This is a genomic window from Bradyrhizobium sp. 195, from assembly GCF_023101665.1.
GTDB lineage: Bacteria > Pseudomonadota > Alphaproteobacteria > Rhizobiales > Xanthobacteraceae > Bradyrhizobium.
This window is the reverse complement of the sequence record NZ_CP082161.1, coordinates 1,771,761-1,829,431: the sequence shown is the minus strand read 5'-3', so window position 1 is coordinate 1,829,431 and position 57,671 is coordinate 1,771,761. Positions and strand designations below refer to the sequence as shown.

At 60.0% G+C, this 57,671-nt stretch carries 51 protein-coding genes and 6 pseudogenes (1 of these 57 only partly in view); 21 read left to right on the top strand and 36 right to left on the bottom strand.

Annotated elements, in window-relative coordinates; all coding sequences use genetic code 11:
- Positions 1–196: 196 nt before the first annotated feature.
- From IVB26_RS08440 to IVB26_RS08425, 5 genes are all read right to left on the bottom strand, one after another.
- On the bottom strand, positions 197–1,027 hold the full coding sequence (locus IVB26_RS08440) for a hypothetical protein (RefSeq protein ID WP_247971257.1): 831 nt from the start codon (positions 1,025–1,027) through the stop codon (positions 197–199).
- Positions 1,027–1,245 carry an HGGxSTG domain-containing protein gene (locus IVB26_RS43095; RefSeq protein ID WP_276578716.1) on the bottom strand — a complete coding sequence of 73 codons (219 nt, stop codon included), beginning with the start codon at positions 1,243–1,245 and terminating at the stop codon, positions 1,027–1,029. The genes IVB26_RS08440 and IVB26_RS43095 overlap by 1 nt, the downstream gene beginning before the upstream one ends.
- A complete protein-coding gene (locus IVB26_RS08435) occupies positions 1,187–1,813 on the bottom strand; it encodes a hypothetical protein (protein WP_247971256.1) in 627 nt (208 codons plus the stop codon). Before IVB26_RS08435 ends, IVB26_RS43095 begins: the two co-directional genes overlap by 59 nt.
- A gap of 68 nt (positions 1,814–1,881) precedes the next feature.
- Positions 1,882–2,400 (bottom strand): hypothetical protein, encoded by a 519-nt coding sequence (locus tag IVB26_RS08430; RefSeq protein ID WP_247971255.1) that lies wholly within the window; start codon positions 2,398–2,400, stop codon positions 1,882–1,884.
- Positions 2,401–2,404: 4 nt separating this feature from the next.
- Complete coding sequence (locus tag IVB26_RS08425; RefSeq protein WP_247971254.1) at positions 2,405–2,875, bottom strand: hypothetical protein; 471 nt, start codon at positions 2,873–2,875, stop codon at positions 2,405–2,407.
- A gap of 58 nt (positions 2,876–2,933) precedes the next feature.
- On the opposite strand from IVB26_RS08425, the gene IVB26_RS08420 reads away from it, so the two are divergent.
- Positions 2,934–3,116 (top strand): hypothetical protein, encoded by a 183-nt coding sequence (locus IVB26_RS08420; protein ID WP_247971253.1) that lies wholly within the window; start codon positions 2,934–2,936, stop codon positions 3,114–3,116.
- On the opposite strand, the gene IVB26_RS08415 is transcribed toward IVB26_RS08420, so the two are convergent.
- From IVB26_RS08415 to IVB26_RS08380, 8 genes are all read right to left on the bottom strand, one after another.
- The gene (locus IVB26_RS08415) at positions 3,110–4,840 is read right to left on the bottom strand and encodes a hypothetical protein (RefSeq protein WP_247971252.1); all 1,731 of its coding nucleotides are present in this window, start codon (positions 4,838–4,840) and stop codon (positions 3,110–3,112) included. The two genes, IVB26_RS08420 and IVB26_RS08415, sit on opposite strands and share 7 nt — an antisense overlap.
- Position 4,841: 1 nt before the next feature.
- Positions 4,842–6,272 carry a hypothetical protein gene (locus IVB26_RS08410; protein ID WP_247971251.1) on the bottom strand — a complete coding sequence of 477 codons (1,431 nt, stop codon included), beginning with the start codon at positions 6,270–6,272 and terminating at the stop codon, positions 4,842–4,844.
- An 11-nt stretch (positions 6,273–6,283) separates the two neighbouring features.
- Positions 6,284–8,359: an autotransporter outer membrane beta-barrel domain-containing protein gene (locus tag IVB26_RS08405; RefSeq protein WP_247971250.1), complete on the bottom strand. Its 2,076-nt coding sequence runs from the start codon at positions 8,357–8,359 to the stop codon at positions 6,284–6,286.
- A 274-nt stretch (positions 8,360–8,633) separates the two neighbouring features.
- Positions 8,634–8,819: a hypothetical protein gene (locus IVB26_RS08400; protein ID WP_247971249.1), complete on the bottom strand. Its 186-nt coding sequence runs from the start codon at positions 8,817–8,819 to the stop codon at positions 8,634–8,636.
- Between the two features lie 1,448 nt (positions 8,820–10,267).
- Positions 10,268–10,516 (bottom strand): DUF6074 family protein, encoded by a 249-nt coding sequence (locus tag IVB26_RS08395; protein WP_247971248.1) that lies wholly within the window; start codon positions 10,514–10,516, stop codon positions 10,268–10,270.
- The gene (locus IVB26_RS08390) at positions 10,509–10,727 is read right to left on the bottom strand and encodes a hypothetical protein (protein WP_247971247.1); all 219 of its coding nucleotides are present in this window, start codon (positions 10,725–10,727) and stop codon (positions 10,509–10,511) included. The genes IVB26_RS08395 and IVB26_RS08390 overlap by 8 nt, the downstream gene beginning before the upstream one ends.
- 102 nt (positions 10,728–10,829) lie before the next feature.
- The gene (locus IVB26_RS08385) at positions 10,830–11,228 is read right to left on the bottom strand and encodes a hypothetical protein (RefSeq protein WP_247971246.1); all 399 of its coding nucleotides are present in this window, start codon (positions 11,226–11,228) and stop codon (positions 10,830–10,832) included.
- A gap of 92 nt (positions 11,229–11,320) precedes the next feature.
- Positions 11,321–11,677 carry a transcriptional regulator gene (locus IVB26_RS08380; protein ID WP_247973114.1) on the bottom strand — a complete coding sequence of 119 codons (357 nt, stop codon included), beginning with the start codon at positions 11,675–11,677 and terminating at the stop codon, positions 11,321–11,323.
- Between the two features lie 84 nt (positions 11,678–11,761).
- Here IVB26_RS08380 and IVB26_RS08375 point away from each other — a divergent pair, with 84 nt between their 5' ends.
- The 4 genes from IVB26_RS08375 to IVB26_RS08360 all read left to right on the top strand — a co-directional run bounded on the left by IVB26_RS08375 (position 11,762) and on the right by IVB26_RS08360 (position 15,030).
- Positions 11,762–12,508, top strand: coding sequence for an XRE family transcriptional regulator (locus tag IVB26_RS08375; RefSeq protein ID WP_247971245.1), 747 nt, complete (start codon positions 11,762–11,764; stop codon positions 12,506–12,508).
- 59 nt (positions 12,509–12,567) lie between these two features.
- Complete coding sequence (locus IVB26_RS08370; protein WP_247971244.1) at positions 12,568–13,191, top strand: hypothetical protein; 624 nt, start codon at positions 12,568–12,570, stop codon at positions 13,189–13,191.
- A 24-nt stretch (positions 13,192–13,215) separates the two neighbouring features.
- The gene (locus IVB26_RS08365; protein ID WP_247971243.1) at positions 13,216–13,554 is read left to right on the top strand and encodes a hypothetical protein; all 339 of its coding nucleotides are present in this window, start codon (positions 13,216–13,218) and stop codon (positions 13,552–13,554) included.
- A 339-nt stretch (positions 13,555–13,893) separates the two neighbouring features.
- Entirely contained in the window at positions 13,894–15,030 is a 1,137-nt protein-coding gene (locus tag IVB26_RS08360; RefSeq protein ID WP_247971242.1) for a site-specific integrase, read from the top strand.
- Positions 15,031–15,073: 43 nt separating this feature from the next.
- Here the strand turns inward: IVB26_RS08360 and IVB26_RS08355 are convergent, their stop codons facing one another.
- Together IVB26_RS08355 and IVB26_RS08350 are read right to left on the bottom strand one after the other, a co-directional pair.
- Complete coding sequence (locus IVB26_RS08355) at positions 15,074–16,183, bottom strand: IS630 family transposase (RefSeq protein WP_247324369.1); 1,110 nt, start codon at positions 16,181–16,183, stop codon at positions 15,074–15,076.
- 63 nt (positions 16,184–16,246) lie between these two features.
- A protein-coding gene (locus IVB26_RS08350; protein ID WP_247971241.1) for an IS5 family transposase occupies positions 16,247–17,007 on the bottom strand; the annotation gives its coding sequence in 2 pieces (ribosomal slippage) (positions 16,247–16,452 and positions 16,452–17,007; 762 coding nt in all).
- Between the two features lie 446 nt (positions 17,008–17,453).
- Here IVB26_RS08350 and IVB26_RS08345 point away from each other — a divergent pair.
- From IVB26_RS08345 to IVB26_RS08335, 3 genes are all read left to right on the top strand, one after another.
- Positions 17,454–18,920 carry an amidase family protein gene (locus tag IVB26_RS08345; RefSeq protein WP_247971240.1) on the top strand — a complete coding sequence of 489 codons (1,467 nt, stop codon included), beginning with the start codon at positions 17,454–17,456 and terminating at the stop codon, positions 18,918–18,920.
- Positions 18,921–18,988: 68 nt separating this feature from the next.
- Positions 18,989–19,480, top strand: a complete 492-nt coding sequence (locus IVB26_RS08340; RefSeq protein WP_247971239.1) for a DUF302 domain-containing protein — start codon at positions 18,989–18,991, stop codon at positions 19,478–19,480.
- Positions 19,481–19,509: 29 nt separating this feature from the next.
- Positions 19,510–20,094 carry a TetR/AcrR family transcriptional regulator gene (locus IVB26_RS08335; protein ID WP_247971238.1) on the top strand — a complete coding sequence of 195 codons (585 nt, stop codon included), beginning with the start codon at positions 19,510–19,512 and terminating at the stop codon, positions 20,092–20,094.
- Positions 20,095–20,470: 376 nt separating this feature from the next.
- Here IVB26_RS08335 and IVB26_RS08330 read toward each other — a convergent pair whose 3' ends face one another.
- Positions 20,471–20,869, bottom strand: a complete 399-nt coding sequence (locus tag IVB26_RS08330; RefSeq protein ID WP_247971237.1) for a hypothetical protein — start codon at positions 20,867–20,869, stop codon at positions 20,471–20,473.
- A gap of 753 nt (positions 20,870–21,622) precedes the next feature.
- On the opposite strand from IVB26_RS08330, the gene IVB26_RS08325 reads away from it, so the two are divergent.
- Positions 21,623–21,991, top strand: a complete 369-nt coding sequence (locus IVB26_RS08325; protein ID WP_247971236.1) for a hypothetical protein — start codon at positions 21,623–21,625, stop codon at positions 21,989–21,991.
- A gap of 129 nt (positions 21,992–22,120) precedes the next feature.
- Here IVB26_RS08325 and IVB26_RS08320 read toward each other — a convergent pair whose 3' ends face one another.
- The 4 genes from IVB26_RS08320 to IVB26_RS08305 are packed head-to-tail and all read right to left on the bottom strand — an operon-like array spanning position 22,121 to position 24,455.
- Entirely contained in the window at positions 22,121–22,678 is a 558-nt protein-coding gene (locus tag IVB26_RS08320; protein WP_247971235.1) for a hypothetical protein, read from the bottom strand.
- Between the two features lie 38 nt (positions 22,679–22,716).
- Positions 22,717–23,280 (bottom strand): hypothetical protein, encoded by a 564-nt coding sequence (locus tag IVB26_RS08315; RefSeq protein ID WP_247971234.1) that lies wholly within the window; start codon positions 23,278–23,280, stop codon positions 22,717–22,719.
- Positions 23,277–24,089, bottom strand: coding sequence for a TIGR04255 family protein (locus IVB26_RS08310; protein ID WP_247971233.1), 813 nt, complete (start codon positions 24,087–24,089; stop codon positions 23,277–23,279). Before IVB26_RS08310 ends, IVB26_RS08315 begins: the two co-directional genes overlap by 4 nt.
- Before the next feature lie 51 nt (positions 24,090–24,140).
- Positions 24,141–24,455 (bottom strand): hypothetical protein, encoded by a 315-nt coding sequence (locus IVB26_RS08305; protein WP_247971232.1) that lies wholly within the window; start codon positions 24,453–24,455, stop codon positions 24,141–24,143.
- Between the two features lie 1,229 nt (positions 24,456–25,684).
- Here IVB26_RS08305 and IVB26_RS08300 point away from each other — a divergent pair.
- Both IVB26_RS08300 and IVB26_RS43480 read left to right on the top strand, forming a co-directional pair.
- On the top strand, positions 25,685–26,422 hold the full coding sequence (locus tag IVB26_RS08300; protein WP_247973113.1) for an outer membrane protein: 738 nt from the start codon (positions 25,685–25,687) through the stop codon (positions 26,420–26,422).
- 149 nt (positions 26,423–26,571) lie between these two features.
- The gene (locus IVB26_RS43480) at positions 26,572–26,760 is read left to right on the top strand and encodes a helix-turn-helix domain-containing transcriptional regulator (RefSeq protein ID WP_458309340.1); all 189 of its coding nucleotides are present in this window, start codon (positions 26,572–26,574) and stop codon (positions 26,758–26,760) included.
- 822 nt (positions 26,761–27,582) lie between these two features.
- On the opposite strand, the gene IVB26_RS08290 is transcribed toward IVB26_RS43480, so the two are convergent.
- The 8 genes and pseudogenes from IVB26_RS08290 to IVB26_RS08250 form a co-directional block, all read right to left on the bottom strand.
- The gene (locus IVB26_RS08290; protein WP_247971231.1) at positions 27,583–27,789 is read right to left on the bottom strand and encodes a hypothetical protein; all 207 of its coding nucleotides are present in this window, start codon (positions 27,787–27,789) and stop codon (positions 27,583–27,585) included.
- Between the two features lie 2 nt (positions 27,790–27,791).
- The gene (locus IVB26_RS08285; RefSeq protein ID WP_247971230.1) at positions 27,792–28,109 is read right to left on the bottom strand and encodes a hypothetical protein; all 318 of its coding nucleotides are present in this window, start codon (positions 28,107–28,109) and stop codon (positions 27,792–27,794) included.
- Positions 28,109–28,472 (bottom strand): annotated as a pseudogene (locus IVB26_RS08280) (ATP dependent DNA ligase); the annotation flags it as partial. The gene IVB26_RS08285 and the pseudogene IVB26_RS08280, both read right to left, overlap by 1 nt.
- 354 nt (positions 28,473–28,826) lie before the next feature.
- On the bottom strand, positions 28,827–29,963 hold the full coding sequence (locus tag IVB26_RS08275; RefSeq protein ID WP_247971229.1) for an MFS transporter: 1,137 nt from the start codon (positions 29,961–29,963) through the stop codon (positions 28,827–28,829).
- A 761-nt stretch (positions 29,964–30,724) separates the two neighbouring features.
- Positions 30,725–30,891 (bottom strand): annotated as a pseudogene (locus IVB26_RS08270) (IS701 family transposase); the annotation flags it as partial.
- A 391-nt stretch (positions 30,892–31,282) separates the two neighbouring features.
- Complete coding sequence (gene panC, locus IVB26_RS08260; RefSeq protein WP_247971228.1) at positions 31,283–32,134, bottom strand: pantoate--beta-alanine ligase; 852 nt, start codon at positions 32,132–32,134, stop codon at positions 31,283–31,285.
- Entirely contained in the window at positions 32,109–33,020 is a 912-nt protein-coding gene (gene panB / locus IVB26_RS08255) for a 3-methyl-2-oxobutanoate hydroxymethyltransferase (protein ID WP_247971227.1), read from the bottom strand. The genes panC and panB overlap by 26 nt, the downstream gene beginning before the upstream one ends.
- A 1,245-nt stretch (positions 33,021–34,265) precedes the next feature.
- A complete protein-coding gene (locus IVB26_RS08250; protein WP_346732870.1) occupies positions 34,266–34,448 on the bottom strand; it encodes a DUF3551 domain-containing protein in 183 nt (60 codons plus the stop codon).
- Between the two features lie 983 nt (positions 34,449–35,431).
- Between IVB26_RS08250 and IVB26_RS08245 the strand changes: the two genes are divergently transcribed.
- The 7 genes and pseudogenes from IVB26_RS08245 to IVB26_RS08220 all read left to right on the top strand — a co-directional run.
- Positions 35,432–35,758, top strand: coding sequence for a Dabb family protein (locus tag IVB26_RS08245; protein ID WP_247302589.1), 327 nt, complete (start codon positions 35,432–35,434; stop codon positions 35,756–35,758).
- 96 nt (positions 35,759–35,854) lie between these two features.
- A complete protein-coding gene (pabB, locus tag IVB26_RS08240; protein WP_247971226.1) occupies positions 35,855–37,249 on the top strand; it encodes an aminodeoxychorismate synthase component I in 1,395 nt (464 codons plus the stop codon).
- Positions 37,246–37,824 carry an anthranilate synthase component II gene (locus IVB26_RS08235; RefSeq protein WP_247439017.1) on the top strand — a complete coding sequence of 193 codons (579 nt, stop codon included), beginning with the start codon at positions 37,246–37,248 and terminating at the stop codon, positions 37,822–37,824. Before pabB ends, IVB26_RS08235 begins: the two co-directional genes overlap by 4 nt.
- An 825-nt stretch (positions 37,825–38,649) precedes the next feature.
- Complete coding sequence (locus IVB26_RS08230) at positions 38,650–38,937, top strand: hypothetical protein (RefSeq protein ID WP_247971225.1); 288 nt, start codon at positions 38,650–38,652, stop codon at positions 38,935–38,937.
- Between the two features lie 60 nt (positions 38,938–38,997).
- Positions 38,998–39,132, top strand: a complete 135-nt coding sequence (locus tag IVB26_RS42990) for a hypothetical protein (RefSeq protein WP_256468919.1) — start codon at positions 38,998–39,000, stop codon at positions 39,130–39,132.
- Between the two features lie 443 nt (positions 39,133–39,575).
- Positions 39,576–39,797, top strand: coding sequence for a hypothetical protein (locus tag IVB26_RS08225; RefSeq protein WP_247971224.1), 222 nt, complete (start codon positions 39,576–39,578; stop codon positions 39,795–39,797).
- A 757-nt stretch (positions 39,798–40,554) separates the two neighbouring features.
- A pseudogene (locus IVB26_RS08220) lies at positions 40,555–41,163 on the top strand (DDE-type integrase/transposase/recombinase); the annotation flags it as partial.
- 142 nt (positions 41,164–41,305) lie between these two features.
- Here IVB26_RS08220 and IVB26_RS43475 read toward each other — a convergent pair.
- From IVB26_RS43475 to IVB26_RS43180, 4 genes and pseudogenes are all read right to left on the bottom strand, one after another.
- Positions 41,306–41,586, bottom strand: a pseudogene (locus IVB26_RS43475) (DDE-type integrase/transposase/recombinase); the annotation flags it as partial.
- A gap of 130 nt (positions 41,587–41,716) precedes the next feature.
- Positions 41,717–50,731, bottom strand: a complete 9,015-nt coding sequence (locus IVB26_RS08215; RefSeq protein ID WP_458309339.1) for a shikimate kinase — start codon at positions 50,729–50,731, stop codon at positions 41,717–41,719.
- Positions 50,732–51,465: 734 nt separating this feature from the next.
- Positions 51,466–51,704, bottom strand: a pseudogene (locus IVB26_RS08210) (DDE-type integrase/transposase/recombinase); the annotation flags it as partial.
- Positions 51,695–52,189: a hypothetical protein gene (locus IVB26_RS43180; protein ID WP_346732897.1), complete on the bottom strand. Its 495-nt coding sequence runs from the start codon at positions 52,187–52,189 to the stop codon at positions 51,695–51,697. The pseudogene IVB26_RS08210 and the gene IVB26_RS43180, both read right to left, overlap by 10 nt.
- 424 nt (positions 52,190–52,613) lie before the next feature.
- Here IVB26_RS43180 and IVB26_RS08200 point away from each other — a divergent pair, with 424 nt between their 5' ends.
- Positions 52,614–53,249: a hypothetical protein gene (locus IVB26_RS08200; RefSeq protein WP_247971222.1), complete on the top strand. Its 636-nt coding sequence runs from the start codon at positions 52,614–52,616 to the stop codon at positions 53,247–53,249.
- Complete coding sequence (locus tag IVB26_RS08195) at positions 53,246–54,073, top strand: Fic family protein (protein WP_247971221.1); 828 nt, start codon at positions 53,246–53,248, stop codon at positions 54,071–54,073. Before IVB26_RS08200 ends, IVB26_RS08195 begins: the two co-directional genes overlap by 4 nt.
- Before the next feature lie 276 nt (positions 54,074–54,349).
- On the opposite strand, the gene IVB26_RS08190 is transcribed toward IVB26_RS08195, so the two are convergent.
- Both IVB26_RS08190 and IVB26_RS08185 read right to left on the bottom strand, forming a co-directional pair.
- A complete protein-coding gene (locus IVB26_RS08190; protein ID WP_247971220.1) occupies positions 54,350–54,580 on the bottom strand; it encodes a PIN domain-containing protein in 231 nt (76 codons plus the stop codon).
- On the bottom strand, positions 54,577–54,813 hold the full coding sequence (locus IVB26_RS08185; protein WP_247973111.1) for a FitA-like ribbon-helix-helix domain-containing protein: 237 nt from the start codon (positions 54,811–54,813) through the stop codon (positions 54,577–54,579). Before IVB26_RS08185 ends, IVB26_RS08190 begins: the two co-directional genes overlap by 4 nt.
- 2,095 nt (positions 54,814–56,908) lie before the next feature.
- Here IVB26_RS08185 and IVB26_RS08180 point away from each other — a divergent pair.
- Positions 56,909–57,298: pseudogene (locus tag IVB26_RS08180) on the top strand (helix-turn-helix domain-containing protein); the annotation flags it as partial.
- A 181-nt stretch (positions 57,299–57,479) separates the two neighbouring features.
- On the opposite strand, the gene ccoS reads toward IVB26_RS08180, so the two are convergent.
- Positions 57,480–57,647, bottom strand: a complete 168-nt coding sequence (gene ccoS, locus IVB26_RS08175) for a cbb3-type cytochrome oxidase assembly protein CcoS (protein WP_247971219.1) — start codon at positions 57,645–57,647, stop codon at positions 57,480–57,482.
- Positions 57,647–57,671, bottom strand: the final stretch of a protein-coding gene (locus IVB26_RS08170; RefSeq protein ID WP_247971218.1) for a cation-translocating P-type ATPase. The gene runs 2,168 nt beyond the window's last position; 25 of the gene's 2,193 nt are visible here — the last part of the coding sequence; the start codon falls outside the window, past its right edge — the gene reads right to left on this strand; the stop codon is at positions 57,647–57,649. The genes ccoS and IVB26_RS08170 overlap by 1 nt, the downstream gene beginning before the upstream one ends.

Below are 57,671 nucleotides of genomic sequence, written 5' to 3'. Positions count from 1 at the left end.
CAGGCAACAGGATCGATGCCTTCAAGACGCGCCGCGGCACCAAACGTTCCAGCGCGCCGAGGCCGCTCTGGTCGGCTACTGGCGCAACAAGCGAGCACCCGTGAATTTACAATGAGACTTGAGGCAAGGCCGCCTCTGGTACCCTGACGCACCCGGGAGGCGATGGTTAGCGGCAGATCCTCCCCGGTCTACCTGTCTACTCTCTTGATACTTCCGCAATCTGCCCCGCTCCGATGCGCTCGCCAGCGGCGACGCGAGCCTCTAGGAGCAACCGGCCCTGTTTCGGCAACGCCGATGACGAGAGAGCCAACAGACCCGCCCACGACAGCTTGGTGGTGATTTCCTCACGCTCTCCATATAGCCGGCAGACCCGCATCGTTTCCGAGGCTCGGGCTGCATCTATATCGAACTGAGCTCGCACGAGCTCGCCAAACTTCCGATTGTTTGGTGTCCGCTCCCTGAGCGCCAGGAGCTTGCGCCCCAGTTCGATCTTGGCCCGGTTCTCGGCAACGCGAGTGACCGACCGCGGCAGCTTCTTCTCGGCCCTTGGCCGCTCCGGCTTTGGTGGCGACGCAAAAATGTACGCCAACTCTCGGAAGAGTCCCGCCGCCACACCATGGCGCTGCGGGACCGCCCGGCGGCTCGCTCGGGCTTGGGCGCGTATCTGGCCAAGGTCGATTGAGTCGAAGGCCTCGAGCCACGCCAAGCCCTTCTGGGGCCACTCCGGGTGGGCCAGCATAACGTCGCTCAAACCTCGCAAGACGAAGTCATTGATGTGGACGGAATTGCCCTCCGTCTCCAGGAGCGTCCGAAGGAGCAGCACAAAATGCCCTTCGCCATGATCCTCGTACAGTGAATGTAGGACCGACTCGGCTTTTGTTTGCCCTGGCTGCATGCGCTGGTTCGTCGGGATGATCTCCAAGCCGAGCTCAGCGCAAATCTCAAGCACGCGCGGATAGCGGGCCAGCTTCCTGCCCTTCCGGCCAGCCTGGGCGGCTTGGGGCGCTTGGTCCAGGTTTAGCTGCATCAGCCCACGCTCCTTATCAATTCTCTCGCGGCCCGCATCAGCGCAGACAACTCTCGCCGTCTGGCGATCGCTGCAGCCGAATAATGCCCATGCTTGAAGCGATGCTTGTTGCCCTTTGGAGCTCCGGGCGACGGCCCACCATGCATGCGGCAGCGACCGTTAGGCATTGCGAGCGACTGGCAGGGCTTCCCGCTCCGGGTCTTCGCTCCGCACTGCATGGGGTTGATCCTCCAATTTCTTGAGCCCCCCGGGCGCCTGGCGCTCCACAACTCCGACCACAGCCTGACCGCCGGCGTGGACGTGCACATGCTCGACTGTGACCTTCTGCTGGCCCTTGCCGCGGTGACGATTCAGGGCCTCTAGTAGGGTGGCGAAGGTCCGCGAGAGCTTATTGGCTTGGTTGAGCGACTCTTGGTGCCATTGGAAAATCTGTCCAGGAACCATCGCCCGCTTGTAACATTCCATCGCGGCGTTCTGGGCAGCGACCATCTGCGCGATGAGCATTCCCTCGAACTCATCCCGAGGCTTCATGCAAATCAGGCCGGTGAGAACCCCATTCGCCCGCTCGTTATCCAGAATTTCGTTGCCGGTCTTCCAAACCGTGTTGGTCGCCTGACTGGCAACAATCTCGTTCCACCCGTCAGATTTGGAACCGCCGATTGCCCGCATAGCTCCCTTGAGAGATTCCTCAAGGTCTATGGTTATCGTCTTGCGAGGAGCGACTCCCGACTCTTGTTCGGGCACAGCTTGGTCCTGTTTTGAGCGGGGGTGATCGATTGCGGCCACGACTGCTCTCTTCCGAGAAAGTTTATCGTGGGTCGCGGTGCGCCTCGTCTTGCTCATCGATTTGGCGCTCAAATGGCAAGCCGGTCGGCGAGTGCCAGGATAAGCGCCCGGTTCTGTTGCTCCGGGGTGTACTGCTCCCACTGGGAAGCCGCGCTATTGATCTTGCGGGCCTTGCTCTCGATCGCGGTGGCCACCTGCGCCATTTCAGCCGTGGCTGCGTCGTAAGCCTCGATCGTCTCTCCTGAGACCTCAACGATTTTCGGAATGGAGGCCGGATCCAGCAAGGTCAGATCAAATCCGAGCATTTGATGGGCGCGCTTGTGCTCGGCGATGCGATTTTGCCCAACCTCGATCTTCTGCCAAGCGGCCACCGCTCGCCGATGCTCCTGGTGGAGCTGGGCCCGCGCATCATTGAGCGGCTTTGCCGCTTTCGCCTGTGCTTCCGCCGCCTCTCGCTCAGCATCGAGCTGGCGGAGCCGAAGCAGATCATTCGGACTGTAGCCGCCGATTTCGACGCTGGAGCCGAAGTGCTTGCGCACGCGCGTAACCAAGGCCTCATATTCGTTTCGCTGGGGATTGGCGTACATCGTTCTAATTCCTCGTTCCGTTGATTGCGGTTCTCGCGATCATGGTAATGGCTGCGCCGATGTGCTCGCCGTCGACTCCAGCCAACAGCGCGAAGAGATTGACGCGCATCATGTCTGGCGCCCATTTCCGGCAAGCGATGGCGTCGGCCATTTCCCGCTCATGGGCACGCTCTTGTTCGAGCGTGTCACCGCTGCCCGCCATCTCTTCGTCCGTCAGTTGGGGCGCCGGCGTGCCAACCTGAGCCGCCTTGAGCAGCGCATCCAGGAAGCCATGCTCCATGGGGCCCAGGCTTCCGTACATGGCCATCACCACGTGCGGTAGGAACATTCCGACGCCTTGTCGGACTGACGCCCGCACAGCCTCGTAGAAATGCTCCTGACCGATGCGGTAGTCTTCCTGGGCGTCCCCGGTTCGATCGGGCATCCAGTAATGAATTGCAGGGAATGGGGCGCCGGACGCGCGGATGTCCTTCACAAATGATGGCATTCCACCTACGTACAGATTGGGCCGAGCTTTGGAGCTTGTGACTGCCATGCGCTCTTTTCTCTTTTACCTGGTCTGCATTGTTCTGTTTGTCGGATGCATGTGGGGGCTGAAAGTTTTCCTCACCGAAGTAGGCGCGGATTTCAGAAACGGGTTCGGCATTGGAGTTTTTGTCACAGTCGTTCTCGGCTACTCGGCCGAAAAACTGGGTTACAAAGAGCCGCGCTATTGACGCGCCTCCTCCGGTCGATTGATCTGCATTAGACGATTGGCGACTGGCGGAGCGAGCGCCTGAGAGCGCGTCAAAGCGTTCTCGATCATCTGTGGGCGAAGCATCACCCGTCCGGCCCCGCGGGCCGCCAGGGCCGTTGCCAGCATGCCGCCGACGCCCAACCCAATATCTGAGACCGGATTGAAATCGCCCTGGTAGGCCGCGCCAGTGCCAAGAGCGGCACCAGCGAGAGCCGGAGCGCCATGCACGAAGGCATCGAGAACTTTTGTGCCTAACGGCGTGCCGGAATCGGGTGGCTGCTTCATGAAGCGTTGGCCGATACGAGCAATATCGGCGATGTCCCCGCCGCTGCCATAGGCAAAGTTGGGGTTGGCCTTCCGAACCTCGTTCAATAGCAGGGTGGGCGAAATGTCACCGGTGGCGGCTTTTTCCGCCAAAGGCTCAACGGTTTTCATGTTGCGATAATGATAGCGCGCGAGATTGTAGCGCTGTGCCATGTCAGCCGGTGCCGAACGCTCCAGCGCATCTTGCAAAGCCGTCCTGATCTGGCCGGCGTAAAAGCGGACGTTGGGATCAGTCGCCTTTTGCAGACGGTTCAAAGGGGCGCCCTGCTTAAGCATTGAGTTAAACGTCTTGCCGTCAAACTCACCGTTTTTCGCCAGGTTTGCGATTTCGGTGATGCGCTTTTGCAGCGGCGCCATCTGTTGATCTTCAAGCACGCTGCTCGCATCGTTGAGGACGGTGCTCAGCCGGTTGGCCAGGGGGCGGTCAAAACGAACCGATGTGCCCCGCTCGATCGCGTCGAACTCGTTGCCGAGCCGGCGCTTTGCAGCGGCCATCACGTCGGGCGTGACGCGCGTGGCGTTCTCGCCGAAGGTCTGCGCGACCGCACGATTGAAGCCGACACGTTGTTCATCGATCGCCGCGCCCATGCCGGAGCCCGGGATCTTTGGCACCATCTGATCCATCTTGTTGATGAACGGCGAGGTGCTCGCCTGCGATGGACGAATCGGAATGCCAAGCGCTTCAGCGCGTTGAAGCAGATAATTGGTCGCGCGATCGGCGGCCGGGGCCATGACTTTGTTTACGCCGGCCCCAATGACGCGAGCCACAAAGGGCGACAATCCGCCCACACCGGCGCCAATTGCTGCGCCCCTCTTGGTCTCTTCAAGATTACCGCCGCTGCGAGCCGCTGCATCCGCTCCGCTAAGAACGCTGCCGCTTGTTGCACCGGCCACACCACGTTGCCAGAGCTGTCCAGTTAGTCCCAGGGCGCGCGCTCCAAGAGCCGTCGCTGCGAGGGGAGCCGTGGCGGCCGCGCCGCCCGCGAATTGCTCGATCCCGGCCGCAACCGGATGTTCTTCCGCGTACCTGTCGGCGCCGATTTTGATGCGACGCTCGTTTTCAGCCATTCGCTTCTTGAACGTCGGAGCGCTGGACATGCCAGGCGTGGACGTGAAGGGCGTAGCCGCGGCGTTGAGCGCCGCGGCGGCCTTATCGGCATAAGCGCCAAGAACTGGGATGCCGCGCAGGAGCTGCACGCCTTCGGCTCGGCCTTGGCCGATGTCGACCGGCTCCTCGCCCGGCCTTACCTTCGGCTCAGTGAGCCATTGGCTTTCGAAGGCCTTGGGGTCCAGAACGCGCGTGCCGGTTACGTCCGCCGGTGCTTTCGTGCCTCCCGTACCCCAAAGATCGTGAAACGACTTCTCGTCGAAATTTGCCATGTTATTTCGGCGCCTTGATCAAGCCTTGCTCAACCGCGTCTTGCACGTTGAGCATGAATAGCTCCCGCTTACCCTTCGGCAGGCTCTCGATGACAGCTTTCCGCTGCGCCGGCGTCATCAGGTCGAAGCCATACGCGCGCGGATCCGCCATCACGTTCCATTTACTTGCGAACTTGCCGAACTCGCTCTCCGGCAAGCCGGACTGTTCGAACGCAGCGAGCTGCGCCTGCTTCACACGTCGAAGGGCCAGCGCTGATTTGGCGACGTCCACTGCGGCAGCGTTGGAGATGTTCACCGACGGATTGCCTGCGAAGCTGGCCGCCAGCTTGTCATTCGTTCCGGCGTTGCCGTTCTGATTGACGAAATCGACCAGATACTTCTTCGCCTTGTCGTAGGTCTCGACGTCGTCTTTGAGGCCCTTGAAGTCGGCGCCGGGAATGTTCGAGAGCACGAATGACTTGAGATGGTTGATCGACTCCGTACCAGGACCGGTGCCCTTAGTGCCGAGCTTCTCCAAAGCCGGAATTGCCTGCTCCAGCGGGAAGACTTCGCCTTGGTAATTCATGGCCCTTTGCCGGGCACTGACCAGCGCGCTGCCGGATCCTTCGCCAACGGCCCGCTTTGCCTCCGCCTCACCGGGGGCTGGTGCGGCCATGACGCGCGCCGAAGGCGAAGCAGATGCGGGCCTTGGCGAGCTCGGGTAGGGAGAGCCGGCCTGAGCCTGGGGCCTCTGTGTCGCACCGGCCGGTGCGCCATTGCGCTCCCTAATCGGCTGCCGCGAGGGTCCGGCCGAAGATGGGGCGGGACCATAGTTGCCGAGCAGGTTGACGGGCTCTCCGGCCGGCCCCTGTATCCTCGGGTTGCCTTCGCCGCCGACGAAGCTCCTGGAAAGGTCCGGGTTGACCTTCTCGGTGCCGGGCTGCAGCGTGTTCGGAATATAGCCGATGTCGCGCGGCGCGGCGCCGCCGTAAGCCGGCTGCTGAACAAGCTTGGTGCCACCACCGGTGCCGACGCCCTCGACGGTGCCAAGATAGGCTTTGCCGCGCTGCCATGCGTCAAGCGTTTGCGCATGCACAGCCTCGATGGCGGCGCGCTGCTGTTGCGGGTCGGTCGGGAAGCCTTTCATGAACTGGACGGCGTGCTGTGCGCTCATTGCGTCGCCCTTCGTCAGGCGACCGAGCGTGTCCCAGAGCTTCTTGGTGACGTCGGCCTTGCCGAGATTGGGGTCGCTCAGGAGGCCTGCCGCGGCGCTGTTGACCATGCCGAACCGCTCAGTGGCAAGCTTGATGTTGTTGGCCTGAACCGACTGCTCGTTCTGGACGTTGGAGAGGAGCTTGTTGCGGTAGTCCGCGACCTCACCAGCCGTCTTGAGCGGGCTGTCAGAGACGGCATCCTTGTAGATGCTGGTGTCGACCTGTCCGTAATCTGCCATCGTTCACTCCCTCAGTACGTGGCGAGCCCAAGCTGGTTGCCCGTCTTTGCGCAGGACGCCGTGGCTTGCATGTAGACCGTGCAGGTCGCACCGCTCGGGCGGGCATTGATGACGGTTGTGAAATTCGCGGGCGTGCCGGTCTCGATGTAGATGAGGTTCGTTGCAGGCCCCAGAGCGCCGATGATCGTCGTCATCGGCGGCGACGAGCCGGAGCCGTTGATCGCGACGCAGTTCGTCACCGCGCCCTCGCAATGCAGCCCGTTCACAAAGTTCGTACCCCCGTCGCCGAACCGCACGCCGGCACCGCCCGCAGATGCACCGGAGATATGCGACTGGCCATCTATCACGAAACCAAAATTTCCCGACAAGTCGAATGACGGGCCGCCGCTTGTAAAATAGGTGGGGTTAGGCACACACCAGGAGCTATGGATTCCGAACTCGGACTGTCCCCCGTAACCGATCTCGTACTTCACGCAGCCGCGGCTGACACCAAGCATCGCGACGCGAACGATGCTATCGCCGCTCTGCGAATTGTTGGAATAGACCATATAGGCGCTGCCGGAGCCGAAGCCGCCGAACAAGGTAATATCCCGAACCCTGTTCTCGAAATTGCCGACGTGGCTGTTCGGATCGCCCAATGTTACAAAGTTGGTCGCCGCCGAGTCGGAATTACACTGCTTTATTGACGTCGCCCCGAAGTTCACGCCTGCAAGCGTGGTCTGATTGTAGACAACGACGCCACCGCAGACGAGATAGCTACCTTGCGGGATCAGGACCGTGCCGCCGCTCCAGCCGCCTGCCGCGTCTGATGATCTGCTGCCGATATTTGCATATTGCAGCGCGGCTCTAAGAGCGGGCCCACTATCGGTGGCGTCCTGGTCGGTCCCTGACACGAAGTCAGCGACCATTCCAAACTGCAGCGCGTTGACCACCCCAGCGCCGGAAGTAGGGCTATACTGCCATGCATTGCCGGCGCCGTTATTGTCGGTGAAGCTAGCAAGCGTTGCCGTGTTGGTCACGACTTGGATGATCGGGCTGGTGACGCAGCCGGTGATGCCGGTAAGCGTGAGTTGGTCGCCCACCTTGTAGCCGCCGCCAGGTGTCGACTGGGTAAAGGAGGACAGCGTGTTGCCGGAGATCACCACGACGCCGCGCAAGCGATCACCTACGCCACCGGATGCCGTAATGCCATAATAGGTTCCGTTGGTGCAGCCGGAGCCCGCGTTCACCGTGCTGAAGGTCGCGGTGAATGCGTCAACCAGCGTTCCGTTACCAACCCCAGTCACTGTGATCTGAGGTATGGTGCCGCAGCCGCCGATGTTGACGCACGAAGCTGTCAGAACATTGCCGACCGTGTAGCCATTGCCTTGGCCGCCAATGCCCGACAAGGTCACGGAAGTTACCACGCCGCCCGAGCACACCACCGTAGCGATGACGCTAGTCCCCGATCCACCGGTGAATTTCACTCCAGGCCACGTGCCATTGGTGCAGGTGCCAGGCTGGCTGATCGTGAAAGACGTTACCGCGGTGCTGCGCTTGTAGAAGGTCGCTCCGCCGCCATCTCCGGGACTGGCATAGCCCTGCGTCGTGACCGCATTGAATGCTGATAGATTCAAGGTCGCGGCGATTGCACGCGATGGCAGCACCGGGTTGAGCCCGCACTGCCAGCCCGTGCCGGAGACCCACTTCGTGATCTGATAGGTCAGCGTGCAGGCCGTCAGCGCGATGTCAGACGTCTCGACGCCATCGATCGACCCCTTGAACGTATTGGCCGGGCCCGGGATGATGTTCGCATTGGCGACGAACTGGCTGCTTGAAGAAATTCCGCTGTCCTTCAGAAGGCCGGTAGCGCCGTCGAAACTTGCGAAGTTGTTGTTCGTAACAGGCGCCGTCGGCATGGTCGAATTGATCACGTCGTTCTGGAATGCACGGACGCCGGAGGGTGTGATCTGACCGGAGTTCTGGTCTGGAAACGTCGTTCCGACTTCGGTGTTAAGCTGCGCCTTGGTCTTCTGAGCCACCGCGGGCGCGATCAGAAGAAGCGCGCAGAACGCGCTGAGGCAAACCTTGAATGAAGCCCAGCGCATATCAGCGGCCCCGATCGAATGCAGGGCCGAAGGAGGCGTCAAAGGCGCCACCAGGCTTTTCTTCCCTCATAGAAAGGGCGACAGCGCCGATAAAGATGAGAGCGCCTAGCGCAAGCGCGCGTGCCAGATTGCCGACCATAGACCGAACTTCCGAACGCCCTTGCGGGCTCGGCCTCGTTCGGCGAGGTCACCGGGGAAACCTTTTAACGTCGATGTTCAAAGACGGGGCTAGTACCGAGAGCCCACCCGGAACGCTCAAGAGAGCGCAGAACAGCTATTCGAGAGTAATTCCCCGCGACTTAAGAAGTGCGCTGTACTTCGCCTCATCCAAAGCAAGCAGATCTCGCAGAGTTTCGGACACTGAGCGCCAGCTGATATTCTGCGCCTTCAGGTCGGAGACCTTCTTGCGCACAGTCTTAAGCTCGCGCTTAAGCCCCAAAATGGCATCCAGGTTGCTCATGCTGCGCTAAGCCGCTCCTCGCTCGATTTCGATGCCATCCCGCTGAAGGCGGTCCAATACGGCGCCACGAACGTAGTCGCTCCTCGAGGTGAGCCGCTTGTCTGCCGCACGCTCTAAGGCAGCAGCAAATAGCTCGGGAGCACGGAATTGTAACAGCGTGTCGTACTTGACCGATCGAAGGTCCGCCATGTAGGTGTCCGCCAATGAATGGCTTGCGTAATAAACGCCTGCCAAGATTACCGTGGGACCTCAATTGCCCGGGAGAGAGGAATTTTGGCGGGCCGCAAACTTAACCCAGGTTGACGGGTGTGAGCTTGCTCACAAGCAGCGGGTGCACTTCTCCGCCATTTGAATACGTGCCGGTCGCTACGTTGGCTTTGAGCCGCCAATCGAGGGCGTGGCCGCACATGTCATGTGCTGCACATGACACAATATAGATGCGGTAATACCGGGCTTCAATGCTGACGCCGCAGCACGCAACATAACAACGGCCCGTTGTTACATACCAAGAACGTGTTGGTACGATTTGCGACGGATCTAGGCACCTGCATACAGTACCAGCCATCGCCCCGGCGTTCCGGGCGGTCCTTTTGCTTCAAATTGAAGCCATACCATTCTCGACCTCGACCGAGCTCGGTTTTCGAACAATGCACGAACGGGTGTAAGAGCCGGGCTGAAGTCGTATGCGAGCTTAGCTTGGGCGAGAGCCTCGCGCGTGACCTCGATGAGATTGGGAAAGGCGATCTGGCAGGAATCTAGCTCCATCATGCACGCTCACCCCTGACCCGCGGCTCTGTCTGTAGGCGAGCATCGCGCCTCCGGATACGGCTCCGCCGGGCCTACGGCCGGCGCGTCTACGCCGCGCATCCATGAGACATTTTGGGATTTTGCTTCTCTTAGCTCGGCGTCTCTTCGAGCCAATGAAAGCGTGTTTGAGAATGGACTCTTAGAACGGTTTTTCTTGTAGTACTGAGTATGTCCCCCCACCGTGGGGGGTATATTCATCCCACGGTGGGGGGTATCATCACCCCCCACGGTGGGGGGTATGATCTGTGAGCTCGGCCATATCCTTCGTTGAGCCAGGCCATCGACGATCGCGCTCGCGCGAATGATCGCGCCACCATTCTCAAGAGCCAATAGCGCCTGTTGGACCTTGTTGACTGGTAGACCGATCCTCCTCTCGAACCAAGAGTCGGCTGGAAATGCGAAGCCGTCGCCACCGAAAAGAGAATCTAGAGACCACGCCACGCGCAGACAGCGCGGTCGTTCCGCGAACTCTCGGCTCACCGCATTGCGCCAAGCCCAAAGCGCAACATTTCGCTGCTTTGCGCTCCGCCACGTTAGAGCCCCCTCCGGCACATGGCTTTCATGGACGAACTTGCGCTTGTCTGCGGATTGCCTGGCAACGGTTTTTCGCGAGCTCGCTTCTGAGACCTTCACGATTGCCTTCACGAAGCACCACCGGGCCAAATCCGCCGACAATCCATCGTCGTCCGTATGGCCAACTCCATTGAGTTGAGCTCGCGCTGGATAACGAAATCGGCAACACCCTTGCGGCGCATAGAGGCGGCTTGTGTGTTGAGTTGATGCTGGATGTAGCGCTCACCGGCTTCAGGCCTCATGCCCGCAGCAACATGTGCCTGGCGCGCGATAAATGCCCGCCGGCGCGTTATCGGAAACGGGACGACTTCAGCCATGACTAACCTCATCGCCGCACCAAAGGGCGTTCTTCGCCTGCAGAACGCTATCGAAACTTCCAAGGCTCGCCCGGTCGAACCGTACTGCCTCAAATGCCTTGTCACGCTGAACGGTCCAGCCCAGGTGGTGAAGGCCGTCATAGACGGATTGAGCATGGTCGGGGATGACCGTGGGCTTGCTGGCCACCGCCAGCGCTTCTCCCGTGTGCATAAACTCTCCTACTGAGTTTGACCGGGCGCGCCATCGCTGGCCGCCCAGCTTCCCGTTTGAGCTTCAGATTGAAGTGAAGGGTCGATCCACAGCGCCGCGGACTCAGCCCATCTTGCGCCTGATGTCCCCAAGCGCAGCAATGTCCGGGCCGTGGAACGACGGATCCGAGCATTCCAGGAGCGCCTCGAGGCGCGAGACTCTGGATCGCAACTCTTCAAGGGCATCGATATCCGCCTTGTCTTGAACTCGTCGTTTTGTCAGTGCCCGCAATTGTTCGAGTTCGACACCGCGCACGCTCACGCGAACGTCCGCATACCAGATGTCGCGTACCCTGGACGGCGACCAGTCCTTCAGTTGACGCCCTACGCGGCGTAAAGCCGACTTAACACTTTCGCCGGCGGGTCCCTTCCCCGCCAGCTCTCGAATGAGAGTAGATGCCTCCTGCAGCGCAAGTTCACCTGTCATCACTACCGCCGCATTTTCCCGAATTTCCGACGCCATGTGTGCTCCTAATGTTTAGGAGCCGCGCAGACGTGGCGCGCTCAAGCTCATTGCGGAATGCTCTAGTTTGGCGACCGGCGCATATCCGCGAGTTACGATTTCTCCTCGGCGCACTCGCGCCGCTCTTTATCTGAAGAGGTGACTGATGATTGTGAGGCACCGCGCGACTCCTCCCCACACCGAGCGGGAAGTCCATCGAGCTGCGGCGATAATTCGATTCCAGCGATGGGATTCGGACATGGTCCGCCAGTACGGTCAGCAATATTATCTGGCCCTAGGATATTCGGTGCATTGACCGGACCAGAGCCATGCAAATCGGGGCGGAGCTCGTATCGCGATACTCCGGTCAGCGCCTCCACGCTGAGCACCCTTTTGGCTGGAACTCGGCCCCATTGACTCAGGGCCTGTACGGTTATGCCGATGGCTGCTGCCAGTTTGCTGGCAGCCATCGCGTTCAGAGCACGAATTAAGGCCGGATCTCGCAATCGCATGCCAGAAACTTAAGCATAGCTTGATTTTTTGTCAAGTCGATCATGATGGAATGCTACAAGTCACGCTTTAGTGTGCGAGAGATGGCGGAATTTCCAATAGGACTGAAGGGTATCGGCGAGCGGATACGTTACGCCCGCGAGGCAATGGATTGGACACAGCAGGAGTTGGCTGAAGCTGTGGCAGTTTCCGTTCAAGCCGTCTCGCAGTGGGAGAACGAGAAGACGTTCCCAGGTTTAGACCGGATACTCACCATATCGAACGTCTTGGGTATCCACCCGGGGTATATGCTGTGGGGCGATGCTTTTTCATCCAGCGACACCCACGGGGAAATGCTGTCCGTTCCTCTGGTTCAGGCCAATGCCGTCGCTCGCTGGGATCCCAATGACTACCCGCCTAAAGGTCTGCGGTTTGACAGATGGTTTCTGCCCTCAAACCGTCCTCAAGGCTCAATGTTTGTCATTGAGATTGAAGACGAAAGCATGCTGCCCACGTTCAAACCAGGCGATCATGTCTTCATGGATACAGGCGTCGAACCGGCGCCTGGCGATTTCGTAGTGGTTGTGTTCGAGGACGAAGCCGACGTCGAATTTTCCACATTCCAGCTTCGAAAATACCGGCCTCGGGGTAATGACGAGCGGGGACGTCCTATCCTCGAACTGGCACCCCTGAACGACGATTTTCCAACATTCACCCTGACACATAAGACAGCCGGCCGGCTCTTAGGGTGCATGGTCGAGCACCGCTCCTACAAGCGCGCATCAAGCAGCACTAGAAGAAACTTAAGCTGAACTTGACTTTCTTATAAAGCGGTGCTTAATACGCCCCTATTCACCCATGGGAGCTGCTCATGTCACTTGCGCAACAGACGAAGTCTCTGACCCCCGTCATCAATTTTGCCTGCCCCACCCTGACATCACTTCCACAGCTGCTCGATACCTTTTGGGCTGCGGATCGCGAGGTGAGAGCGGCATCCGACGCGATTGCCAAATTCCCCACCGAGCAGGAGCGAACGCCAAGGGTTCGCGGCGGCTCCACTAAGGCCATCACCATTCTCACTGAAGGCGAGGAGTCTTCCGTCATTCCACCTCGTGACTGGTTCTACAATTCGATTGAGGAGATCGATCGAGACCACGCAAGGGCGCTGAAGGACGCGGCCACGGACGACGAACGCGACGGGATCAACGCACGGTTCGCCAGCTATCGCCAGGAGTACGCGCGGCAGGAGAACGAAATCGCCCGATCGACCCCGAGGGGCAAGCGATCTGCCGACCGTAGAGAACAGAAGGCGTTCCGCGCCTTTGAGCAGGCTGAAACCGCGATCATCAACTATGAGCCGCGCGATCTCAATGAAGCTGCTCAATTGCTCGAATTTGCCTGTCGCGGTGAGAGCGAGCACTGCTTTACTGCAGATGGCTGGGAGCTGCAGGCGATCATGCAGAATGTGGCAGCGACGATACGCTCATTCGCCTGAGGCTTGGTTCTTACGATGCGGCAAATGACACTCGCTGACCTCGTGATGTTGGCCGACGAGAACAGCGGTCTCCTGGATGGCACCATGGGGCCGCTTCGCTCGGTCATCGCGAGCCATGACGTAGTGGTCGGCATCTGGCCTGACCGAGCTCAGCCGGAGGGCTGGGGCACAAGGGTGCTTAAGGGGCTTCCCGTGGTCCGGGAGGCGGCCGGCAGCACCGAGGACTATCAGTGCCGGCTCACGGCGATCAGGTGTGAAAGCGCCTCTCAGGCCCACGGGCTGGCGCTCGTTTTCGGCGATCAGAATGATCATAGTGCAGGAGTACCAGTCGATGACGGACGATCCGGTCGAAGCGAAGCTTGATGTTTTGGTTCACTCAGCAATGGAAGCGCGCGGAGAGACTAGGCGGTCTCTCAGGGCAATCCTGAGAACTCAGTGGCTGACTTGCGCGATCTGTGTTTTTGCCGTCCTGGCCGCTGCAGTCGCCATCTTCAAGTCCCTGCCGGCCTGAACGAGGCCGCGATTGGTCGAACCCTCAACCGAGCAACCGAAAACCCTGGATGAGGCCGCGGCCTTCTTCCGGGTTAGCCGTCGTTGTTTCCAAGACTTCATCAAGCAGAACCCATTTTACCGACCGTTCGGCCGTCGTAAGCTATTTTTCCCCGAGGACCTCGACCGCCTCAAGGAGGCGCTGCCAAAGCCATGCCCCTCAGCCTCCGCCCTCCCCGCAAAGGGAAAACGCCCAACTACGAGATCCGAGGAACGTACCTCGGAGTCTACGTTGAGCGAACTGCGGGCACTCCTGAACTTCGGGTCGCCAAGCGGGTCCTCAAAGGCATCAAGGAGGCAATCGAACGTGGTGAGTATCGGAAGCGCGAGGAAGTAGCCGAGGCGCCTAAGCCACCGACCTTCGCCGACGCCACCCTCGCCTACTTGAAGGCGGGCGGAGAGGCAAAATTCCTCGGGAAGATCATCGAGGCGACCGGCGACCACGCCTTACGCGACAAGCCCTTAGCCGAGATTGACCAGTTGGCGATCGACAACGCCGCCCGCGGCGTCTACCCGCTCGCGCCCGCCACCACCCTCAACCGCCAATTCTACACGCCGGTGTCGGCTGTGCTGAAGCATGCCGGGATCGAGCTCAAGATCAAGCGCCCCAAGGGCTGGCGCGGCAGCAAGGCTACCGAATGGCTCGAGCCAGACCAGGCCTTCGCCGTGATACGCGAGGCTTACGCGATCGAGCCGGAGTTCGGCCTATTCTGCTTGACGTTGCTCTACACCGGCATGCGGTTGGGCGACGCCACGGAGGAGGCCATCCTGCGCGGCCTGAGGCTCGAGCAGGCCCTGCTCTACCTCGGCGCCACGAAGAACAGCGAGCCCCGCCCGGTGCACCTCCCACCCATCGTGGTGGAAGCCTTCCGGAAACAACGCCCGCGTCCCGTGAGGCCCAGCAAGGGCACTGGAGGGGTTTTGACTAATGGTGCGGCTGGCCGCAACCGAGCCGGCGCCGGGGTACCCTTCCTCGAGCGCCATCCCGACGAAAAGCTGTTCCGGTTCTGCAAGGGCGGGCGGCTGTACAAGATGCTCTACCTCGCACTGGACCGCGCCGGGGTAGTCCTGCCAAAGCGCATGCGCGGCTTCCACATCTTCTGCCACACCTACGGGACCTGGATGCACCGCTACGGAGGGCTGGACACCTACGGGCTCACGCGGACCGGGCGCTGGAAGGATCCGGACTCGGCGGACCGGTATAAGCACACGATGGCTAGCGCAGAGGCACGCCGAGCCGATCTGTTGCCGGTGCCTGCGGCTAAGCCCCGCGCACTGAAGGGACTTTAACCCAGGTCCGAATTTTCTACCCTCGCGGACTAGTCACGTGAATCTAAAGTTCGCCACATAAAGTCTGTTGAGCTTTGTGGCAGAAGCGTTTGACGGAAGCCAAAATCTGATCGGCTGACTTGGTCCATTTGAAGGGCTTCGGGTTTCTGTTGTGCAGGTCGATGAAGGTACGGATGTCGGTCTCGAGCTGCCTGACGGAGGTGTGAACACCTCGCTGGATCTGCTTTCTGGTGAGTTCAGCGAACCAACGCTCGATCTGATTGATCCATGACGCGGAAGTTGGTGTGAAGTGGACATGATAGTGCGGCCGGCGAGCGAGCCACGCTTTGATCCTGGGTGTCTTGTGGGTGGCGTAGTTGTCCATGACGATATGGACATCGAGGCCTTCAGGGACCTGGGCATCGATCTCTTTTAAAAACTTCAAGAATTCGACTGCCCTGTGCCGCTTGTAGCATTTGCCGATGACGAACCCCGAGGCGACGTCGAGCGCGGCAAACAGCGAGGTCGTACCGTGCCGCACATAACTGTGCGTGCGCCGTTCCGGCAGGCCAGGCATCATCGGCAAGACCGGCTGCTCGCGATCGAGCGCCTGAATCTGGCTTTTCTCATCGATGCTGAGGACGAGCGCACGGTTCGGTGGGGATAGATAAAGGCCAACGATATCGCGCACCTTGTCGACGAACAGCGGATCGCTCGACAGCTTGAATGTCTGGCTACGGTGCGGCTGCAAGCCGAACGCCGACCACATTCGGCGGATCGTGGTGTGGGAAAACCCAGTTTCCGCCGCCATCGAGCGGATCGACCAGTGCGTCGCGTCGGCTGGCGTCGTCCGCAGCGTTCGCTCGATCACGGCGGCAACCTGATCGTCGTTGATGGTGCGAGGGCGGCCAGGTCGCGCTTCGTCAAGCAGGCCATCACAGCGATCCTTCAAAAACCGGCGACGCCACTTACCAACGGTATGTTCGTGAAGGCCGAGTTCGGCAGCTACGGACTTGCTTGGCAAGCCATCCGCACACCGCAGGATCGCACGGCATCGCTCAGATAGCGACCGGGCTACGCGATGGCGACGAACTTGCCTCTCCAAATACGCCCGCTCCTGCGCACTCAGCACTAACGGCGCGATCGGCCGGCCTCGCTCACCTGCATTCGCCACTCGCACTCTCCTCTGCAGAGATTCGAGCTATCAACTAATGTGACGAACTTGCGTTCCAGATGACTAGGACGCGGACTCATTAAAGCGCAGCCATTGCCTGATTGACGCGAGTTGAACGAATGCGAGGTAGTTGGCAGCGAGCCTATCGTAGCGCGTCGCGACCCGACGACAATGTTTGATCTTGTTGAAGAACCGTTCGACCTGGTTGCGAGCGCGGTAGAGATACGGGCTGAAGCAGATCGGGTCGCTGCGATTGCTTTTCGGGGGATGTTGGCCCAGGCACCCTTCTTCATCGCGAGCTCTCTGATCCAGTCAGCGTCATAGCCACGGTCGGCAAGCAGCATTGCCCCGTATTGCAAACGTGACAGCAGTTTTCTGGCAAGTCGAACGTCATGGGCCTCGCCGGGGCTCAATGCCAGCCGTACCGGCCGACCATTTCTATCGACCACCGCATGTATTTTGCTCGACAAGCCCCCGCGTGACCGTCCCATCGATTGGCATTGGTTCCTTTTGATGCAGGCTCCATGCTGGTGCACGCGGACAATGGAGGTATCGATCATCTGAATGCCGGCATCATGGGCGCCGGCAAGCGCGTGTATGATACGGCTCCAGACACCCGCTCGCCGCCACCTCACAAAGCGGTTGTAACAAGTGGTATACGGACCAAACGCCTCGGGCAGATCACGCCAGGGTGCTCCGGATCGCAAGACCCAGAAAATTCCATTGAGGACACGGCGATCGTTAACCCAAGGAACGCCGCGCGGTTTGTTCGGGAGCATCGGCTTGATAGCAGTCCATTCATAGTCGGCGAGTTCGTAGCGCATGATTCGAGACCCCAGTTTGGGAGTTTGAATCACGGGAGTCTGGCCGAACGCAACACTCCTGGCCCGGTCCTTGTTCGGCGCTTGCGGGCAGAAGCGGACATCAACCAACCGACAATCCCCGCCGAAACCAATCGTGCTCGGCCGACGAACGCCGCTCACCGTCGCTGTGACGTAGGGTCTGCAATCCGCGCCGGCCAGATTGCCCGACCAAATGAAGGACGTGTCCAGAACTCTTTGCTCCCGGACGGTCGTTCTTCGAACCGTTGAAGTATCCTTTCATTCGGCACCTGGGCCCTCACGTACATGTGTCCGGCGGCTCCGCCTTCCACGGAAAACCACCATTGAAGTACGATCGTAATGTGATATTATGATCGTAATGGCATTGAGCTGAGCCATCTGTTTAGCGGCAGCGGGATGCCACCAAACACCTTCTTTGCGAGGATTTCATGGAAGACATGATCGCCACTTCACGCCAGATTGCATCGCGAGACATCACAGATCTCACCTCGCTTGGGCTCGCAGCCGCTGCAGCAGCGGTTGGCAACGGCGACATTACGTCGGAAATCTACACTACTGCGCTTCTGCAGCGCGCCCGAGCGCTTGCCGAGCTGAACGCCTTCATCACCATCGACGAGGTTGCTGTGCTCGAGGCCGCGAGGGACGTGGACAAGGCGCGTGCGGCCGGCTCGGCGGCCCCGCTCCTTGGCGTGCCCCTCGGGGTGAAGGACAGCTATTTGACAAAAGGACTGCCTACCAGCCTGGGCGTCGAAGGCCTCTCTCATTTCGTGCCGCACGAAGATGCCGACGCTGTCCGGGCCATAAAGGGGGCGGGGGCTTTGGTCTTCGGCAAGAACAACCTCGTCGAGATGTCGTACGGCTTGACCGGTCACAACGCACGTTACGGCCAGGTGAAGAATCCGCACGCACGAGATCGCGTGTCGGGCGGCTCGTCGAGCGGCTCCGCCGCATCCGTGGCCGCTGGGCTCGTTCCCGCGTCCTTGGGCGGTGACACCGTTGGGTCGATCCGGGTACCCGCATCGTTCTGTGGCGTCGTGGGCTTCAAGCCAACGACCGGGCGTTGGCCGCGCTACGGCGTTGCGCCGATCTCCCATACGCTCGACACGACGGGCGTATTCGCCCGAAGCGTCGAGGACTGCATTCTGGTGGATCAGGTCGTGACTGGTGAAGAGGCTGCGGAGTTCTCCGACGGCGGCTACGGCCTGAAGGGAGCCCGGCTGGCCTTCGCGCCGCGACAGTTCCTGGATCTGGTGGACTCCGAAGTCGAGACCCGCTTCCGCGCGGTGGTTCGGCGGCTGCAGGAGGCCGGCGCCGAGGTCGTTGAAGTAGACCTTGGCGAAGACTTCAATTCCCTCGTCCAAACTGCGACATGGGGCATCTTCGCTCATGAGACGATGGGCGCAGTTTCGGAATTTCTTCGCCGCCATGACATTCCGACCACGTTCGAGGCCATTTACGAGGGCCTTAAGCCCCAACTTCGGCAGGCGTGGGGGCACATCGTACTGCCGGGTGGTGCAGGTGCCACCTCGGCAGAGGCCTATCGGACGGCGCTCGATGTGAGCCGGCCGGAAATCCAGCGCCGGCTCAACACGGCGTTCGTCTCTCATGGGGCGCTGGTCATTCTGCAACCGACCACGCCTTGCACGGCGCCTCTGATCGAGGAGCAGGCGACCGTCCATATCGCGGGGCAGGAAGTCAGCTACCTCGCTTTGGCGAACCACACCGTGTCGGCAAGCAGCGTGGGGCTGCCCGGTATCAGCCTTCCTGTTGGCTTGTCTCGCGCGGGGCTGCCGATTGGACTCGAGCTGGATGCCCCCTTAGGGCGCGACCGGGAGCTTCTAAACCTTGCCCGCGGCATCGAAGGCATTTTGGGCGGAAAGTCGAGTGCGATCTAACGAAGTAGCCGCTTCGCGTGGCGAAGGGGCCGCCTGCAAACAACGACAACCGATTAGAGGATCAACAGATGGCCAATGCACTGCACTCAACGCGTGCCATTCCGGTCGAGCACGTCACCATCCGCTCAACAAAGCCTTTCGAGGACGTTCGTGCCAAGCTCGCGACCTTGACACCCCGCATCGATGACGGGATCTTCACTCTCCTGCGATACGGTGAAGGCACGCGCGCGCTGCGAGAGTTGGAGGCCGGTCCGCCGCTCACCATTTTCGGACAGCGTGACCATGGGGCACTCCTGGCTATTGCTGGGCTGACGCGCCGATCCATCCAGTTCGATATCGGAAATCCGCTCACCGCATCCAAGATGACCCGCCATCAACTGTCGGCGGGGCTATATGCGCCCATTCGCGTCCTATTGCGCGAGGATGACGATGGCGGTGTCGCGTTTGAATATGATCGACCAACATCCGTTTTCGGTCAGTTTGGCAGCGATAATGTCGATGCAGTAGCCCAGCAGCTTGATCGCGACCTCCAAGCCCTGTTGGAAGCGGCTGCAGCCTAACGGCTGCGAGATATTGGTGGGGAGAGAAGATGCGTTTCGAGAAAGGTCATAAAGCAGCGACGCGACGGCACATCATCGATGTGGCGTCGAAGTGCGTGCGCCGAGACGGCATCTCCGCCGCTGGGATCGCCGGGATCATGGGCGAGGCCGGCCTGACCAAAGGCGCATTCTCTCCGCACTTCGAGTCCAAAGACGCGCTCGTTCGCGAGGCGCTGGCGAGCGCGCTCAGCGACCAACAACATCGCCTCGACGAGGATCAGCGGAGGGGCCTGGCCCTCGAGGGGGCGATCCGGAGATACCTCAACCGCGCTCACCTCGAAGACCCGGCGGAAGGGTGCCCTTCGGCGGCGTTGCTCCCGGAAATCGCCCGCCAGCCCCTGTCCACTCGGCAGGACTACGAGCAAGCGCTGCGAAGCTACGTTTCGTCGCTGGCCGCACTACTTCCGGATGCCGATTCTGCAGCGAGCCGGCGCCGCGCGACCGCCATCTTCGGCCTCATGGTGGGCACTCTCCAGTTCGCGCGGGCCGTCCGCGACACTGTCCAGGCGGAGCAGATCCTGGAAGGTGGCGTTGAGGCCGCGCTGCAGTTGGCGCGAGCTCCATCTTCCTATTAGGAAGCACCGAAAGGCTATGGGCTATGATCACCGAGGTCAGCTTCTGACCTAGCGCGACATATCGCGCTACCGCACCAACTCGGTCGCGAACGGGATAATCGGACGCAGCCTTCGTCGCGTCGCCCCGACGGTTTTATGGGTACACGGCCTAGCTCAGGTGATTTGGCTAAAAAAGTAGTTCTCCGCTCAGGAGAAAATTCGCCTGTGTACGCCTTGATGTCGCTCGCCGTCAGCGCGCATGGAGGCGTGGAGCGATGCGACAGAAGACCCGAATCCTTGAGCGTGCACACGTGCTGCCAGATCTCCTGAAAATGCTTCAGGAACTCGAGGAGCTGAGAGAGAAGGTCCGGCGTGCCGAGGCAGCCCGGATACTACATTAGGTCGCTCGCCGCTTCCGAAACTGCAGCACCCGCCCCGATCCTGGCGGGCGCGGCCGCGGCTCCGGTCGCGGCGGCCGGGGCGGATCCTCCTCGAAGGGCGTCCATTCCACTTCGGCTCGCCCGTAGGCGATGAACCACCATGCCTCGGTCAAAGAGGCACCGCTCCATGGAAACTCCTCGATCTGCGAAGTGTCGTCTTCAGGATCGCCTGGATCTAGGGGCACAGGCTTCGCCGGGCTCTCCCACATGACACCGCCAGCAGGCAGCTCGACGTACTCGCAGTCCGGCACGTCGGTGCACTCATCGACCACGAGCTCGAGATCGTCCTCATCATCGGCGACGAAGATGCCGACGAGGTCGCGGGTCTCGATGATGCGGACGAGGTAGGCTGGCACGGACGGTTCTCTCCGTAGGACCGGCTTTTGCTTGGCGCAAGTAGGGGCGGGAGAAGGTCAATCAGTCGCTTATGATAATATTTCCGCTCGCGCAGGTCGCGCGATCTAATGTGTTGCCTGGTCGGCTAACAGTCACCTTGGCCATCTTTCCGTAAGTGTTGATCCTGCCATACTCCCCAATGGGATATGGCAGGACGTTCCCGTCCTCCCGAGTGATCTCATATACGACTGTCGCTGTAGGATTGAAGCAATCGCGGTTGCGAGAAAGCGTTAGAGGATGATCCGCTTTTTGGTCGACTAGCATTTGGGTTTGGCCGAGTACGCCGCGAGGTACATGGATATCCCATGCAGCATCCGGAATTCTGTTTTTCGCTCGTTTTAGAGGCAGTTCAGCCGCGTGCGCTGATAGAGACATGAAGCATGCTAATAGCGTCAGTATCCTGATCATCTCAAACAATCCCGATTAGCTAGAACAGTTTACCGATGAAACCTTATTGCGGCCGTTGGAAAAAGCAACTTGCGCTCGCCCTCCGGTTGCGCAAGGATGCGCCATTTTAGCGGGGGCAGCATGCAGTATTTGGCAGGATTTGCGATCGGGTTGCTCGCGTTTGCAGGCTGGTGCCAGCACCTCTACACTTGCTTCAATGAAAAGCTCTGGGGCTTTTTGATTGCGGGAGCGAATCTTCTTTCCGATTGCCGTAATCCACGGATGGGGAATCTGGCTCGGCTGGTGGCATTGATCAGGCGAATCCGATGGGAAAAGTTCGAAGAGCTGTTGCTGCAATTAGCACTGCCGTGTTCTTGATCTCTGGATCCCCGAGTTTCGGCCAATATCTCACGGGCGGGGCTCGCGAGCAGTTTATCAAAGCCAACACCGCGAGCTGCATGCGCGAAAAAATCAAGGATCAAGAGGCGAAGATTATTCCGAATTCGCTCTTTGAGACACATTACTGCCGCTGTTACGCGAGCACGCTCGCCGATCGCATTCCGGCTGCTGACCTAATGAACCATGCATATCCGACTGACAATCCGACGACGCGCGCGGCTTCGCAGCTTTGCTATCAAACCATGAAAGCCGAGGCGCTTCGACTGTACAAAGAAGGTCGGTATCCGAAGGAGTAAATCTATGCACCCGGCCGTTACTGGCGAGCGCCACCGCAATGAAATGAACAGCATCGGCCGCCTAGAGCTGGGGTCTCTGCCCCATGGATGGTCTCGAGGATAACGGCATCGTGCATTTGCAAGCCACGACTAAATCCGCCCTTCCCGAAAACTAGCTCGTTTTACAATATTTTTGTTCGCCAAATCCAACAGCCGCCCGCGTTCACGACGCCATACCGTTTTCGCGGTGGGTTTTCCTTCGGAGTTTTGACGCGGCATCGTGTTGAAGACATCTGCGTGATGCGGCAGCTTCTCCATATCGGTGTCCACGACAATGAAGTGGCGATCCTTAAAGCAACGCCCCTCCGCATCATTTGCCGAGTCTAAGCCTCGGATCTCGCCACAGCTGAGCTCAATCACACCGACGAATGAGCGCCCCGGCTGGGCTGTGCGCCCCGCTACGATTGATCGAAACTCGTCGTCTGTTGCGCGATCCCGCAAAACACTCATTCCGATGGTTTCGGTATGGGTGATAGCGGTGAGAGCGACTTGTTCAGCGCTCATATCGGTTGGAGCGATCAGAATCCGATAGATCTTTTCGGAATTGGCGACGGGACCCGGGCTGCCATGCCGGCCCAAGCTAATTCTCTCGCACTTCTGATCTTCGCAATGTTTATTGACGACGAGGCAACGCTCTTTGTCGTCCACGGGATCTCGGGTGGCCTTACGACAACCGGTTGGGTCTTTTAGATCGAGAAACCAATTTCTGAAAGCGCTGCAGGCAGAGGCATACCAAGTTGAAATTCGTCTGACCATTCCCTGTCGCCCCGCCGCGCGAAAAACTCGATCGTCTTATCGACGAATTCTAGTTCAGCATAAATATCGTCGGCTCGATAAAATAGAATCGCATTGCCGTCGGCGTGTAACGCGGGCTGAGGCACGACACTGTTCGGCGCAAGAGACCGAACGAACTCGCGCGCGGCATCGACGGACGCCTTCACCGGCCTTGCGGCGCCGAAGCCATCCCAATCGGCCGGCATCTCTTTGAATTTTAACAATTGCGCCACCGCTGCGTCGGCCACTGTCTCGGCGGGAGCAAAAGCGGAAAGCGTCTTCACTGTGCCAGCGGTATTCTCCTCGTCCGGAAGAACTTGCGTCGGCTGCTTCGTGCGGAAATGTATGACATTGCCGGTGGGCACCGGCTGCAAAGGGCGAATATGCGCTGCAACAGATCTCGAGGCGCCCCAAGTCACGCCGGCCTCAGCACCAGCGAAATACGCCGCAACCGCCGTTTCAGAAGCTGGCATCATGGTTGGTGCTCCGAGAGGCCGACTCGGGCCGCCGCAGGTCTAGAAATAAGCTGTCGAAACAGAAGTTTCAACCTCTGATGCAATTGATCAGCCTGCGCAAGAGGGTCCTCCAACGATGCATCCAAAGACTCGAACTGCATCAGGGTCAAAAAGGACATATTGCGCCGCTCCCGCCCTAATTGCGCCCTTACATCTCCCGCATCAATGTTGACGTTTGTCAGAAGGCGGCATCCGGGCCTGGCATCGTAGTTGAACCAGCCAGTATGGACGTGAAACGCCGCTGTTGGGTCGGCCTGTGGAATTGTGAGAAACGTCGGATTTTGCTCTGCAAGAACTTCCAGGTGGCTCGCCCCTCCCGGCGCGGAAAGAAAGCGATCCACATATTGCAGCCTAATCGACTTTACTCTCTTCGAAAGCGGCCAGACGCCGTCGATCGCAGTGTAAAGATCGCTCAGTTCTGAGAAGAAATTCGCCCAGCGCCGATAGCGGGTCGTCCACATCGTGAAGGATGCGACGCCCATACTAAATTCCGACGACACCACATTGTCCGCGGCTTGCTGAAAAGCTACCCGACGGGTCATCGGCACCGCTCCGATGTTGATCATCACCGGCTGTCCGGGCGTGGCGGGGAGTGAGATTTCGGAAGCTTCTTGCCCTTCAACCCGGTTGTTGAATCGGTGCGCGGTCGCTGCCTTTCGAAGGGGTATAACGATCTCGTCGAAAGAGTCGGCGTCAACCGGCTCCGTGAATGTGAACAGCACACTAACGTTATCGATCGAATGGTCGGCGTGCGCCGGCTCCCAGTCCATTCCGATTACCCGGTCTGCCTTGTTCCGTTCCAATGGGATAGCGCAAACTCGTTAAGAGGTTCCAACGCCTCGCGCAAGCAGTTTCCCGACTAGTCCAAAAGGACTATCTCGGCGATTGGGAGTGATCACGTTGCTCCCTTCGACCGCCACCGTCCCCGCACAGAACGCCGCCCAATCCGCCATCATCCGCCGGCGCTTCTCCAGCATGTCGCCGCGCCGGTAGGCCACCTCGACCTTGTCGGGGACGGTGTGCGCCAAGGCCATCTCGGACATCTCGTTCGAGTAGCCGGTCTGTTCGGTGCGCCAGTCGAAGGTCGACCGAAGCCGTGCGGCACAACATCCCTGCCCAACGTGCGATCTGCCCACGGTGGCCGCCCGCCGCCACCCGGGCCTTGTTCATGCGGATGATCACCGCGGCCATTGCTGCCAGTGCTTAGGGGCTTGCCGGGCCCGTCCCCGGAGAAGTGCCCGCCGCCCGGCAGACGCTCCAGGACTGCCATAGACCCGTGGGATAGCCGCACGATGTCTCGAGGCCATTCTTGGTCCCCGGGCCGGATAAGGTAGGCTCTCTGAAGCAGGGGAAAAAACGGGGAACTTGAACCGGCCTGGAAATTGTTAAATCGCATCAATAGCAGGATTGGCCTTCACACGGGAGAGGTCCAAGGTTCGATCCCTTGTGCGCCCACCATTTATCCCTTTGGATCAGCCATTTAGCGACGCGGTCTCCAAGTATGTGCCCCAAAAAAGTTGGGGCACAACAGGGGCACGAAGCGAGGCGAGGCCAGCCACATAGGGCTGACGGGTTCTCGTTTGCCAGTGCGTATCCGCGGTACTCGTCACCCATCCGCGATGGCACATCGTGCAGCCATAACGGTCGACGTTGGGTTACCGCTCACGACCTTAGCGGCTTCGTTCGACGTCGTCGGTAAGACCGATGGCGACGGCAGACAAGTTGAAAGTATACACTTTCCGCCCCTCAAAAACCTCACCGAGCGGCGACGCAGGCCGCCGCGTAGTAGCTCGAAGCTCTTCAAGATCATGGACAGTCTCTGATTTGCGCTTGGGTTCTACGAGCGCACGCAGCTGACTGACCTCATCGGCCCGGATCTTCACTCGGGGGTCCCGGTGCCAGACATCTCGAATGCGGTTTTCGGACCAACTATCGAGCCTGCGGCTTAATCTGCGAAGCACAGCCTTCAGCGACTCGCCGGCATCGCTCGCCGGCCAACTTTCGAAGAAGGTCTGCGGCCTCGAGCAGAAGATGAAAGCCAAGCCGGGCGCGACTGGCCCAGCTGATCGCTCGCCGCAGAAATGTCCGGGCCATAAAGGTCCTCGTCGAGGCGGACTGCACTGGCGGAGGTGCTCAATGCCGACGCAACCACGTCCTCGCTCTTTTGAGGATCCATATTTTTAAAGTCGAAATGGGCACATGGTGTTTCGTGCCTGGCAAGCTTCAGGCGGATCGGCAGTCCGTCTGGATGGTTAAGCGTGTGGGCGCTCGACTGGATGAGGATTGTCTCCAATTGGAGACAAAATTACCGAGGGGATCGTCATCGCACATTTCCTAGTAGCTCGGTCGGAGAGCAAGCTACTGCCTGTCGTGGGCATGGAAACGAAGAACCCGATTCGCTGCGGCGGATCTGGCCGCGCGGCCATATACGAAGGCGCCTCCGATGGTTGCTGCTGTTTACGACTGGAGCGGCTTTTACATCGGCATCAACGGCGGCGGCGGTTCAAGCCACAAGTGCTGGGATTTTGTGGATGCAGCAGGCATTTTCGGAGTCCCAGGCGCTCTGGTCGGCGAGGGTTGCCACAATGCTGTCGGGGGCACGGTCGGTGGTCAGATTGGCTATCGCTGGCAGTCGGCAAATTGGGTGTTCGGTTTCGAAGGCCAAGGCAACTGGGCTGACTTCAGAGGCGACAACACGAGCTTGGCGTTCGGCGCTGATCGCAATCGCTCTCGCATCGACTCTTTTGGTCTGATTACCGGGCAGGTCGGATACGCTTGGAATAATGTTCTGCTCTACGTCAAGGGCGGCGCCGCGGTCGTCGGCGACAAGTATGATGTGTTCGACATTCCGACCGGCGCGCTCTTGTCGTCGGCGCGTGAAACCCGTTGGGGTGGCACCGTTGGCGCGGGCCTCGAGTATGGCTTTGCTCCGAACTGGTCGGTTGGCATCGAGTACAACCATATCTTCTTGGGCGATCGCACGATCGACTTCACCACGCCGGCTGGAGCCTTCGCAGGTAGCGACCGCATCCGCCAAGACGTTGACATGGGCCTCGTCCGCCTGAACTACAAGTTCGGCGGTCCGATGATCGCGAGGTACTGAGCAGCTTCTTAAAAAGAACAGGGGCCGGCTCTTAGAGCCGGCCATCTTCTTTGGGAGGCTCGAATGACAAAGACCTTCAGGCCAGTCGTCCCTTCGCAGCTCGCCGTTGAGCTTAACAAGGCATTCGCTTCGGGTGAACCTCACACAATTTGCAAAGCGATCGGGCAGGCGCTCAGACATTTCAACATTTCAGAACTCTCAAAAAAACTGGACTGCAGCGTACAAACATCTATCGCGCGTTCGGCGACCAACAGCTTCCGAATTTTTCAACAGTTCTCAGTGTGCTCACCGCCATGGGCTTGCAGATCAAACTAGTTCCACGCACTGGCGGCAAGTGAGCGTCGAGGACATGATCAGGGCTCTCCAAAAGAAGCTCAATCTCGCTGACGCGAGCCCGTTTCGGGAGAGCCGGTTCACGCTAGCGGGCCTGTGTGCTAGCAACTTGGCGTGCCGCGCGGATCGTGCGGAACGTCGCGGCACCAGCCGCAGGAGCTGTCATAAGGTAGCACCTGCGGCCTACATAACATATCCGCGGGGGCTCGGACGCCGCCGCACCTGATGGAAGCCCGTTGTTCTCGTTTTGCGGAATGTTCTCATGCTGCCTCGGGTACTGGCCTGTTTCCGAGCGCGGTGGCCTAGTTTGAAAATCACAGTGGCCTGATTTGAGGAACCGGCCCGGAACTTTCGCGTTTGAATTGCCGGGTTACGTCATGGAGGAAGGCCATGGGAGCGCGCCGCCGATTTAGCCAGTCTTCGCCCTTGGAAGAACGACTTGCCGAAGAAGCGAAGAGCCTACGCGAGCAAGCCAAGAAGCTCCCGCATGGACCGCAGCGGGAAGCCTTACTGCGTAGAGCCCGACAAAACGAGGTTGGCGCTCACATGACCGAATGGCTTATGTCGCCCGGCTTGCAGCCGCCGGAGTAAAGCGTAAGATTCAGGTGATTTAGAAACCAAATGGGGGGCAGCGTGACGGCGCCAGATCTCGTTTTCATAATCACCATCGTTGGATTGGGCGCTCTATCCACGGTCCTCGCGTATATGCTGGTGCTGAGCCTCTAAGGCGCCCGAAAATCTCCGAATGGACAGAGAGTAAGGCCGCCTCAGTTGGCGGGCCTCTTCTGCGGGTGCAGGTTCACGCTGGCGGGCCTATCCCGTCGCACTCAAAGGCGACGCCTTGGTCTTGGATGCACGCGTGCGTCAACCAGGACCTCCGTGATGGCGCCGCGGAGGCTGTCGCGATCAAGGATCTGGATTAGCCGGTCGATGGTGGTCGCCGCGTCGCGCTCGCGCGTGAGATAGTCGGCCAGCGCCTTCATGGTGTCGTCGTAGCTCTGCTCGATCTGCTCGGCGGGGGTGAGGCGAGCCATCTTCACGATCCTCCCGCGCTGGACTTCTTCTCCTCCTGGCGCTTCCATTTTTGGAGATAGCCCTGACGGCGCTGCGGCTGATAGATCAGATCAAGACCAAGCTCCTTGCATTTCTCGGTGATGTCTTCCCAGTCGCGGCAAAGGTATGTGCTCAACTCTTCGAGGTTTGCACCCGTCTTCCACGCGGCCTGCAAGTCTTCGACCGCCATCTCGGACCATGGTTCGCCGGTGTGGACGTCAGGGACGTGCTCATGGCTGACCCATGTCGGCCCTAATCGTTGTGCCATCATCTCGCGCGCGCCTCGCTTGTAGGCCATCACTAATCCTCCCGAAGGCCCTTGAAGAAGGGGTGCCGGACTTTGCCCTCTGCGGACTTCCTCGGCCAGCAGCTCGGGCTCCACCCAGATGCGGCGATGTACGACCCTCTTGGTGTAGGGTTGCGTCTTCCTGATCAGCGGCTTCAGCCGCTTCCGCAGCTCGGTCTCCGACGTCGTGTCGAAGCCGTGGTCGACCTTGCCGGCGTAGATGAAGCCGTCGCCCTTGTGCCGACCGACAAAGATGCCGTCCCACTTGCTGCCGTCCAGGGCGAAGCCAGCAATGGCCAGCGTCTCGCGATGAGCGGAGGTGGTCTTGACCCAGTAGTCGCCGCGACCACCGGAGTACGGGGAGTTGGCGATCTTGGCGAACATCCGCTTTGCGCAATCGGGTTGAAAACTCGAGCTTGCGAACAGCCGAAAGCGCGGATTCACTCAGGTATAGAAGCCTGGGATGAAACAATGATTGGGCGAACAGCAAGCGCATCAAGCGACCCATCGTAGGCATGAAGGCAGATCTCTGGAAGAGCGCGGACCACCAATCGCCGGGCCTGAAGCACTTCCGGAGAAGCGCACCGCTTTGGGGCCAGCAAAAAGTAGCCGATCATCGGCGCCAGGCAGATATCAGCTAGCCAACTCATTGCCGTCTGCTCGATCAGAGACAAGCCACGATCGAAGCTTCTCTCGCGCGCGAGGTGCCGCTCTGTCACGTTTCAAACGCATTCACCGTGTGTTCGCCGTCACGATGGGCGCCAAGAGCACGACGAGGCACATGAGCCCGGCTAGGACCCCAAATGCGGCCGGCAGTCCCACGTACTTGGCCAGTAACCCGATACCAGCCGGTCCAATGAGAATTCCGGCATAACCAACCGTCATGATCGCGGCAATCGCCGGACCAACGGGCATCGCCTCCTGCGTACCGGCGCGCCGGAACAGAATTGGGGCGACATTCGATAGGCCAAGACCAATGAGCAGCAAGCCGCCCATGGCGATGACGGCTACCGGTGCGGCCAGCAGAGCTCCGAAACCTGCCAAGGCCAGTAGACTTCCGAACATAAGTGTCGCGCGGTCCCCCGCGCGTTCGACGACGGCGTCGCCAGCAAGGCGTCCCACCGTCATGGCTATGGAGAACAGTACATACGCTAAGCCGCCCTGCGTCTTTGGAGCAAGACCAGCGCCGACGACCAACAAGGCAGCCCAATCGAGCATCGCGCCTTCGATAAGGAAGGCGATCGCCGCAATCGCGGCTAGAAGGAGCACGATGGAACGCGGCAGAATGAACGACGGTCCCTGGTCCGCCTGCGCCGTTGGCACCAATCGCGGCCACGCCAGCATGATCGCGATCACTATCAATCCCGAGCAGACCACAGTCGAAACAAATGCGTCAATCTGCAGCGAGAGAAAAGCGGTCATGGCTGCAGACCCCACAAGTCCCCCGATGCTGAATTGAGCGTGGAAGCTGGACATCAGCGGGCACTCCGCCGTGCGCTCCACCTCGATCGCATGAATGTTCGCGGCCACACTAATCGAGCCTATCGAGGCGCCTAAGGCGAATAGCGCGACGCCGAGCGCCAACATGCTAGCTGTCGTGAGGCACGGCAGGATGATCGCGAGACTAAGCCCACCCACAAGAATGATCAGCCTGACGCCGTAGCGGGCGCTCAAAACACTTGTCAGAAGCATCGCGATGATGGATCCAGCACCCAGGCAGAGCAGTAGTAGGCCAAGCACGCCGTCATCGGCCGCCAGCCGGTCTTTCGCAAATGGTACGAGCGGGGCCCAGGCCCCGAAGCCAAACCCGGGAACGAAGAATGCAAGACGCGTTGCTAACCGAGAGGATGGTTGACCAGCAGACGCCATGACAGGGACCTTATTGATAGACGACCCGCGGGCGCTGTACCAGCGACGGACTCCCGAGCGACAGAGAGTGCGCAGGTTCGGCGGTCGAGAGGACATCGTTTGTTGGCGCAATCCGCCATGCCGGACGGTTCAGCGCGTGATATCGGATCGCGTCGATCGTCACTCTTCTAGTTCGATCCGCGACGACATCTTTGATTGCAAATACGATGCCACCGCGAAAACGCACGTGACGTCTCGATCCGAACTCGATACGATCGGCAACTGTGCCGGCTAGGCATGGAGCGTTGGGGCTCTCAACAAGCTTGTTACTTGCTGATTGATGAGTGCGGTCGCGCACTGAAGGAGCACGAAGCACCCGAGTGCGCCTCGAGACCGCGCATTACGATTCCGTGGCGCCCTTCAGCGCGCCAACGCGGCCTCGCCTTCCGCAGTCATATCCGCGACAAATCAATATGGCTCAGTCGCAAAGCTGACAACGAGATGAAATTCCATCTTGCCGATCGCAATCGGTCTCAATGCGAGGCGATGGGCTTGCAACCCGGTTACTCTGGGCTTGCGTAGCCTGCCAAAGCTTGTGGCAACCGACATCGCGGTGTAGACGCCGACATAAACACTTTGATCATGGAAGCCACGCAGAGGCTTATGTGCCTGCTAGACTCATGGTCTTGGTCAGCGCCCCCGCCACGGCTCGCGATTGACGACTTCTTCATCGAATTGGCTGTGCACATGGACCGGCATTGATGCTTCTCCTTGTGAGGGATGCGCGGCTCGTTGCCCCAACGTCCATCGAGAAACTGCCCCGCCGAGATCGCGATCCGCTCCTGCGTAAACAGCGGACGAATCCGTTGCTTGGCCTGCCGCAACAAAGAAGCCCACAGCGTCGCGTATCTTCGACCGACGCTCCACCAATCATCAAATCCCGAATCATGGTCGCCCATAGATTCAGAACCACCCGAAAATTGCAACTGTAGTGCTAGACACGGTCGCCAAATGCATCGAACTCCGTCCGGATCGCTTGTCGGACTTCGGTTACGCGCATATTCCCTCCTTCAAGAAGCATCAGTGCAAGATCGGCGAATACGCCCTGCCCCAGAAGTCGTGCGTCATCTTCAGTCGGAATTGCGGAAACCCTTGTCGACGCGGGCTACGTGCGCATTAGTTTCGACCACTTCGCCCTACGACCACTTCGCCCTACCCGGCGACAATCTTGCCGCGGCGAAGCGCGAGGGGCGGCTGCGTCGGAACTTCCAGGGTTACACCGACGACGCCGGCGAAACGGATAAAAAGAACACAGTTTATCGATTTGGTTCTGAATTGCGCTACAGATTTGGCAACGCCAGCAGTACGTTATCGATCAGCCGGGTCGAACCGACGTAGGCTGCGGCACAGAGCGCCGCCGGAAGCCGCAGCGGACTCTCCGCACGCTTGAGCGTATCACCATCGACAAGTTCAAGGTATTGCAGCCGATCAACTGTCTCAAGATGCCGCTCGGCGATCGCAATCAGCTTATCCACCTCGCGCACTCCTGAGCGGAACTCATCCGCCGCGGCGAACAGCCCACGACTGATGGCAACGGCTCGCCGACGTTCTTCCTCGCTGAGATATCGATTGCGACTGCTCATCGCGAGCCCGTCCGGTTCCCGAACGGTTGGCACGGTGACGATCTCGATGGGAAGATTGAGATCAGTTGCCATGCGACGAACGACCGCGCATTGCTGAAAATCCTTTTGCCCGAAAAATACGACGTCCGGATGCACCATGTTGAACAGCTTGCATACGACGGTTGCGACGCCGCGAAAATGCCCACGCCTGAAAGCCCCGCATAGTGGCTTCGCCAATTCGCCCGGTTCGACGAAGGTCTCGAATTGAGCCGGATAGACTTCCTGTGCACCCGGCGCGAAGACAATCGCAACACCGGCATCGCGGCACAATTTTTCGTCGCGTAGGAAATCGCGAGGATAGCTGCTGAGATCCTCGTTTGGTCCGAACTGAGTCGGATTGACGAAGATGCTAACGACGGTGACGTCGCATTGCGCTCGGCTCGCCTTGATCAGGGCCAGATGGCCATCGTGCAAATAGCCCATTGTCGGCACGAGCCCGACGCGTTTGCCCGCGCTGCAAGCCTTCGCGAGCTCACGACGAAGCTCAGCGACCGTCGCAATCGTCCGCATCGTTGCACCTTACATCAGTTGGGTTGGGAGGAGCCCAGTTTGCGATAATGTTACTCAGGCTTTCAGGAAGCCGATAGGACTCTTGCGGCGCCGGGAACGCTCCACTGCGGACATCGGTAGCCCAGCGCGACAGCGCCTCCTGCAACAGCTGAAAACCATCAGCATAGGCGCGAACGAATTTGGGCCGATGACCTTCGGTCAGCCCCAGCACGTCATGGAATACGAGCACTTGGCCCGAGCACCCGGGACCCGCGCCGATTCCAATAGTTGGTATCGACAGCGATTCGGTCGCTCGCTGGGCTAGCTCGGCCGGAATGCCTTCAAGCACCAACGCGAAGCATCCGGCCTCCTGCAGACGGTGAGCGTCATCAAGCAGCCGCAAAGCGTCATCGGCTTTCCGGCCCTGCACCTTGAATCCGCCCATGATATTGACGCTCTGCGGGGTGAGGCCGAGATGGCCCATGACGGGAATTTCGCAATCGACCAGGGCACGCACCATCTCCACGCGCTTGGCTCCGCCCTCGAGTTTCACTGCATCTGCGCCTCGCTGCAGGAACCCTCCGGCGTTGCGTATCGTCTCCTCCGGACTAAGGTGAAAGCTAAGAAACGGCATATCGGCCACGAGTAGGGCACGGGGCCTTGTGCGCGCAACAGCTTCGAGATGATGATTCATCATCGCCATGCTGACTGGCAACGTGTTGTCGAATCCGAGGCAGACATTGCCAACACTGTCGCCGACAAGAATGATGTCGATGATGGGGTCAGCGATGCCTGCCGTAACCGCATCGTAGGCGGTGGTCATGGCGACACGCCGCCGCTCCTGCTTCCACCGCTGCAGGATTGGAATCGTGATCCGCTCAACTGACACTTCCGAAGCGTGGCTCATTTTCGATCCGTTCCGTCAGATGGCCTCAGGTCGATTTCGCAGCTCGAAGCGATACTGATTTGATCTCACCTGGTCGCCTACGATTTTGAAGCCACGGCCCTCCGAGGTTCCCGCGTCACCGAATAAGCTAGGCGAACGGTAATCCGATTCTTGCGACCGAAGCCGTTGAGTTTTGCGCGCATCCCCGGGGGACCACCCTTTTTCTATGGCGGACGAGTGAAAACTGTCAACCACGAAAGGGAAACATACGTCTCCAAAGTAGCAGGCACGTGCATAAAAAATCCAATGGTCGCGCGACCATCAAGCAAGAACTCCCCAGATTCAAATTGTCATTTGGAAGCGCCTTGCGTCACGCTGGGCCTCAGGGCGCGCCAATGCGATCATTCTGACGCAATCGCGTGCGGCGTTGTCTTAACCGCATCTCTTGCATGTCGGACTGGCTGGCTCTGCCCCGGCGGCAATACTCGACCCGAGCGAGTTCGTTTCCGAGCCTCATCAAGTTCAACTGCAGCCAGAGGATTTGTTGCCGCTCACACCTGCTCCGCTGAATCAACGCTGCGGCATACTTCCCCATACGGAGCAGATAGAAATTGCGTACCATGCCCTGCTCCAATCCCTTCTCCAGGATACTTGGCATTTTCCAGCTCCCGAAACAGGCCTCGCGCTCACCCTCTGTTGTAGCGGCATATCGCGATCGATTGGTTCGATGAACCCCTGCCTGTCGGCCGAAAATTGCGTTTGGGCGTAATTCCGCGATGAAATCCTTCAAACGAGCTCGGAGTGACCGCCCCCGCCTTCGTCAAATGCAAGCATGGGAGTGCTTTCCAGCGCAGCAGACCGTGAAAGCTATGCAGACGCGCGTCTGCCGCCGCTAATTCGATGGCGTGTGGATAACCCGAGCGTACAGACTTGTCAGGTGAGCCGCTTAGAGGCGTCGCTGACCTGAGGCGCCGGTGCGCTTGCCGTCGCTTGCTGCTCAATTCGCAGCAGCCATGGCAGCCCAAGCGTCAGGCCATCGAAGAGTCGACGGTTTGACACGGCCAGCCAAGTCATGCGATGCAAAAAGGGCTAAGCGGGGTTAAGGCGCAGTAGTGCGGTCGCAACCTAACGGCGGCCGCCATTGCGGGGTCAGCAGCTTCTGCTGCACACGTTCAAAGACCACTACTATTCGTCGAAGACACGATTTTTCGTAACAACAACCCGCATTCCCCTTGTGCGTCTTTTCGTGGCGTCTTGTACTGGTTGTCAGCGCGATCGTTCTACCCGCCGCGCTAATGCGTAGGTCAGGTCGATACCGCAATAGGCGTCCGTGCCCGATGCAGTGGCCATGCACTGACAAATTGACGAGAACTGGCAGTTGCCAGGATACCCCAGATACGGTCTTTGCAGACAATGAGCGTCCTGCCAAGCGGGTCGTAGGACGTACACTCGAAGGCGAGACAAAGCCAACTAGCATGGGAAGTGCTAGCAGCGACAAACAGCAGATTGCGCATGACTTGCCTCCGCTAGGCTTTGCTTAAGGATAGACCATCGAATTACATCTATTGATGTTTTGATCAAGCAAATGGCAGCCGCGCTTCCCTTGGGCGATCGCATCCACCGATGTACTAGCGCGTTGGGCTCTCACGCGCACGCAAGCAACGCGGTTCAAGTGAAGGCAGTCTAAGAGTGCTCGATCAGAACCGCGGCACCTGGGGCGGCCATTTTGCCAAAACTTCGGCGAAGGCGGAGCAGCATTTCAGCGACTTTCCGGAAGGGAGCGCAGCCTTCCGGTGCGATGCAGCTGCGCGCTGAAAGCGCCTCCAGGCAAGCATGTGCACCAGGTACTACCTTTCTTCGTTGCTTCGCGACGAGCAGCGCCGAAACGATAAGCTCCTCCCAGGCGCCATGTATGGCTGAGACTATCGCCACGTTCCGATGAAAGAGTTTCACGACGATCTCTCTGCGGTGATCAGCCGAAGAGCGGATTCAACCTTGAAGTCACGTGTCGATGTCAAGGCTTCGGGGGCTGGCGGCGGCCTTCCCCCTTCTGTTTTATGACCCAGCCTGTATTCAACGAAAGAGCGCATTTTGCTGCAGTTCTTATGCGGCGATCCTGCAAGTGAGACCGTTTCATGCACGAGATCCGCGCGAAGCTAATGACCGTCGACGGAAGCATCTACTGAAAGTTGTCCTAGCGACTGATGATCAGGCGGTTTCTTACTTCGATGCAGAAATTCGTCTCAGAGATTGTCTACCTTGCGTAATAGCGGAGGAAGAATCGAGCTAAACACCCGCCAGCGCGATCGTGCAGGGAGCCTGCCGTGCAGTGGCATCTGAGCGGCTGCCCGAGCCTTGCAGACTTTGCGATGAGGCTTCTGTCGCTTTGGGCGAAGTCAAACCGCAATGTTCGCGATTACCGACGGTCATCTATGATTCGACACATCGTATTCTTCACCGCAAAAGATAAGGCGCATGTCGACAAAATAGTCGACGGCCTTTCCGTTCTCGCCAAAATCCCGCACGCACGCCGGCTTGAGGTCGCTCGTAACCGCAAGAGTGACCGGCTTGGCAACGAAATTGACGTGATCGTCTACGGTGAATTCGACGACGAAGTCGAACTCGAAGCCTATAAAGCGCACGAGCTTTATCAGGAGTCGATCCGGCAGGTCAGACCGCTCCGAGAGCTACGTCTCGCGGCCGATTACAGCATGTCAACAGATGCGGAGCCATTTGGCAGGCCCTACCCGCGGGCGTAATTAACTGGCAGGCACGTAGGGGTTTTTGGGTGCCCGTGAGGCTCGCCTTCGCCGGGCGGGATTACAATCAGCCATGTATCGCTGAGCGACAGACTAATGCATGTATTGGAACTGCAGTGGATTGAGCCCGTCACAGCCATGCGACGCCTCTCGCATCGGAGGCACCTCACGTTCCTGGATAGCGCATCGAGACACGCGGTGCTCGGGCAGTACTCGTATGTGACGTGCGATCCCTTCAGCACTTATATAATCGCGGACGGGAGAGGTATTTGCAACGGAGAGTCCATTGTGGGCGATCCGTGGGCGGCACTTCGCGCTCTGCTAGCCAACTATCCGCAAATGCATCGCGCCGATCTCCCGGCATTCCAGGGCGGCGCCGCCGGCTTTTTTGGGTACGAGCTGAACAGGACGCTGGAGCGATTGCCGGTGCCGACCATCGGGGGGCATCGCTTGCCTCAGGCCCTCCTACATCTTTACGACGTCGTGATAAGCTTCGATCACCGCCATGACAGATGCTGGGTCCTTTCTACCGGGTGGCCGGAGCAGGATCCGGTTCGCCGGCGTGAGAGAGCTCGCCAAAGAGCCGAAGAATTTGTTGGGCTGGTTACAGTCTCAGCCCCCCCTCCTGATTTTACACCAGGCCAGGCCGGCTCATGGCATTCAAACTTCAGTCGCCAGGGATACATCGCGGCGGCACAACGCGTGATTGATCTTATTCTGTCGGGTGACGCCTTCCAAGTCAACATTGCGCAGCGCTTCAGCGCTCGCCTGGCGAATTCGTTCGATCCGATAGCCTTCTATTGTCAGCTGCGGAAAATGAATCCGGCTCCCTTTGCCGCCCTTCTTCGGTATGGCAAGCTCACCATTGCATCGAGCTCGCCCGAGCGTTTCCTAAAGCTTGACGGGCGACACGTCGAAACGCGACCTATCAAGGGGACGGTGGCGCGTTCTGCTGATTGCGAGGAAGACCGGCGTCGCGCTGAGACGCTGGTAGATTCGGAGAAAGACCGCGCCGAGAACACCATGATCGTCGACCTCCTGCGCAATGATCTTTCGCGCGTTTGCACGCCTGAATCAGTCCACGTCCCGTCCTTATGCAATCTCGAGTCCTATGCCTCGGTGCACCATCTCGTGTCCGTCGTTACGGGTGAGCTAGCACACGGAGAGGATGCCGTGGGCCTACTTAGGGCCTGCTTTCCCGGCGGCTCAGTTACCGGAGCTCCCAAGGTACGCTCGATGGAAATTATCCTGGATATCGAGCGTGTGGCGCGAGAGGTGTATTGCGGGGCCATAGGCTACATAGGATTCAATGGACATATGGATGTAAATATTGCCATTCGCACCGTAACGATCGACGACGGCCAGGCCGTCTTCCATGCAGGCGCCGGGATAACGGCAATGTCCGATCCAGCCGCCGAATATGAGGAGAGCCTTGCAAAAGCAGAGCGCATTTTTCGCGCATTCATTGCTGAAGACTCCGGTGCATCTTGATTGTCATTATCGACAACTACGACTCTTTCGTCTTCAACATTGCGCGATATTTTCGCAAGCTTGGTGCAGCAACACGTGTCGTCCGGAACGACGCGATGGATGTGAGCGAACTTGCTGACCTCAGGCCCCGCGCGGTTGTCATCTCCCCCGGTCCGTGCACTCCAATTGAGGCTGGAATATCGACAGCCGTCGTTCGTGAACTTTCGGGTCAGGTGCCAATTCTCGGCATTTGTCTCGGACACCAGTGCATTGGGACCGTGTTCGGCGCACGCGTAACGCGCGCACGTCATCCTATGCACGGTCGGCCCTCGTATGTCACACATGAAGGCGGCGGGCTGTTCAAAGAACTACCGTCTCCACTTTGCGTGGGGCGCTACCATTCGCTTATCGTCGAATTGGATCCGTCATCTGCCCGTCACCTGACGGTGACAGCACTCTCGGATGATGGGGAACTCATGGCCCTCGCCCATCGCGATCAACCAACATATGGGGTGCAGTTCCATCCGGAGTCGATACTCACCCCACAAGGGGACGTACTGTTCGCAAACTTCCTACGGCTTGCAGAGCTTTCTTAAGGCGGCCGTAGAGGACTGGTGCAGCCATAGCGTGGCGCTTCCGGTCGATCGCTGGCCCGACGACATGCGGCTGTCGGACATCGAGCCGCGGTTCGTTTGAGGCGTCTGTGGCCGGCTCGGCGCCGAGGTTCGGAAATTTCCATTTGAATGTCGAAGGGTCCATCGGCGGCATGGGCCATCGGTAGCCTTAAAGACGGCCCTGGCCATGGGGCTTTTGGGGTCGCGGAGGCCGGGGCCGCTGGAGGCGCTTGAACCTTAGAAGGCCAAGCGAGCGCGAGCTTACTCACAGGTCAAACGGCTGTTCTGTTCGCTTCCGCACATTGGCGATACCGTTCCGATCAGGAACGGCACAGGGAGCGGCCGGCTCACCCTGGTTTTGCGCTGTGCGAGCAAGTGGTCACGAGCAGCATGGTTCGGCTGCATTGCCAATCTTGTCCCAAAGTCGGCTCAAAGAGTGCGCGAGGAGTACCGATTGCCATAGTGGTCCCAGCCGCCACCAAAACAACGGCCGTCAGAGCGAGCATTCGAGAGGTTGTCCAATTAAATTGCATGGCGCTTCCCTCCAGTTGAGGCGCGCACGCTATCCCTGGTGATACCTGCCGCTTGTGAACTACATCACACGGCTTCCTCAATGCTCATCACAACCGCGTGCAGGAGCCCGCCAGCGAGGACAGTTGGGCCTTTTGTGCTCCCGAAGCCAGTTCGCGCTAGTCAAGATTGAGCCTCTTTTGGAAAGCCCTGACCATAACCTCGACGTGCCCAGCGGCGAACAGTGCACGCGCAAGTTCTGGTCTTGCTGCATTCTCGGGCAGAATGACGGAGGTCATGGCTAATCCGGTCGCCCAAAGCATTCGCGTGCGCGGCGGAGTTGTCGATCGGGGCGCGGCCGTCACCTCGTTGATTCTTCAAGAGGGCGGTGTATGCGGCGTTCGGATTGGTTCAGAGGAGATTCGCTCGGCGCATGTCATACTTGCAGCTCATTGGGCGCCGGCGAAGAAGCTGCTCAATGACGCCTTTGGGCCGCAGAAGTGGAACGAGCGGATGCTAACACTGCCGACAACGCCGGCAGCAACGCTTCAGATGGATTTGGAGGCGCGCCCGTCGACCGCATGACGTTCGCGCCCGGTACCTCGATGACCACCTTCTCGGAGCAGTCCCGGACGACGTTCAGGCATGTCCCGGGGCGTCTCCATCATATTGTCTGAACCGGAAAAGCGCCTCGCCACACGGCCCGACCAAATTCTTGCAGAAATCTGCTCGGAAGCCCGTCCGGTCGGCATCGAGTTCGACGGCGCGATTGGCGGGTAGTCACACGGCCCGACGACTTCTACTCGCTCTCGCCCCGGACTGAGGCGCTGCCATCAGAGCAAAGGACACCGATTCCCAGAGAGCCCTTAGAGAGCCGTTGCAGGCGATTACATCAAACAAATACCTTGTCACGGCGGAGGGTGCAGTCTTCTCGGGCAAACGAGCTGCCGCCGTCGTACTTGGGGTTAGTGAGGAAATCCAGCACGCGGCGACGAGCACTGAGTCAAGGCTCTTGCCGCTTCGAGACGTGGTTGCTCAGCTAGCGACTGGGGATCGAATTCGGGGCTTCGTCCAAGTTCGGAGAGGAGCTGCCGCGGGATCAGACAATCCGCGCCGTGCGGCCGCTGTCCATCCGCTCTCAAGCAGGCCGCAGCTCCGTCGGCCGCGCGACGCGCTCGCTCATCTGCGGTGGAGGGAATGCTCGTCATCGATCGAGGCATGCTTTGCAGCATGCAGGCCGTGCCGATCTCGACGAGGCCGAAGAACAAGTGGGGAAACCTGCCTTGCGCGGTCTCGGTAATCGGCGCACGCTGTACGAGGCAAGTTGGATCTCTGTTGGCGTGTGGCGCGAATGCGAAGCGGCGGAACACCTTGACGCCGGCGTGCCGCGCCGGCGGAAGCAGACCGGCACATCGGATGGTGGTCGCGCGGACAACCGCGGCTAGTGGATAATTTCATCACCACCTATACGAACTATTCGTGAAACCCGCTGCTTCTATCCTCGGGCCGGCACAGGGGTGAATTCGATCATCTGGTTTTTATCCGCCTTGTGCAGACTTCAGGGTCGCCGATAGGCGGCCCTTTCTTCGTTCCCTATCGCGGCGTCCTAACGAGGTATGCCAAAGGAAAATTGCCTGATCGTTCTTGCTGCCGGAAGACAATTGGATTTGTACGGGGCGAAGCCTCTCGCGTCGCAAAAGAAACCAGTGCTGATTCGTGGAGCGATCGCCTCGAGATAGGCACGCGGTTTTGTTTGTTGAGGATAAGGCCAAAGCGGCGTTCGCGCTAACCTGCGACAGCTTCGGCGTTGCCTGCCGAGACGGCTAGCTCAAACAGACCCAAGCACCGAAACGCGCAGCGTGAATCGGCGAGCCTTGAGGAGCAACGGGTCTCACTGAGCTGGGGCTTTTTTGTCATCGAAGTCGGCGGCTTCGGCGTTCCGCTTTTCGGGGAGCCATCGCGCCGTATTTCTTCCGCTTGGCTTGCCACCCATTTTATTGGCGCAGGCCGGGACCCGCCACAAATCCCGCGGCGATTACGCCCGACGATTGCGAAGTGGGGCAATAGCTCTTAGGACTGACATTTGCTGCTCCTACTATGTTTATCCAAAACCGCCACGTAAATATAAGCGTGGCTTGGAGAGCCTATTCCAAACCGACTTCTGCAAACCAACTTCGGATTGCGAGCGATTTCCTCTAGCCAGAGGCCCGCCCGCATCTGCAGGCCGTCATGGGCCTATCGGAGCGTCGGGCCTGTTCCTTCGTCTGCGCCGATCGCAAAGCAGTCTCGCCGACCGCCAGAGACGGAGTTGCACGTCAGGTTGCGTGACCTCGCCAACGAGCGCCGACGCTTCGGCTATCGGCGGCCGGTTCATCCTGCTCAGGCGCGAGGGCGAGGCATCCGGGTCAACCGTATCTACCGTCTCTATCGCGAGGAAGGTCTGACGGTTCGCAAGCGTCGGGCGCGACGACGAGCCGTCGGCACGCGGGCGCCGATCCTGTCGAGGCAAGGCCGAATGCGCGCTGGTTGGATTTCGTGCATGACCAGTTTGCCGGCGGCTGGCGCTTCCGTATGCTCAACATCGTCGACGACGTGACGCGCGAATGCCGCGATCCCGGACACCTCGATCTCCGGCCATCGGGTTGCTCGCGAGCTGACGGAACTGATCGCCCAGCGCGGCAAGCCAGGCATCATCGTCTCCGACCACGCACCGAATTCACCTCGAACGCCATCCTTGCATGGTCGAAGGATCACGGGATCGAATGGCACTACATCCCGCCAGGCAAGCCGATGCAGACGGATGTTGTAGAATAGCCCTATCGGCTCAGAATGCCGCCTTTTCCACAACCTTCGTCTTGCCGGGCCGAGTCCGCCATGGGGAAGTCGCTGCTGTGTATGCAGCTCCCGCCTTCTCGGCTTGCGCGCAGTGGCGACGGCCGCGATATGCTTCGATTCGCGAGGCTGGGAAGTGCGACACGAACCGTTGCAAACCGGTGGATCGGAAGCCCTGCACGGTTCGTTCCCGTTTTCGCAGCGGCACATGCGAATGCTCAACGCGATCGTCAGCCCCTTGTGCCAGCGATGCTCGACTGCGGCATCTGGGTCTTTGCCGCGCCCGCAATTTGTCGGTGGTCATGCGCCTGGGCCCGCAGCCCCGCTTCTTCAGCAACCGGGTCGGCAGGCGCTTGGCAGCCTTGGCCTTGCGGGCAGCTGGACGATCTCGTCGAGCACATAGGATGCGCTCGAGGTACCCGAGCGCGAGGTTGGTTGGCATAACCTGCTGCGGATAAGCCGGAGCTCGCTCAAACCACCACCTATCAGGGCAGCGAATTTGACCTTTTCCGCTTTGGGAATCTCAAGTGAGTCAGCCAACAAGCTCGTTGGTATTGGAGGCTGGCTGAGTGGCGGCCGCCTCGCGGCGAAGATAGGCGTGCAGCGCCTTCACGCAGGGATCCGCATTCTTTTTGTCTTGTTTGCGGGGCGGCACGAACGTGATATCGGCTTGTGCATAAAGCAGCGTGCGCTCGCGCATCAGTCGGCTGATTGTCTGATCCCGGTCGGGGCCTTGCAGCAGCGGGCGGTTGATACCTTTCCTAAGGCGATGTTGGATCACGTCGAAGTCGGCGTTGAGCCAGATCGAGACGGCTTTCTCCCCGACGAGACGCCGGGTCGGCTCATGCATGATCGAGCCGCCACCAGTCGCGATCACCGCGGGCCCTTCATTGAGCACACGCGCGATTACCCTCGCTTCGAGCTCCCTGAACCACTCCTCGCCATGAGTATCGAAAATCTGCGGAATCTCTTTACCGGCCTCTTTTTGGATCTTTTGGTCGGTATCGATGAAGGGCAGCCGCAGTCGCTCGGCGATGGCCGGGCCAATGGTGGATTTTCCGGCGCTCGGCATGCCGACAAGCACGATCGGCCGCACGCCGAGGGCCGCGATAATCTCGCTTGCCTCCGTTGACCTGGCGATCTCGGGCATTCTTGATTGTTCGAAAGCTCGCAATCCAAATGCCGCAGCGGCGCCGCCCTTACGATCTCCTTCGGCTCCCCAGTGGTGTATGCCCAGGGCGCCGTCGGGGATCGCAATCTGTGTGCAGACCTCTCTCGTCCGCTGCACCAGTTTCTCGGCCTTAGCTTGCTCCAAAGCATCCTCGCTTGATTGCCGCCGCAGCCTGCCGAGAATTTTATAGGTGTCGTGATTGGCAAGCTTGGCTTGATAGCTGCCTGGCGTGTGGAACTCCACTTCGAAGCGATAAGCTTCCGCCGTGGTGAGGACTGTCTTGATGCCGACGAAAGTCGGACTGCGCATTCTGAACCAGTTGGTTGTCTGGCGTTCGGTGTAGTCCCGCTCCTCAAAGGCCAGCATGGCTTTCTTGAAGGCACGTGTAAAATCCTTGTCAGGAATTTCTAAGACGTGGCGTACGGCGTTGCTGAAGAGCTGTGGGGCGCTGCCGGGCGGGATGCTCATGCCGGTGAGCTGATCTGTCATGGAGGCATGCGATTTCAAGCGGCGCTCCAGATGGGGCATCTTCACTTCGATGCCGGCTTCCGCAAGGATTCCGGCAATTTCGCGTGCCGCTGCGGTGATTTTCCTCTCTTCGGCTAAAGCTCGGTCAGCCTCATTTTGGGCGCGTTCTGAGGCCTCCTCGCGAGTCAGCGTGATCATGTCAGCATCGTCGGCGGCGGGCCGGAGGCCGGAGGGTTTGCGCAAAATGCCCTGCTCCGCAGCGAGTTTGATCGAGGTCTCCATGATTGAAGCCGCCAGAGTGGGGTTGTCCCTCAGATCCTCCAAGGTCGCATCGACATCAAACCTTCCGTGGGCGAGGGTCGCCGCCACGCCCTTGACGTAGGGCACGGACTTCAAGCCCGGCGTCTCGTAGAGGAGCCGCTGAAGGTGACTGCTCTTCTGGAAAAAGAGGTTGGCGCCAGTATCGGATTTATAGGCATCAGTGCCGACCTTGATGCCGAGGCTCAGCAAGTTGTTTGCGCTTTTTACGAGGTCGTCCGCATTGTAACCATCCGGGCGGGGATCGATGCGGGGAGGATAGTGGTCGAGTAAAAGCTGGATGCGGTCTCGTGGCTGAGTCGTTGCCGGATAGGTCTCCGCCAGATCCGGGAAAAGATTGCAGAGCCTTGCGCTGAGGCTCGGGTTTGCGGCGTTCGAGCTTTCGATTGTTTCGGGCAGGGGTTGCTCATTCGGCTTCACTGCCCATGCCGCTAGGTCGTCGACGAGCAACTCGGCCATTTCGCGAGCAACCAGATGTTTGGCGACCTCAATCTCGCTCCTCGCTCTCGCAAACGTGTTCTGGATATCCTGGCTACTCACCTCTTCCTGGCCCAACAGCTGACGGATCTCTCGCCTGAGCTCGTGGTGAACGCCCTCATAGGTGCCAAAGACAGCACGCTCGGCAAACCAGCGTTGTGCTTCATGGGATTGAGCCAGAAAGTTTCGCTGCAGGCAGCTATAGGTTTCCAGGACATCCTGCGTGGCGGCGAGGATCTGGCGGGCGCGACCGAACTGGTAATTGTCGCCCTCAAGCGCCGGGGTATGCGACTTTGGCGGCTTCAGCGACGGAAGTCCGAGAGCTTGCTCCTTGCGATCGAACTGGCGCACATGCTCATAAAGCTGCGGCCGGTCGCCGACGATGACGACGGTGTCCCCGTCGAAGTCCCCGTCAAGTTTTTTCTGTTCACCGATCGGGACGGCAACCAACGAGCCCGGAGCGAACACCTCGGTAGCCTGCAGGATGCCGACGCACTCGAGCGGCGTGTCCACCTTGGCGCGGTCCTTGCTCGAGGTCCAGCTCGAATGGCATTTGACGTCCTCGGCAGACATCACCAGCCCACGGTCGGCGTAGCCGGCCGGCCACATCTTATCCGGCACAACCATCAGAATGCCTTTGGCAAAAAAAGTCGGATCGTCGCCCGCCAGTTCCTTCCCCGACTTCTGGGCGACGTTGAAGCTGTATTGGATGGCTGTGCAGTTTTCGAGGAACACAGCGGTCGGGTCCCCCTTAACGGCCGACTTGACTCGCTCGGCGGCAAACGGGCGCAGATTGGGCTTGTCGTAGGGCGAGCGCCCGATCAGCACGCCGCTCGCCCCCATCAACGTCTCGCTCTTGAGCGTCGGCACATGGAGACAGTCATCGCTGGACGGTACGGCAACCGCGCCGGGACCGTCGATGTGTCCGGCCGTCACGGTGCGAAACAACTCTTCAGACGTCAACTCTCGCCCTTGTCTGCTCTCGAGCCAGGTTTTGGCCTTCTCCCGCGCCTCATCGGTCACCGGCTCGCTTCGGGGATAGTGTTGCAGCGCCGATGCGGGAACGGACATTCTTCTTCCCTCACCAAAGGCAGGCACCCGATCAGGACCTTCCTGTCGGCGGGCGCGATTTACAGCTGGCATACGGTTGGCCAGCGAGGCCTTGATGAAACCGCAACCATCATGCGGCCGCAAGGCGATCGGGCCTTCTGGCCCAGCCAGCTTGAAGGGATGCTCCTCGCCGGCAGGACGGTCCGGCAGCAGCGACAGTTTGAAGGCGCCCTCCAGCGCGTAGTCCCGAGGACCTAGGTCCTTGATTGCCGGCGGCGCGGCAAAACCCCTGCGCTGAGTGTAATAGTATGCCTCTTTGAAAGGGGCCCAGGCACGCGACAGCTGCTCGAACGCTGTGCCCGGCGCCGTTTCGGCATACGGAATCGCCAGCAGCTTTCCCCCGGAAGACTCTGCCCTCGCCCCACCTGGAAGGCGGGCGGCGATCTGCGACACGGGCTTTTTGGGCGGCTTTAACTTGCTTCCGCCGAACAGGTCCATGCGGTATGGCACACCCTCGACGGTGACCGTACGCGCCAGCATGAACGCGCTCGGCTTTCCTGGCAGCTGGACCGCGACGACGGGCAAAACCCCCGAGGTCAGGCGATGAAAAATCGAATAGCGTGTCTCGGGCTCCGTGGCCACTGGCCGGCCCTGCATGTCCACCACTGACAACTGCATAAGTCCCGCGTCGCCCTGCGGAGGTCTGGGCTCGTGGGCCATGGTTCGCAACACTTGATGGACGTCGAACACGGACGCTGGATGTTGGGCCTGGACCGTCGCCGCATTCTGCGCCAAGAACGTGTCCAGCGCATCGACCGGACTCTCCGCCGCGATCTCCGCCATCAGGTTCCAGCTCATGTTGGAAAGATCGCCTTCGACGAGGCCGCCCGTTTTGTCCAAAATCTCCTTAGTCTTGCGCTGCAGCTCTTCCTGCCTCACCCGCAAATCGGACTTCTTGCCTTCGACATAGGGCCGGCGGAACAATGCCGCCAAAACCGCACGGGCCTTGAGCGTTTGATAAATCGACAAGGCGGGGCCACGGCTCGAGTACGGCCCTCGGGCTCGCTCGGCATCGCTTGCTTTGAGATGCCCCTCGATCTTGTGCTCGACGATCGGTTGAATGTCGTTCAGCAAGTTTAAGGCCCGCCTCCGGTGCCAGCGCAGGTGCGGGCTGCGCGCCAGCGGCAGCAGAGCGATGCAGAGGGTACCCATGATTTCGAGGTCGTTCTCAGCGGCAAAACCAGGGGCACGATGCAGTTCCGTCAGCCGGTCTAACCCCGTGCGTGCGAGCAAACCGAGATCGTCAAACAATTGAGCCTTAGCCAGCGCTTTGAAAATCATGGCGATGTTCAGAACCTGGGCCTGCTCCAGGCGATCACTGGCATAGTGAAGGTAGTGGGCCAGATCGTGCAGCCGATTCTTCAGCAGAGCGGTCTCTATGATCTCTCCAGTGCCCTCTCCCCTCGTGACACCTCGCCCCAGAGCATTGGCTATCATGCTGAGCTGAGTTGTGGTGAACGCTCCGAATCGGAGGTCTCTCGAGCCGAGTTTGCCCGCTATGTCGATTATCGCCCCATGGCACACCGCCTCTTCCGGCCACTTGCTAAAGCCGTTCACCAGGATCGCCAGTTCCCGCGGAGTAAACTCAAAGAGCCGGTTGTCACGGCGAGAGACCTCGTTGGCAATCGCGGCTGTGGCTTGGCGAGTGTCCTCCTCTTGCAGCCACTTGCTGAAACCGTTCACCAGGTTCGCTAGACCCTGCGGAGTGAAATCAGACAGCCGGTCGGCGCGAAGGACCTCATCGGCGATTACAACGGTGGCGTGACGTGAGTTCTCCTCTTGTGGGCACTTGCTAAAGCCGTTCACCAGATTCGCTAGGTGCTGAGAGGTAAAATCGGAGAGCCGGTCGGCGCGGCGAAGCACCTCACCGGCGATCACAGCGATGGCGTGACGTGAGTTCTCCTCTTGTGGCCACTTGCTGAAACCGTTCACCAGGTTCGCCAGACCCTGCGGATCAAACCCAGAAAGCCGGTCGGCGCGGCGACGGACCTCATCGGCGATCGCCAGCATGACGTCGCCACAGCCCGTCTCGTCAGGCCACTTGCTGAAACCGTTCACCAGGTTCGCCAGACCCTGCGGATCAAACCCAGAAAGCCGGTCGGCGCGGCGACAGACCTCACCGGCGATCGCCAGCGTGGCGTCGCCACAGCCCGTCTCGTCAGGCCACTTGCTGAAACCGTTCACCAGGTTCGCCAGACCCTGCGGATCAAACCCAGACAGCCGGTCGGCGCGGCGACGGACCTCGTCGGCTATTTCAACTATAGCGCTGCGGCAGTCCGTCCTTTCCGGCCACCTGCTGAAGCCGTTCACCAAGCTCGACAAGTGCTGGGGAGTAAAACTGGAGAGCCGGTCCGCTCGGCCAGCGCGGCGACGAACCTCGTCGGCGATTGCAAGTATAGCGTCGTTGCACTTCGCCCCCTCGGGCCACCTGCTGAAGCCGTTCACGAGGTTCGACAAGTGCTGGGGAGTAAAATTGGAGAGCCGGTCGCCGCGGTGATGGACCTCGTCGGCGATTTGAACTATAGCGTCTCGGCAGTCCTGCGGCCACTTGCTGAAGCCGTTTACCAAGTTCGCCAACGCCTGTGGATCAAAATCAGAGAGCCCGACATCGCGGCGGCCCGCGCGGTAACGCACCTCGACGGCGATTTGAACTATAGCGCCTCGGCAGTCCTGCGGCCACTTGCTGAAGCCGTTCACCAGGTTCGCCAACGCCTGTGGATCAAAATCAGCGAGGCAGACATCGCGGCGACCCGCGCGGCGACGGACCTCGACGGCGATTGCCCTCATCGCACCGCGACACTCCGCCTCTTCCGGCCACTTGCTCAAACCGTTCACCACGGTAGCCAGGTTCTGCGGACCAAAGTCAGAGAGCCAGACATCGCGGCGGCCCGCGCGGTGACGGACCTCGCTGGCGATTGCCCTTATAGCACCGCGACACTCCGCCTCTTCCGGCCACTTGCTCAAACCGTTCACCACGATAGCCAGGCTCTGCGGACCAAAATCAGAGAGCCCGGGAGCGCGGCGGCGAATCTCAGCGGCAACTGCTATTGTGGCCTCACGAGAGTTCTCCTGTTCCGGCCACTTGCTGAAGCCGTTGATCAGCAGGGCGAGACTGTGAGCGTTGAGCTCCGAAAGCGCTCCGCGTTGCTCACGAAAAAACCTGGCGATTCGGATCATTCCATTGCGACATTCCGCCACCCGGGGATATCGACTGAACGACAATACGAATAGGGAAAGCGTTTTGCTTTCGACGTCGTTTAGCGCATTGCCGAGGCTCGACACCTGAGCTGCCATGGCCCTGCAAGCTTCCACGCCTGCCTGACCTCCAGCCTCCCGGCTCATCGTGTTGCATGAGGTGGCGTACCCCCATGTATTCCGGGCGCGGATATCTTGTTCCCATCTTGGGACAAATTCGCGTTTGAACTCGGAAGCGGCCTTTTGCAGGAATGTTGCGTGGTCCGCTCGACCCTGCAGCTTCCTGTCATACTCCACCACAGCACATGAGAATTTAGTGATGTCGCCAGCGAAAGAAATGTCATGTAAAGCGTTATTAAGTAGGTTTTCCGAGTATCCACGCTTGAAGCTCTGTTCGGCTACATGGACGAAACGCCGCCTTCCCGGTCCTGCACCCGGGTCGGACTCCGTTTGCCTATGGGGTGGCACCGTGTCTGGTTGCGAGCTTCTGGATGCTTGATTGCCGAGCCAGGGTTTGTCATCAGAACCTAAAGAGGTTTCTTCTCGACCTGGCGCTCCACCCTCCGGCACTGGGGGAAAACCGCACCGTCGCGCAGTGGCTTCAAGTGGCGCAGCGCCCAGGATCCGATGTGCGCCAACGGAGGGTCCGGAAGATCTGTCGCCAAGGGCATCATCGGCACCGCGCGCTATGCGAGCGAAGGACGTCCTTCTATCTTGAGGCCCAGAGTGCATCCGCTCCAGGACGGAATCGAACGATTGGCTGCCTTCCCCAGGGGCAAGACTTGATTCCGAGTTCGCCGCCTTCGCAAGTCCCTGCGCCTCGGACAACATCATCTTGAGCCGGACTGTTTTCTCGTGCACTTCGTGCACATGCGCAAGCGTGAGCAGGCCGCGTCGACGAGGCTCTTCCAGCGCCTCCAGACAGGCCTGCATCTCGGCGGCCTGCGTCTGCAGGCGCTCGACCACGATGCCCACTACGTGATCGGCGTCCTCGGGCTTCATCTGGCGCGCTTGCGAGACGGTCCTTTGCTGACCAGCCAGATCGAACTGCAAAAGTTCGTCCAACCGCTTGACCAGTGGCGCCAACGCCTCCGTCGACGCCGGGGCCTGCCAGACCGCCGAGTGTGCCGCCGCCGACGACGCACTTGCATGCGCCTCCTTGGCGCTCACAAGCTTCTTCGTACCTAGATCCGAGCGCACGAGAACCTTGTCCGCTGGCGCCGTGTCGCTGTCGCCCGCGGCGACTTGCGGCTCGGGCCGCCCGGCCGAACTCGCGGCGTCAGCAGCCGGCTTGCGGTTGCCTTTCTCCTCCCTGCGCGCTGCGGTGCCTTTGGCCACCGCTGCCTTGCCGGCAGTGTCGGCCGGTATCGCAGCGCCAGCGGCTGGCGTCTTCGGCTGCAGTGCCAGAGTGCCTTTCGCCACTGCAGCCTTGCCGGCAGTGTCGGCCGATATCGTAGCGCCAGCGTCGGCCGGCGGTGCAATGATGGCTGACGTTTTCAGCTGCAGTGCCAGGAAGTGCATGACCTCGTGCGCAGTGATCCGTGCGTCGTCCACGATCTGGCCCAACAGTTCCAATGGAAGGCTGGCACCTGTTCGGTTATCGCTTAGCTTGGCAAGGATGTCGTCGTGCAACGCCAACGCAAATTCCGAAAGCCGTTCCATGACTCCTTCCAGAACGGTGCAGTGCTCTGCGTCGAGTGCCGCTCCGTCCTTGTGCAGAACGGCTTCCTCCGTCGAGAGGAATGCCGGAAAAACATCCTCGACAAAGGTCCCGAGCAGACGCACCCCCCCGTTCTCACCCATGAGGGCGTCCCTCACGGCTGGTTCAAACGTGCTCGCCTGAGACTCAATCATAAGTCGCGCGAGCGCAATCCGCGATTGCAGACACTTGTACCCCGCATGAAGTACCAAGCCGGTATTCAGGCGTAGTGCGGCCTCTTCGGGCTTCCGCATCTCGGGCGTCATGCTTGGCAAGTTGGCGGTGGCCTCGCAGACGGACACCATCCGTTCCGAGCGCAACAGCTTCTTTCCCCACCACTCCATGCAAGCCACATGCTCCTTCGCCACACTGGAAGCCACTCGGCTCAGCTGGTCGGGGGTAGCGTTAGATTCGAAAATCCGCTGGAACAGGTCTGCCGAATTCTTTCTGCGCTCTTCCAAGGCGGCGATAGTCGATGAGGCCAGTGCGTTGCATTGGTGGGCCGCATCGAGCACGGCATAGCGGTATCCACGGGCCTCAGCGTCGGACAGAATGCTCCGCGCCACGGCCGGGCGCAGGCTCGCGTAGTAGTCCAGAACTGCTGAGCCTGCTTTGACGAACCGATCGGTCAGCTCTTGCGCCTCCTCCGGGTTCTGGGCGTGCATGGCCGCATTACGGCAAGCGTCAAGTTCCTCAAGCAGGCAATCCATGTGTCGCTTGGTTGCGTTGATTTCTTCCTCTGATGAGGAAATGGAGACTACCACACCCGAAGTTGGCGGCTGGCTGGCGACCGGCGTCGTGTCTCCACCCTCCGACACTGAGGGAAAGCCGCGCCGCCGCGCAGTGACTGCACGTGGCGCAGCGCCTTGGATTCGATCTGGGCCAACGGAGGGACCGGAAGACCTGTCGCCAAGGGCATCGTCGGCACCGCGCGCCATGCTAGCGGAGGGCGTCCCTCTATCTTGGGGCCCAGAGCGCATCCGCTCCACGACGGAATCGAACGATTGACTGCCTTCCCCAGGAGCTAGACTTGAGTGCGAGCGTGAACTGCTCGATCCGGCTCCAGCATCCCCAATGCGCGATCTGCCAGATCGGCCAATGCCCGTCATATTCCATCTCTGATAAAGGCGAGAATCGCTGCTTATGATGTTGCGGGCTGATGTCGCTCAGCCATGGTGTATCAAGGCTTTGGCCCATAAGTGCAATCGCCCAGATGGCGCATGGCATGAGGTCTGAGGAACCTGCGGCATGTTTTCGTCAACCGTCATGGTCAGCCGGGACCTAAGACGGCGTGGCCTACATCCTGGCCAAAGTACACGCCAGCAGCCCAAGATCGGCCGAGACTGGCACGCGATCGCATCACGCCGCACTCGCTATCCTCAGTTTTTCAGGCAGAGTGGAAGTTTGATTGCGCGCTGCCATTCACCGGGACCGTTCTTCGTCCACCTACGCGAAGATGAATTGCCGGTAGAACCACTCCGGCTAAATGCATCCGGGCAAACATGTTCGCGAATCTTTGGCTTCCTACATCCGTTTGCCCGGTGGCTCCCGACTGATTCGCTTCGTCAGCTTCGCCACTGTAGTGGACATCGAACGAGGCACCAATTCGACCATACATGATGATTCGCACTCCTGCGTTTGCATTGGGTTCAGGCTGATGAGGCGCGGCAGGCCTAGATAGACCGCCTGGCTGACGATTGGCTGACGAAGGCGTTCTCCCGGACCGATAAAGAAAATCCGAGACCTGGCTCAAGCGTTAATGAATCGGGCTGCGGCCTACACCGGCCGGCGAAGGCCGCAGGTCAGGCCGCCTGGGCCTGCGATCGGGCGCTGTCATCTTATCTGAGGAGCGTCTTGAGCTGGCTGGGACGAAGAGATTACGGAAGGTTGAGAATATCGAGACGAAGCGCTGCAGGCTTTCCCCGGCGAACGGAAGCCCTGCATCGCCCGCTCCCGCTTTCGCAGCGGCACATGGGAATTCTCGGCCCTGTTGTTGAAGCCCCTGTGCTTGACGTTGCCCTGTGGAGTAGGCTGCCATTGGACGCATGGAAGCAATCTACTCGAATAGCTTTCTAATACGTCCTTGTATTCGGCGATTTTGTCTTAGGATGGCGACTGAAACCGGAAAGTGGATGCCGGCGGATTGAATCCGTCGTGCCTGGTGCGGCCATTGCCGTCCTCGAGTGGATGGATGTAGACGAACCCGAAGGCAGCACGGCGGCAGCCACGACGGGGGCAAGCTCAATTGACGAGGCCTGGTCGAACGCGATCAATCCGTGGACGAGGGAGGCGATATCTTCGCTGATGAGCATTTCGTGAAGCTCGGCTTTCGGAAGGAAGGCGGTTTCGTCGGTGAGCATGACCACGAGACACAGAGACCCATTCCGGACCATATCAGCGCGCATCCCACCGATGACAATGCGGTGCAGACGCAAGAACACCGTCTCATCGAGCGGCGTCCATCCTGCTTCGCCGATGACCCTATCCCACCGCTGGATAAGATCCTGCGGCGGCTTCTCGCCTTCGATGACGCAGCTCGATTTTGGATCCTTGAGGAGAAGGGTCAATTGCGCGGGCCCGCCGCAACGCCCTGGCCATGGCGCCTGGCTCGGAACGCCGGCGCGCCCGTCAGGATCCGGCCCGATGGGCCTCGATGTTGTTCAGGAGGGCTCGGTAAGCGTAGGCATAACCGGATTCCTTGCCGATCGGCGGCCACATTCTCAGCCAGACAAGCACCTTAACGTCGGCCTTCCACCGGAAGGCGCTCTAGCCAGGTCCAGCTCGGCTTCTCGGCCTAAATGCGCCGTTGCAATAATTTATTGTAATTACGCAACTGAATTTTATTGAGAACGCTCAGCATAATACTATTGATCGCCCTCCCTCCACGAAAAACTCGCCCAGTCCCTCACTGAGCTGAAGACCCTCAGCAACGGCGGAAAGCGACGAATCTTCCGGAGCGACGAACTTTCGCGCACCCACCGCGAACGGCTGGTGAAGGCCGGGTTCCTGAAGGAGATCATCAAAGGATGGATGCTGATGACGCGGCCCGAGGAGCGATCGGGCGACAGCACGTCGTGGTACGCGTCGTTCTGGGAGTTTTGCCGCGCCTACTGCAACGAGCGCTTCAAGAGTGACTGGGTCCTCTCGGCAGAAAGCTCAATCCCGCTACTTGCAGAAAATCTCAACGTTCCGAAGCAGGTCGTGATCGCGGCACCGACCGCCAATAACCAAACCCAGCCCCTCCTCCATGGCACCTCCCTGTATCTGTACAAGGCGACCAAACTGCTGGTGACCCCGGTCAAGACCGCCGGGGTCCAGACCTTTCCGGCGCCGGAGGCGATCCGCGCTGCCGCGCCAGCTTTCTGGCAGACGCAGAAGAACGACGTCATCGCCCTGCTCGGTTCGCAGAGGAATGCCAGCGCAATCCTAAAAGTCCTCCTGGAAGGCGGACATGCGGCCGCGGCGGGGCGCATCGCCGGGGCGTACCGACTGCTGGGTAACACGCGGGCCGCCGACGATATCGTCACCGCGATGACGGCGGGCGGGCACGATGTCAGGGAAGATGCCGATCCATTCAAGGCGCCGGTACCGATGCAGCTTCCAAGCCGGGCCACGTACCAATCATGACGCGAATCCGTCTCATGTGGGCGGAGATACGCGAAAAGGTGTTAGCAAATTTCAAGCTTGAGCCGCGGCGTATCAACGATCATGACGGATATCTGGCCGCGATCGACGAACGGTACACCTCGGACGCGTACCACTCGCTTTCTATCGAAGGCTACTCGGTCACGGAGGAACTGATCGAGAAGGTGAAGACCGGGAAATGGGATCCCAACGGCAGCGATGGAGATCGCAAACAAACGGATGCAATGGCCGCGAAGGGCTACTGGGATGCGTTCCAAATGGTCCGTGGCGCGGTGGCCCGCGTGCTCAACGGCGAGGACGCCGCCGAGATCGCCGATCGGGAGCACCTCGACTGGTACCGGGCCCTCTTTCAGCCCTCAGTTCAAGCCGGCATCATCAAGCCCAAAAACCTCGCCGGTTATCGAACTCACTTCGTTTTCATCAGGAACTCGGGACACACACCGGTCGCTTGGGACTCGGTACCTGACGCCATGGAGGCTTTTCTTGATTGCCTGAAGGAGGAGAAGGATCCGCGCGTGAGAGCTGTGCTCGGACACTTCATATTCACCTTCATACACCCTCTTCCAGACGGCAACGGCCGAACGGGCCGCTTCCTCATGAATGTCATGATGGCATCGGGAGGACTGCCTTGGACAATCATTCCCGTCGGCAGACGCGACGAATACATGCGGGCACTCGAGAGCGCGAGCGTACAAGGTGATGTCGGTCCCTTCGCCGCATTCCTGGCAGACTGTTGTCGTCGTGAACCGCCTCCGCCCCGGCAGAGCCTTCCGGGAGAAGTCCAAGCACTGGCGGACCTCGGTTGAGGATCGCGCCGGACTAGGGCGCGGCAAAAGCCCAGTGTCACCAAATCGCGCGCGCACGTTGCGAGCCATCGCACGGCGAGGTGCCGACGTGACCGGCGCCCGTGGGCTAGCCTCGGAGCGCGCGCGATCATGATCGGGATGACCAGCACGATGATGATCAGCGATCAAGCTGACCAGCACCGATCGCGATCGGCGTGATCCGATCATCATCCTCGGCGGCATCAGCATGCCGATGTCCAGCAGCAGCAGCAGCAGCACGCCATTCCTCTGTCGGCCTCAGAACGGACGGTGAGAGGCCGTTCTCGGCTGCAAGGTCGAGGTGCTGACCAAGGGCTTTCTTTCTCCCGACCCGCGCGCCAGCGCGCGGATGCCGAACAATAGTTCGACGATGATGACGCTGGAGAAAAACAGCGTCTCGGCCGCCTGGGCGTCGAGCCAGTCACGGACCGATGGATGCGGTTCGGGCTTCATCGCCTCGGAGACCACATTGGTATCGAGCAGGATCATTCGAAGCGCGTCGGCTCAGCGGGACGCGCGCCGCGGCCATGTTCAAGTGCGTCGACATCGGCATTAGTGAGGCCGATCTTCCGGCTCATCTCCGAAAGGGCGGTGCCGAGCCGCAGCCGGCCCTCGGGACGCACGGCGGCCTCCAGAATGGCGCGCATTTCCGCTTCCGCGCTGCGATTGTGCTGCGCCGCGCGGACTTTCCCCTTGTAGGCAGCACCATTCTCAAGCGCGATCGCGCTGCACGACCGGGTCCACGAAGGTGATATGCAACGTGATCGGCCCTCTGGAACCGTCGAGCAACACGCGAAGCCTGCTGCGCGTAGCGCCGAACCCGAGAACGACTCCTTGCTTGCCGCTCAGACGCGGTCCAGCCGCTTCGCAAACGACTACACGCTCACCCACGGTCCAGTCGTGGAGCGTACTTTCACTGGCACATGTCACTTTGAGTGTCCCAGGACTTTACCCGTCCCAATTCCAACCACGCCGAAAGAGACACGCAGTTAACGATCGCACATCGGGTCCCTCCGTTTCCGACACGCCTCGAAATGCTGTAAGACTCGCATAATTGCGGCCCAACGCCTAGTCGAATGTTAGAGCTCTGCCTGGCGGTTCAGGGCCGGACTGGATCCACCAGTTGGAGTACGAACCTCCCGAATGCTGGTCTACTTTGAATTGGAGGATCCTTTTTGCAGTGGCGTTTATCCATTGGTCTAGGTGGGCCTAACGGGCGCTCTCAGGGCAATGAGCGTTCTGTCCACCGTCGCGACGATATCCGCGACCGTGCTGTGGTCGGCATCGCGGTGATGCTGTTCACGACGCATGACCATTCGGACGTTGAGGACGATGACTGCCACAAAACTCTCGCGACCCTTCCGTGAAAGAAATGCTCTCGAGCACCTGGGACCGGGAGCTGGCGAAAGATCTTGCCCAGGAAATCGAGATCTGCACAGGCGACCGCGCGAAACGTTCGCCGAGATGCGCCGCTTCCTTGCCGTCAAGGGCTACCGGGAATTTCTGCCGGCCGCAGAAGGCTCGCGTAAAAAATCGTCGAAGACGCGCTGAACTTGGTCGCTCACGCGATACGCTCCTACGCGCTCGAGAGGCCGGCTCCATCCGCCGCGCCTTTCCGGAGCGCGGCCGTGATTGTTCCGAGTGGCGCGACGCTCGTGAAAACCTGCATACGCTGATAATCGGCGTCCTAGCCGAATTACGGGCTGTTCGGCGAAGCCGCCGAGAACGCCCTCACTATGTTGAGGAGTCTCGTTCGCGCCTACGTGCTGAACGAACTCATGCACACGGTCGTGGGATCGATTCCTACGACGAAGCGTTCGACAAGGCCCTCCAGGTCTTTCGTGCTCGGGCTGCCGGCTTTCGCTTCCTCGAGAGGCGGCCGGGCGAGCGGGCCGTTGCGGCAGGAGCTTGCGTACGTCGCCGATCAAGAGGAAGGATGGGCCTCCCGGTAGGGGATCGAGGTAAGGTCTGGCAACGGCGCTGGCCGAGATTTTGGGTTGGATGCGCTCTACGGCCGGACGCCAGGGGGAGAAATACTGCAATTGCGGCGGACCAGCTACGTCCGCGCAAAGGACATTGCGCTGGCGCAACGGCGGCCCCGGCCGGCTTCAATAAGAAAGCATCACACCAGAATTGGGAGCGTATTGGGCATGAAGAAAACAGAGGAAGACTTATCCCATTCTTGAAGGCCTCCTGGATGTTTTCGGTAACTGGCTGAGGCATCGCCGTGAAATCCGTGAGTTGCATCAACTCTACTGCGGCACGAAATCGCGCCCGACCTGCGCGTCACGCCTGCAGACCTCGATGCGCGGTCAAGGACGCTTGCGGCTGACGAATTGCCCCGGTTACTGAAGGTTCTCGGCATCGACCACGAGGATGTCTCGCGATCGAAGCCGGCAGTGCTGCGCGACGAGTGGGTCTGCACCCAATGCGACCGGAAGGTTGAGTGCAACAACGATGTCGAGATCAGGGTGGGTACCAGAGATTACGAAGATTACTGCCTCAGCGCTCCAACGATGCAAGCGCTCGGCAGCAGCCTGGAGGGCCACCGGTCCTGAACGAGCGGCATCTCGCCCGTAGATCTACCGTGCGTAAGTCCCGCTAAGAGATGACACCGAATTTCACCGTGTCGCGGTCTCTCGCATCCTCCGGCCATCAGCAAGGAGATCGCCGATGCTTCCGCCCGCACTCTACACCACCCAGCCTTCCACGACGCGCTCCGCGCCCTCGTCGTCCGCTGCGTTCGGCGGCTGGTCGGCCAGCCGGCGCTCGTGGCCAGCGAATTCGCAAGCGGCAAGGACGAGAAGATCTTCGGCGCGCATTGCGGCCGAAGCGATCCTCAAGACCACGGTGCGCCTGGTAAACCGGGCGAGCCCGGACAAGGCGGCCAATACAGACATTCAGGTCGCGCGCAAGCTCTGGATCCTGACGGCCGGCGAGCTGAAGCACGCGGAGGACCACATGCTGCTGCTCGGCCGCAAGAACGCCATGGAGGGTCGCGACCTTCCTGCTCGAGACGGACATCCCGCACCGCGGCCGCCGGCCTGATGGCCGTCCGAGTGCCGCCGTGACATCGGCGACTATCTCGGCCTCATCCTGGAGACGGTCTCGCGAGCCCTGTCAGAGCTTCACGCCCAAGGCCTTCTCGGCTTCTCCGGAGCGCGCCAGATTGTGCTGCGCAATCGCCAGCATTTGCCGGACATGGAGGTCGGAGTCCCGCCACGCCGCCGGTCGGTTCAGTTGCGTCGCCTTCGATTGGGAACAACGCCCCCCACGCAGTGACACAACCTGCCGTCATAACAAACCTGGTCAACCCTCTATCAACGACGACAGGGATGCTCTCCCATTCACTGGAAGTCCGCCGCACCTCGTGCGGAAGGCTACCGCTTTACCGCTTAGCCGGGGCCTCTTGCGGCGGCTCGTCGTCGGCAATTGCCCGCCACGCTGCGCCGTCGAAGTCGTCATACTGACCGCTCCGAAGCGACCAGAGGAAGGCAACGAGACCGGCGAGACCGAGCATCAGCGCCAGCGGCACCAGGATGACCAGGATTTCCATCACGAAATCTCCCGCGAGGCGCTG

Excerpts from the sequence above, each read along its gene's own strand:
- IVB26_RS08290 (WP_247971231.1), bottom strand. The coding sequence starts at position 27,789 with ATGGCTCGCCTCACCCCCGCCGAGCAGATCGAGCAGAGCTACGACGAC.
- IVB26_RS08420 (WP_247971253.1), top strand. The coding sequence starts at position 2,934 with ATGCGCTCTTTTCTCTTTTACCTGGTCTGCATTGTTCTGTTTGTCGGA.
- panC (WP_247971228.1), bottom strand. The coding sequence starts at position 32,134 with ATGCGGACGATTGCGACGGTCGCTGAGCTTCGTCGTGAGCTCGCGAAG.
- IVB26_RS08310 (WP_247971233.1), bottom strand. The coding sequence starts at position 24,089 with ATGGACTGGGAGCCGGCGCACGCCGACCATTCGATCGATAACGTTAGT.
- IVB26_RS08365 (WP_247971243.1), top strand. The coding sequence starts at position 13,216 with ATGACACTCGCTGACCTCGTGATGTTGGCCGACGAGAACAGCGGTCTC.
- panB (WP_247971227.1), bottom strand. The coding sequence starts at position 33,020 with ATGAGCCACGCTTCGGAAGTGTCAGTTGAGCGGATCACGATTCCAATC.
- IVB26_RS08335 (WP_247971238.1), top strand. The coding sequence starts at position 19,510 with ATGCGTTTCGAGAAAGGTCATAAAGCAGCGACGCGACGGCACATCATC.
- IVB26_RS08230 (WP_247971225.1), top strand. The coding sequence starts at position 38,650 with ATGGCTAATCCGGTCGCCCAAAGCATTCGCGTGCGCGGCGGAGTTGTC.
- IVB26_RS08415 (WP_247971252.1), bottom strand. The coding sequence starts at position 4,840 with ATGGCAAATTTCGACGAGAAGTCGTTTCACGATCTTTGGGGTACGGGA.
- IVB26_RS08375 (WP_247971245.1), top strand. The coding sequence starts at position 11,762 with ATGATGGAATGCTACAAGTCACGCTTTAGTGTGCGAGAGATGGCGGAA.
- IVB26_RS08430 (WP_247971255.1), bottom strand. The coding sequence starts at position 2,400 with ATGTACGCCAATCCCCAGCGAAACGAATATGAGGCCTTGGTTACGCGC.
- IVB26_RS43095 (WP_276578716.1), bottom strand. The coding sequence starts at position 1,245 with ATGCAGTGCGGAGCGAAGACCCGGAGCGGGAAGCCCTGCCAGTCGCTC.
- IVB26_RS08275 (WP_247971229.1), bottom strand. The coding sequence starts at position 29,963 with ATGGCGTCTGCTGGTCAACCATCCTCTCGGTTAGCAACGCGTCTTGCA.
- IVB26_RS08385 (WP_247971246.1), bottom strand. The coding sequence starts at position 11,228 with ATGGCGTCGGAAATTCGGGAAAATGCGGCGGTAGTGATGACAGGTGAA.
- IVB26_RS08410 (WP_247971251.1), bottom strand. The coding sequence starts at position 6,272 with ATGGCAGATTACGGACAGGTCGACACCAGCATCTACAAGGATGCCGTC.
- IVB26_RS08390 (WP_247971247.1), bottom strand. The coding sequence starts at position 10,727 with ATGCACACGGGAGAAGCGCTGGCGGTGGCCAGCAAGCCCACGGTCATC.
- IVB26_RS08325 (WP_247971236.1), top strand. The coding sequence starts at position 21,623 with ATGGGAAAAGTTCGAAGAGCTGTTGCTGCAATTAGCACTGCCGTGTTC.
- IVB26_RS08195 (WP_247971221.1), top strand. The coding sequence starts at position 53,246 with ATGACGCGAATCCGTCTCATGTGGGCGGAGATACGCGAAAAGGTGTTA.
- IVB26_RS08315 (WP_247971234.1), bottom strand. The coding sequence starts at position 23,280 with ATGATGCCAGCTTCTGAAACGGCGGTTGCGGCGTATTTCGCTGGTGCT.
- IVB26_RS42990 (WP_256468919.1), top strand. The coding sequence starts at position 38,998 with ATGTCCCGGGGCGTCTCCATCATATTGTCTGAACCGGAAAAGCGCCTC.
- IVB26_RS08370 (WP_247971244.1), top strand. The coding sequence starts at position 12,568 with ATGTCACTTGCGCAACAGACGAAGTCTCTGACCCCCGTCATCAATTTT.
- IVB26_RS08215 (WP_458309339.1), bottom strand. The coding sequence starts at position 50,731 with ATGACGGGCATTGGCCGATCTGGCAGATCGCGCATTGGGGATGCTGGA.
- IVB26_RS08405 (WP_247971250.1), bottom strand. The coding sequence starts at position 8,359 with ATGCGCTGGGCTTCATTCAAGGTTTGCCTCAGCGCGTTCTGCGCGCTT.
- IVB26_RS08400 (WP_247971249.1), bottom strand. The coding sequence starts at position 8,819 with ATGAGCAACCTGGATGCCATTTTGGGGCTTAAGCGCGAGCTTAAGACT.
- ccoS (WP_247971219.1), bottom strand. The coding sequence starts at position 57,647 with ATGGAAATCCTGGTCATCCTGGTGCCGCTGGCGCTGATGCTCGGTCTC.
- IVB26_RS08380 (WP_247973114.1), bottom strand. The coding sequence starts at position 11,677 with ATGGCTGCCAGCAAACTGGCAGCAGCCATCGGCATAACCGTACAGGCC.
- IVB26_RS08395 (WP_247971248.1), bottom strand. The coding sequence starts at position 10,516 with ATGGCTGAAGTCGTCCCGTTTCCGATAACGCGCCGGCGGGCATTTATC.
- pabB (WP_247971226.1), top strand. The coding sequence starts at position 35,855 with ATGCATGTATTGGAACTGCAGTGGATTGAGCCCGTCACAGCCATGCGA.
- IVB26_RS08340 (WP_247971239.1), top strand. The coding sequence starts at position 18,989 with ATGGCCAATGCACTGCACTCAACGCGTGCCATTCCGGTCGAGCACGTC.
- IVB26_RS08360 (WP_247971242.1), top strand. The coding sequence starts at position 13,894 with ATGCCCCTCAGCCTCCGCCCTCCCCGCAAAGGGAAAACGCCCAACTAC.
- IVB26_RS08440 (WP_247971257.1), bottom strand. The coding sequence starts at position 1,027 with ATGCAGCTAAACCTGGACCAAGCGCCCCAAGCCGCCCAGGCTGGCCGG.
- IVB26_RS08245 (WP_247302589.1), top strand. The coding sequence starts at position 35,432 with ATGATTCGACACATCGTATTCTTCACCGCAAAAGATAAGGCGCATGTC.
- IVB26_RS08345 (WP_247971240.1), top strand. The coding sequence starts at position 17,454 with ATGGAAGACATGATCGCCACTTCACGCCAGATTGCATCGCGAGACATC.
- IVB26_RS08190 (WP_247971220.1), bottom strand. The coding sequence starts at position 54,580 with ATGATCCTGCTCGATACCAATGTGGTCTCCGAGGCGATGAAGCCCGAA.